Source organism: Gordonia sp. HS-NH1 (assembly GCF_001418765.1).
Taxonomy (GTDB): domain Bacteria; phylum Actinomycetota; class Actinomycetes; order Mycobacteriales; family Mycobacteriaceae; genus Gordonia.
Window position 1 is genome coordinate 1 of sequence record NZ_LIYC01000033.1, and the last position, 40,542, is coordinate 40,542.

Below are 40,542 nucleotides of genomic sequence, written 5' to 3' on the forward strand. Positions count from 1 at the left end.
AATAATTCAGCAGCCTCCTAGCCGTTCGCGTCCTTCGCGAACGGTGCCGCCGCCTTGCGCGGAGACCGTCCGGGTCTGGGCCGATAACCGCTCACGATGGACATGCGGTTGAACGCGTTGATGGTCACCGCCGCCCAGATCAGCACCGAGGTCTGTTCGGTGTCGAGGATGTCTGTGGCCCGGTCGTAGGCCAGGTCGGCGGCGTCGTGCGCGGGCAGCTCGGTGACCAGTTCGGCGATCTCCAGGGCGGCCTGTTCGACATCGTCGAACAGGTCCGGCGCGTCGCGCCACCCCGCGATGACGTCGATCTGCTGCGTCGACAGACCCGCGGAACGGCCCAGTTGCGCATGCAGATCCATGCAGTAGGCGCAGCCGTTGAGCTGCGAGCACCGCAGGTTCACCAGCTCGACGAGCGAGCGGCTCAACCCGATCGCTTCGGCGGCCGCGGCGACCTCGGCCGACACCGCGATCAGCTTTCGATAGACCTGCGGTGTGGTCTTGTCTATTCGCACCCGTTGCGCAGGCATGGCCCAACAGTAACCGCCCGCGGTCGCCGGCCCACGAGCCGCTGCGTCAGCCGAGGACGCCCGGGAACAGCACGACCCGTCTGATCACACGAAGTCCCCACGCCGTCTGGGTAGGACTACTCATCCGTGCCGGGACGCGCTCGGTCATCGTCGGAGCATGACCTCTCCCAGCAGCATGTTCGGCGGCGATCCGAGTACTGCCACGCTCGCGCGGATCTCGACCGAGTTCGACGCCATCGCGCGCCAGATGTCCACCGTGTCAGCCGAATTCGCAGAGCTACGGCGCATCGTCGCCGAGCCGCTCGAACCCGCCCGCGAGACGAGCACCGCCCCGCGACCCGCGCCCCGGACACCGACGCAGATACAGACACCGCCTCCCGGCTTCACTCCGCCGACCGTGACGGCGTGGGCCCCGCCGGCGCCACCGTTCTCACCACCCCATCGGCCCCCGGCCGCTCCCCCGAATCCGGCGGGCGCCGCGGTGTCACCGCAGATGCCTCGTCCGACGACCATGCCGTCGTACCGACCGCCCCGACCGTCGGCCGCCCCGCCGCCTCGACCACCCGCACCGTCGATGTCCGACCGTATCGGCGCGGCCGCCGAACGCGGGCTCATCGGCAAGATCCTCGCCACCGCCGGCGTCGGCGTGACGCTCATCGGTGTAGCGCTGCTCCTCGTCCTGGCCGCGCAGGCCGGAATCCTCCGTCCGGAATTCCGCGTCGCCGGCGGCGCGGTGCTCGCCACCGCACTCGTCGCCGGCGGAATGTGGCTGCGCGGCCGCACCGACGGTCGGATCGGTGCCATTGCCCTGACCGCCACGGGAATCGCAACCGGCTACCTCGATGTCCTCGCCGCGACGAAGATCTACGAGTGGCTACCGATCGTCCCGGGCCTCGGCGTCGCCGGCCTCGTCGCGGCGGGTGGTCTCGTGCTGGCCCACCGGTGGCGCAGCGAACACCTGGGTCTGTTGGTCGTGGTGCCACTCATCGTCCTGGCACCGGTCCTCACCGGCGGACTGGACACGACCCTGATCGCGTTCATGGTGGTGCTCTGCGCCGCGTCGGCGTGGGTCCAGCTCGGTCGCGACTGGATCTGGTTGCACGCGGTGCGGCTGGCCGCCCCGACGATCCCGCTCACCCTGGTCGGCCTCTCCGGCGTCGTCGGATGGGGTGCGCCCGGGGACTCCGACCCGGTCTTCGCGACAGCGGTCGTCGTGGTCGTCGTGCTGGCAGTCGGCGGCGCCCTGCTGGCCATGCCCACCACGGCGTTCCCCGAAGCGATGGCGGGCCTGGCGAGTGCGACCACCATCCCGGCACTGTTCGCCGGTTCGGCGATGCATCTGCCGGGCGCGGTCATCCTCCAGGCCTCCATCGCCCTCGCGCTCATCGGCACCGTGCTGATCGGTTCGGCGCTCTCGGGCACCCGCGCCCGGTTCGTGCCCGACACCGTCGCCCAGATCTGGTCCGCCACCGCACTTCTCCTGCTGTTCGTCGCGGTCCTCGAGACCTTCGACGGCACGGTGGCGGTCGCCGTACTGCTGGGATTGGCCACGGTGACCGGTCTCGTGGCACGGACGTGGTCGACGACCTCGCGTGTGCTTCTCGCCGGCAGCTCGGTCATCTGGGCGATCGGTTTCGCGGCCCTGCTCCACGCGGCGCCTCCGTACGTGCTCGCCGACGCCGACCTGATCGGACGCGATGCGAACCTGGAGATCGTTGTCGCGAGCCTGTTCGCGGCTGTTGGAGCGCTCGTCCTGGCTGCGGGCTGGGTGCGCCTCACCGACGAGGCGCTTTCTCGCGCAGCCCACATCGCCGCCGGGATGGTCGTCGTCTATGCGCTCACCGTGATCAGTGTGACCGCAGGTGTCCTCATCGGTGGGCCAGACGGGTTCCTGGCCGGACATGTTCTGGCGACCACCTGCTGGATGGTGCTCGCCGGCGCGGCGCTCGCATATGCCCGACGTCGCAGCGGCGCGGCACGCACCGCCGCGGTCACCGGAGGCCTTGTCCTCGTCGCCGCGGCGATCGCCAAGCTGTTCCTGTTCGACCTGGCCACCCTCGACGGCATCTTCCGCGTCATCGTGTTCATCGTGACCGGACTCATCCTCCTCGGACTGGGCGCCTGGTACGCACGCGCCCTGCAGGAGAATCCTTCGGAGCCGGATTCGGTGACAGCCGCCTGACCCTGTCGGTGACGGACTAGGTGGTCGTACGAACCGGCGCGGCGACGTCGACCTCGGTCGTCGCATCGTGGGCGGGAGGTCGACGATCCGGGGCGGTCCGGACATGCGTCAGGTACAGCGTCAGCCCGACGAAGGTGAGTCCGCCGACGAGATTGCCGATCACCGTGGGGATCTCGTTCCACACGAGATAGTCGGCGATGGAGAAGTCGCCACCCATCATCAGACCTGACGGGAAGAGGAACATGTTGACGATCGAGTGCTCGAAGCCCATGTAGAAGAACAGCATGATCGGCATCCACATACCGATGACCTTGCCGGGCAGCGACGTCGACATCAAAGCGGCGACGACGCCCGTGGACACCATCCAGTTGCACAGCACACCGCGGATGAACAGCGTCAGCATGCCGGCCGCCCCGTGCTCGGCGTACCCGACGGTGCGGCTGTGCCCGATCTCGCCGAGCTGCTGCCCCACTTCGTCGGGTGCGACGCTGAACCCATAGGTGAGGATGACCGCCATCATCACCGCGACCAGGATGGCGCCGAGGAAGTTCCCGACGAACACCAGGCCCCAGTTGCGCAGCATCGACCGGACGGTCACGCCTCGACGTTTGTCGAGCAATGCCAGCGGCACCAGCGTGAACACGCCCGTGAGCAGGTCGAATCCCATCAGGTAGAGCAGGATGAACCCGACCGGGAACAGCACTGCCCCCAGCAGCGGCTCACCGGTTCGCACCGTGACCGTCACCGCGAACGCCGCGGCCAGAGCCAGGATCGCGCCGGCCATGAATGCTCTGATCAGCGTGTCGCGGGTGGACATGAACGCCTTCGACTCGCCGGCGTCGACCATCTTCACCGCGAATTCGGACGGTTTCACATAGGACATGTGGTTCTCCTCGAATTCCTCAGTTTGTCGGGCCCCATGGAACCGAGGTCACATGACCGTCCGGTGTCATCGACGAGTCGCCCTGTTACACCGACCTCACTCCCGCCACGTCGCGGTGTGAAATTCAGATGACGCCGGCGGCGCTTAACCACATGTCGTTCGTGTGAACACTGCCGAATGTTGCTGCGTCGACTTGGCACCACGCGCGCCGATGGGCAATGTGGATGTGGTCCAACACTATCGATGGAGATGACGATGACCACCCCGATCATGCCGAAAGCCGATGCCGCAGAGCTGATCAACGCCGCACGGATACGCCAGGGACTCACCTGGGCGACGATCGCCGAGAAGATCGACGCCCCCCTGGTCTGGACCGTCGCGGCGTTGTTGGGCAAACACCCGGTCCCGGCCGCGAAAGCCACCGCCGTCGTGGAATTGCTGGGTCTCGGCGAAGGTGTCGCGGAGAGCCTGCGTCAGCAGCCCACACGTGTGGCCGACGATGCCGTGGCGAGTGATCCCACCATCTACCGCTTCCACGAGGCGATCGCCGTCTACGGGCCCGCGCTCAAAGAACTCATCCACGAGGAATTCGGTGACGGCATCATGAGCGCGATCAACTTCAAGATCGGTTTCGAACGCCGGCCGGACCCGAACGGCGACCGGGTGATCGTGACCTTCGACGGCAAGTTCCTCGACTACAACTGGTGAATGTCAGCCGTCAGCGATCGCAGCGCGAGCATCATCGAGGCGTACACGGCCGGTTCGGTGGGGTCGAAACCCAGAACCGTCCGGATACGCTCGATGCGCTGGTAGAGACTCTGCCTGCCGATGTGCAGCGCCGCGGCCGACCGAGTCGCGCTGCACCCGTTCGACAGATGCACCGCCAGCGTCCGGACCAGATCGGACGACGAGCGTTCATCGTTGGACACCAGCGGTTCCACCAGTGACCGGAGCTCCGCGCGGACCGCGGGGTCGAGCATGCGGACGGCATCGTCGGCGAGCAGTTCGCGAGAGGTGAACACCCGGCGATCCGTCCCGAGGCGAGCGGCGGTCGACGCCGCGAGCCCGAGTTGTCGCCCGCATCGGCGCAGCGACTCGGAGAGGACGGCCGCCGTATCCGTGCCCGGCCCGAGATCGTCCAGGCGGCAGGGAGTTCCGACCACGACGGTGGCGCCTGGCAGCCGGTTGCCCCGTGGTACCAGTGACGACACCACTCGGTCGACCGGATCGGGAGTGCCCTGGCCGCCACCGGCCGGCACCGCGACCAATGCATACACCGTGGCGTCGACGATGCTGCGCGCCACCGAATCCAGCGCGGCCCCGGCGACCGCGGCGTCGGCCATCCGCGGGTCGGGAGCTTCGGCTGCCAGGGGCACCACCACGGTGGGTCCCGCCACGGACACCCCCGCGCCGGCCAAACGTGTCCGCAGGTCCGCGGGCCGCATGGGCCTGCCGTCGACGAGATCTTCGACGAGCCGCGCGGCCAGGGCCGATCCGCGGACACCGGTACGGGTCAGGCCGACCGCCACGGGACCGGCAGCCGCGCGCAGCAGGCTCTCGGCGAACGGATTCGGGCCGCCGTCGGCACGCTCGCCCACGACCAGCCGCGCCATCGGACGCCCCTTGCTGAGGACCACGGCCTCGGCCACGGCCCGGTCGACGATCCGCCACGCCGCTGAGTCGTCGTCGACGCCGTGTGCGGACAGCAGCGCGTCGGAGGTGGACACGAGAACGACCGGGGCACCGAGGATCTCGGAGAGATGACCGAGCATGGGTGCGACGCCGGCACCCGCCGCCAGGTCGTCGTGTAGTGCGTCGACGAGCGTGGAGCGAAGACGCAGTTCGTCGACCTCACGCGCGGCGATCGAGGTGTTGACCGCGCGGCACACATCGATGAACGGGACCACTGACCGCAACTCGATGATCGGCAGCCGGGCCACCGAGCCGGCCCGCACCATCTCCTCGGGCACGCTCTCGAACGTGCGGCCCACCTCGATCGCCACCGCCGCGACGCCACGCTGCGCGAGGTCCTGGATGTAGTGTTTGCGGGTTCCCGCGTCGAGCCCACGCAACCCGAGTCCCGTCGTCAGCAACAGCTCGCCACCGGTGAGCAGCGGTCCGATCTCGTAGATCTCGCTCGAGTGCACCCAACGCACCGGCGCGTCGAGGTGCTCGTGGCCGCTGAGAATCCGTGGCTCCGCCGCGGCGAGCTCGTTGTCGAGGATCTCTCGCAGCGTCGGCGTGACGGTGATCGTCGGGTGTCGGCCGGTTGTCATGGACCGAGACACTATGCACTGGCCACGTCCTCTGCAGGGCGACGATCTGTCAGTTGCGGCTGCCGATGCCGCACGGCACTCTCGACTGCATGACGCTCTCGCTCCCCGACCGCGCCGGTCTCGACCTCTCCGGGATGCTCGATGTCGCCTACCAGCAGGCACGTCAGGGCCTGGCCGAGGGCGGCATCCCGATCGGCGCGGCCCTCTTCGCCTCGGACGGCACCGTGCTCGGCGCGGGCCACAATCGGCGTGTGCAGGCCGACGACCCGTCGGCACACGGTGAGACGGATGCGTTCCGCGCCGCAGGGCGGCAGCAGGACTACGCCTCGACGATCATGGTGACGACCCTGTCACCGTGCTGGTACTGCTCGGGTCTCATCCGTCAGTTCGGCATCGGCACGGTGGTCATCGGCGAGCACACCTCCTTCTACGGCGGTGAGGACTGGCTGCGGGATCACGGGACCGAGGTCATCGTGCTCGACGACGAGCGATGCACGACGATGATGTCGTCGTACATCGCGGCGAATCCGGCGGTGTGGAACGAGGACATCGGGATCGCTCCCGCCGACGCGCCGGAGCGGAAGGCATGACCGACAGCCCCGTCCTCACCGTCGACCTCAGCGAGTGGCACTCCGGAGGAGCTGCCGCACAACGGGTGTGCGCCGCCGTCGACGAGTCACTGCAACGCGCCGGGTTCCTCCTCGTCACCGGGCACGGGCTCGATCCCGAGTTGCCGCGGTCCCTTCGCGCGGCCGCCCGACGCTTCTTCGCTCTCCCCACCGACGTGAAGACCAAGTACTCCGTCGGCGTCGGCGGTCGCGGCTGGATCGGACCGGGCAAGGAGGCCAACGGCTTCTCCGAGGGCACCGAGACTCCGCCGGATCTCAAGGAATCGTTCACCTCCGGCGCGCAGACACCGGTGGGCACATCCGAGATCGACGAGTACTGGTTCGCTCCGGACGTGTGGCCGGACGAGACACCCGAACTCCGGGAACTGTTCACCGCGTGGACTTTTCAGATGAGGAAGCTGTCCGATGACCTGCTCGGGCTGATGGCCGCCGCGCTCGGCCTCGCCGGTGCGGACAACCCGTTCCGGAACCTCGCGTCGAACCCGACGTGGTCGTCCAACATCAACCACTACCCGCCGCTGCACGACGTCGGACATCCTGAACCCGGCCAGTTCCGCATCGGACCGCACACCGACTTCGGCACCGTCACCATTCTCGACCGTGAGCCGGGCGCCGGTGGGTTACAGGTCTACAGCGAGCAGTCCGGCTGGGCCGACGCGCCGTGGAACCCCGAGGCCCTGACCGTCAACATCGGCGACATCCTCGAATACTGGTCGGCCGGACGCTGGCCCGCGGGTCGGCACCGCGTCCTCCCACCGCAATCCGACGCACCGGCCGAGGACCTCGTCTCGCTGATCTTCTTCTACGAGCTCGACCACGACGCGCTCGTCTCTCCCCTCGCCCCGCCTGTCGGGCGCCGCGCCGGACTCGAGCCGGTGGTCTCGGGGGACTTCATCAGGCAGCGCCTGGACGCGATCACCGTCGGCTGAGACGTGCGCTCTGCTCCCTGAGGCACCCCAGGGAGCAGAGGCGTCGTCAGCGAGGCTCGGATCCGGTGACCAGCGGGAGCGATGGGTCGTTGGCCCAGGCGGTCATCGATCCGTCGTACACCGCGACATCGTCGCGACCGACGAGCGCGAGTGCATGGGCGATTCCGGTAGCCGCGATCCCGCCGCCGCAGTAGGTCACGACCTTGGTGTCGTCGGCCAGCAACCCGGCCGCCTCGAATTCCCGGCGCAATTCGTCGAGGGGTCGAAGATCGCCGGTCTCGGCGTTGCGGATCGAGAACACCGGCAGATTCACCGACCCGGGGATGTGACCCTGGCGCGCGTACGTGGTGGTTTCGCCGCGATAGGTCGCCTCGTCGAGGACGTTGACCAGCAGAGTCGACGGATCATCCAGCGACGCAGCGACATCGGCGGTCGACCGCAGGAGTTCGGGGCGGCGCGTCCCGCTGAAGCTGCGCGGAGTGGCGGTCGACTCGGCATCGGTCACCGGCTCACCGGCGGCCTTCCATGCCTGCAGCCCGCCGTCGAGCACGGTCACGGCGTCGAACCCCTCGAGGCCCAGGTGCCACCAGAAACGCGTGGCCCAGAATCCCTCGAGCTGGTCGTAGACCACGACGGTGGCTCCGTCGCCGATGCCCAATGCCGAAGCCGCAGAGGCGAACTGTTCCGACGACGGGACCGTCCAGGGTTCGGCGCTCGCGGCGTCGGCGAAGTCGGTGAGCAGGTCGGCGAACACCGCGCCCGGGATGTGTTCCGCGCGATAGGACTCCGCACCCGATTGCGGGACGTACGGTCCCTCCTTCGGAATGGGGAGGTGGGTGGTCGCGTCGACGATGACCAGCGAGGGGTCATCCAGACGTTCCCGCAACCAGGCGACATCGACCAGGGCGGGCAGGGCAGGTGTACTCATCTGAACCTCTCGAGAAACGGGCAAAACACCCCGACTCCTCCGAGACTAGGTGTCCGTCGATGCCTCGGCACGGTGCCGAATCTCACCGAGCACGACGGTTGACGGACCGCCGCGCACGGGGCAGCGTGTGCCCGGTTGCGAGCACGTACTCCCGGTCAGGCCCGCTCGCGCATCACCCCGACGTGACGGACCGTCCCCGAGATCCCGGGGATCTGCTTCACCGGCGTCCAGGTGCGCATTCCATCGGTGCTGTCGGAGTACAGATAGCGCCCGTTCCGGTAGGCGTCGAGGTACATGCGCCAGGCACCGTTCGGAAGCTGGACGACCGCCGGCCCTTCGACGAGGAGACCCCAGTTGCCCGGCGGCACGAAGCGGTAGGGCCCCAGCAACGACGTCGCGACCCCGTGCTGGATGAACTTCTTCGTCTCGTTCTTGGTGAATGCGTGGTAGGTCGGGCCGACCTTGATGACCGTGGTGTCGATGTGATCCGCACCGATGCTCAACAACGGGACGGGCGGGCTCCAGATCCGCAACCCGGGATCGAGCGCCGTCATCACATAGGGGACGAAGCCACCCCCGGTGGACATCGACAGGATCACGCTGACCCGGCCACCCTCGACGAACCACTCGGGAGCCCAGGCCTTGGTCGTGAAGGGCGACAACGAGGGACCGTCGCTCGAACCCGCCGACCCGGAGGAGCCGGGCCCGCTCGACGAGCCGAGACCCCGGCCGTCACCCGTGCCCGGAAGGAACGCACAGCACAGCGGCACCGGCCAGTTGTACAGGAAGCTCCAGTTCACGCGGTCGCGGCTGCGCGCGAAACCGATGCTGGCCCCGTCGGCGGTCGTATACGTCACGTAGTACCAGCCGTCGGTGTGCCGGAAGATGCTCGCGTCTCGGACGTACCCCGTCGGCGGCCGATAGGCGGACTTGCGCACCATGCGGTACTCGAGGCCGTCGGTGGACTCGTACACATCCATGTCGCGCGCACTCGAATTGCTGAACGCCACCATCGTGTAACGCCAGCCCGAGGGGGCGGCGTCGCTGCCCGCCGGTGTCGGGACGAGCAGTCCGGCCACCGACAACAACACCACGGTCACGGCGGAGAGGACGGTTCGTCTGGAAAGAGTCACCGGTGCAGTATCGACGACGATCGGCACGCGATGTGCAACTTTCGCCCGGAAGGTGACACGCGTCCGCCGTGACGCCATCGGCCGCACGGACCACCAGTGCGAATCCGTGCGGCCGGCGAGGATCACGGAGTCCGCTGGAGACCCCGGCGTTTCTAGCTGCCGTTGGCGTACAGCGCCAGGAGCGGACCGATGAACGCGAACAGGACGGTGAGACCGATATCAGACGAGGACACTGAACACCTTTCGACATGAGCGGACTTCGACGGCCGGTGAACCGGACTGCTCACCGACCAGATCACACACTCCCATGGCCGAGTGTCGTTTGTCAGGCAAATGAGCCACAAACCCGTTCCCGCGCAGTGTGATTGAGCGATACCGAACGGCCGGTCGTCTCAGTCAGGCGTCCAAGTCGTTCGTCTCGACGCCCGCAATCGCCTGTCGAGATCGGCCATCAGATGCGTGGATCGCGACGCCCCACCGCGCGGTTCCGGGTATCGGCACAACACGTCGACGAGTTCGGGCTGCGTCCGTCTACACACGGCCTCGATCGCTTCGTCGCCTACACCGGGGTCGTTGCCGCTCTCGAGTTCGGCGATGAGCGCCCGGTTCGTCGGCGCCCGCAAGATGTGCCCGACCTGGTGCGCTTTCGCAATCGGGTGCAGATAGGCGGCCGCCGCGGCGTCGCCGGCGGCTTGTGCGGCCAGTCGCGCGACTTCCGACGGCGCATCCTTCGCAGCCCGGTGCGCCGCAAACGCCGTAGTCCGCTGCAGCGCGGATCTCTGTGCACCGCCGACGAATTGCCGCGCCGCCTCGATGGCTGCGCGCGGCCGCTCATCACCGGGCAGCGCTCGCTCGAAGACCGGCAGTACTTCTGCAGCCCACTCCGTGGCATAACGCACGACGACGCGCAGGTCGTCGTCGGTCAACTCGAAGTCTGCCATCGGCCGAACGCTAGCAGCCTCGCCGAGCGCCGGCCCGCGCGCCGGCCCGTCGGATCAGGCGGGAGATCCGCTGTGCGCAGGTCAGAAACACCTGAGAGTCCGCGTCGAGCTTGTCAGGAAATCCGCAGGATTTCTGTAGCCCTGTTCACATGAGGTCCGGGCATCGTGGTGCCGTGAACACGCCCCAGACCCCCATGCCGCAGACCCCCGACCACGATCCGATCACCGAACCCTTTGTGCCGCCCCGCGGACAGGCGCAACCGCCGGGTCCCTGGTTGGTGAATCAGCACATCACCCCGCCGCCCACGTCGCCCCTGCCCACGCCGGCGATGCCACCGGTGTCGCGTCCACGCGCCGGGGTGACCAAGCCGATCATCGTGACCGCGTTGCTTGCCGGGCTACTCGGTGGCGCCGTCGGCATCGGGGGCAGTGCGCTGCTCGGGCACGACGCCGCCTCGGTTCCGGTCCTCAGCTCGCAGTCGGCCGCGGCGGCCAATGTCGCGGACGCGCAACCCGGTTCGGTGACCTATGCCGCGAGCGTGGCGTCGAAGTCGACGGCCGACATCAAGGTGCAGACCGCGAACGGCACCTCCGTGGGCAGCGGGATCGTCCTGTCCCCCGACGGATATGTGCTGACCAATCATCACGTCGTCGCAGGCGCCGGTTCCGGGAGCACGATCGTCGTCACCACCGGCGACGGTCACCAGCACAAGGCGACCGTCACCGGGACCTCCCCGTCGTACGACCTGGCAGTGATCAAGCTCGAGGGAGCATCCGGACTCACCCCGGCAGCGCTCGGCGACTCGGACGCGCTGAAGGTGGGCCAGCAGGTGGTGGCCGTCGGCAGCCCCGACAGCCTGTCCAACACGGTGACCTCCGGCATCGTCAGCGCGCTGTCGCGCACGGTGACCGCCGGGGACGGGAGCGGTTCGTCGCTCACCGTGTACAACGGCCTGCAGACCGACACCCCGATCAACCCGGGCAATTCCGGTGGGCCACTGGTGAATCTGCAGGGACAGGTCATCGCGGTCAACTCGGCGGTGGACACCGGCCAGGCCGCGTCCGGCGGTCCGCAGTCCTTCGGGCTGGGATTCGCCATCCCGATCAACACCGCCAAGCGCATCGCGAATCAGCTGTTGCAGGATGGCGAGGCGACCAAACCGGTTCTGGGCGTGTCGGGTTCGCTGTCGGCCGGCGACCAGACGGAGGGCGCAACGGTGTCATCGGTGCAGCAGGGCGGCCCCGCCGCGGCTGCGGGAATCCGGCAGGGCGACGTCATCACCAAGATCGGGGACACCACCGTCGCCGATTACGCCGACCTCATGGCGCAGATCCTCACCCACAAGCCCGGTGAGACCGTACCGGTGACCATCGGTTCGGGCTCCGATGCCCGCACGGTCGAGGTGAAGCTGGGCAGTGCCGTCGACAAGCAGGAGACGACGGTGCCGGAGTCCGGAAGCGGATCGGGCGGCTCTCCGTTGCCGTTCGGCGGCAACCCCTTCGGCCGGATCCCGTGACGTCAGCTCGGTGAGAGTTGCTGGGCGAGCATGACGATGATGTCGCTGGGGCCGCGCACGTAGGTGAGTTTGTACAGGTCCTCGTAGGTGGCGACGCCGCGCAACGGATGACACCCGTGCCGCGCCGCCACTTCGAGGGCTGCGTCGATGTCGTCGACCGAAAACGCGACGCGATGCATCCCGATGTCGTTGGGCTGGGTGGGCCGGGTCTCGACGGCCTCCGGGTGGATGTACTCGAAGAGTTCTAGGCGCCCGTGCCCGTCCGGGGTCTGCAGCATGGCGATCTTCGCGTGATTGCCGTCGAGCCCGACGGCGGTGTCGGTCCACTCCCCGCTCACGGTGTCCCGGCCGATGACGTCGAGACCCAGGTCGGTGAAGAAGGCGATCGCGGCGTCGAGGTCGCGCACGGCGATGGCGACGTTCTCGAGTTTGATGGGCATGACCGCCACGCTAGTGGGCGCCCCCGACGAATACGACCTGTCCGGTCTTTGGGCATCAGTTGAATGTGAGACGGGGAGCCAATGGCGCGTGAATTCAGCATTAGGTATCGCTGAGCGATACCTAATGCTGAACGTTCAGCCGCGGTACTTGGTGAGCAGCTCCTGCGGGAGGTGGCACGCGCTCTCCGGGAACCGCGCGAGCCGGTCCTGGTGCTCGTCGGCGCTACGGACATAGTTCGTCAGCGGGAGCACTTCGACGGCGATGCGATCCGCGTCGTCGCGCGCACCGATGAAGGCTCGCGCCTGTTCGAGGTGCTCTGGCCTGTCGGAGTACACGCCGGTGCGATACTTCTCGCCGACGTCGGGACCCTGTCGATTCACGCTGTACGGATCGATGATCTCGAACAGGTACGCCATGAGCTGCTCGACGCTCACGAGGTTCGGATCGAACTGGGTCCGCACGCATTCGGCGTATCCGTCGTACTCACCGTCGAGGGTGAGGGTCGTGCCGTTGGCCCGGCCGGCCTCGGTGAACGTCACGCCCGGCAACGTCGCAACGAACGCCTGCACGCCCCAGAGGCATCCGCCGGCGAGGTAGAGCTCTTCGTTCGGCGCGACGGAACTCATCGTTCGATCAGACGTTGAACCGGAACTCGACGACGTCGCCGTCTTTCATGACGTAGTCCTTGCCCTCCATACGGACCTTGCCGGCGGACTTGGCAGCGGCCATCGATCCGGCGGCGTCGAGGTCGTCGAAGGAGACGATCTCGGCCTTGATGAAGCCCTTCTCGAAGTCGGTGTGGATGACACCGGCCGCCTTGGGGGCGGTGTCGCCCTGGTGGATGGTCCAGGCCCGCGATTCCTTCGGACCGGCCGTGAGATAGGTCTGCAGACCGAGCGTGTGAAAACCGGCCCGCGCCAACGATGTCAGGCCCGGCTCGTCCTGGCCGATGGAGTCCAGCAGTTCCTGCGCGTCTTCCTCGTCGAGTTCGAGGAGTTCGCTCTCCACCTTGGCGTCGAGGAACACCGCATCGGCCGGTGCGACGGCGGCACGCAGTTCTGCCTTGCGGGCGTCGTCGGTCAGCACGCCCTCGTCGGAGTTGAAGACGTAGAGGAACGGCTTCGCGGTCATCAGGTGCAGCTCGCGCACCGACGCCAGGTCGAACGAATCCTTCTGCGAGTACAGCGTCTTTCCGCTGTCGAGGAGCTCCTGCGCCTTATTCGCGGCCGCCAGGGTCTCGGCCAGATCCTTGTTCTTGCGCGCGTCCTTCTCCAGGCGCGGGATGGCTTTCTCCAGGGTCTGCATGTCCGCCAGGATCAGCTCGGTCTCGATGACCTCGATGTCGGCGAAGGGGTCGACGCGACCGTCGACGTGGACGACGTCGCCGTCGTCGAAGACCCGGACCACCTGGCAGATGGCGTCGGCCTCACGGATGTTGGCCAGAAACTGGTTGCCCATGCCCTCGCCCTCCGATGCGCCCTTGACGATGCCGGCGATGTCGACGAAGGACACCGTGGCGGGCAGGATCCGCTCGCTGCCGAAGATCTCCGAGAGACGATCGAGCCGACGGTCCGGCAGTTCGACCACGCCGACGTTGGGCTCGATGGTCGCGAACGGATAGTTCGCCGCAAGCACGTCGTTACGGGTCAGGGCGTTGAACAGGGTCGACTTACCGACGTTGGGCAGACCGACGATTCCCAGGGTGAGACTCACGGGCGCCCAGTCTATCGGCAGGCGGTGCGGAGTCCGCCGGGGCGTGGCATCGGGCGCCTCAGTCGCGGTCGAGCAACCCCTTCACCGGGTTCGGCGGATCCGTGGGCGGGTCCTTGTCCGGAACGCCGACCTGCGTCGTCACCGGGGTGTTCGTCGGTGGCAACGATTCGCCGGCCCGCTCGGCGATCTGCTCGTTCAGGTAGCGCAGGACGACGGCCAAGGAAGCCACCGCAGGCACCGCGAGGAACGCGCCCGTGATTCCGAACAGCGTGCCGCCGAGCGTCACCGACAGGAGCACGATCACCGCGTGCAGATCCATGGACTTGGACTGCAGCCACGGCTGCAGCACGTTGCCCTCGAGCTGCTGCACCGCGAGGATGATGCCGAGCACGATGAGCGCGGTGGTCAGCCCGTTGGACACCAAGGCGATCAAGACCGCGAGGGCCCCGGCGACGAATGCACCGACGATGGGGATGAACCCGCCGAGGAAGGTGATGACCACCAGCACACCGGCGAGCGGGACACCCAGGATGAACAGGCCCAGACCGATGAGCGCGGCGTCGACGAAGCTGACGATCGCCTGCGTCCGGATGAAGCCCCCGAGGCTGTTCCACATGCGGGTCAGCACCTCGCCGAGGTGATTGCCGGAGGGCTTGCCGACGGTGCGGTCGAGCCACGGCACGAACTTCGGGCCGTCCTTGAGGAAGAAGAACACCAGCACGAGCGCCGTGAACATCGTGATGAGAACCGAGGTGGCGGTACCGACGCCGCTGAACACGCCGGCCGCGATCGTCGAGGCGCTCGACTGGAGCCGGCCGGTGATGGTGTCGACCATGTTGTCGAGCTGCTTGTCGTCGAAGTTCAGCGGCGGACCCTGCACCCATTCCTGCAGACGTTCCACGCCATCGGTGGCACGACTTGCCAGTTCGGGAGCCTGATCCACGACCGACGGCACGATCAGCCCGACCACCCCGCCGAGGACCCCGAGTCCGACCAGCATCATCAACAGCGACGCCCCCGCGGCCGGGACCCCGTGGTTGCGCATCCACCGGACGGGCGGCCACAGGATGGTGCACACGATGATGGCCAGCAAGATCGGAAGCAGGATCACCCAGAACTTGCCCAGCAGCCAGAAGAGCACCCAGGTCGCGGCGGCGACCAGCACGATCTGGAGCCCGACCGTCGCGCTCGAGCGCAGGCCCGACATCATCACCTGGGCGCGAGTCGGGTATGACTTCTCCCCGCCGCCGAGCACCGCGTCGCCGCCGAGCACGGCATCGGCACCGAGCTTGCTGGTCTCTTGTCTCGCGTCGGCGGACGTGTCGTCCGCGCGCTTGTCGTCCGAGCTGTCGGTCACCCGAAGGATCCTCACACATCGCGGTGACAAAGCGACATCGACGCGGCGACGATCGGCCGAACATGCGATCGGCCGACGACGCGATCAGCGGCGGCGGAGCTTTCGCCCGAGGAAACGGACCAGGGAGTTGATCGCCTCGAGTTCCGCGTCGACGTGATTGAAGACGGCCGGGCAGTCCCCGCCCTCGCCGGCCCCCCCGCCCGATCGCGGTGGGCAGTCGTCGTCAGCCGACGAGAGTGCGTGCTCGGTACACCACGGCGACGGCTCGACCGGCGGAGCCACGACGCCGAGTTCAGCCTCCTCGGCGCAGACACGCCTGATCGTCTCGGGGCCGTAGAGGCCCATCATCATCTCCAGCCCCCATGCGGGGAGTCCGGTGAGTGGAAGGTCGTCGTGCCGGCTTCGTCGGCGGCCATCGAACCGGGTCGTCATGGCGCCATGGTGCCACAAAGGTGTTACCCAGATCACAGTTTTGGCCCGCTCGGTGGGACGGATGCTGTCGTGTCCGAATCCCGCCAGACCGCGTCGCCGCCGGGTGACACAGTGAACGGGTGACCACAGGCACCGCAGCAGAACCCGACACCGGAGGTGGCGCGCCGGACTTCGACCGGTGCTACCGCGCCGTACAGGCCCGCGACGCCCGTTTCGACGGACAGTTCTTCGTCACGGTCCGCACCACCGGAATCTATTGCCGGCCGTCGTGCCCGGCCCAGACGCCCCGGCCGGGCAACGTCGCGTTCGTTCTCACCGCCGCGGCCGCCCAGCAGCAGGGGTTCCGCGCCTGCCGGCGTTGCGCACCCGATGCCGTGCCCGGGTCCCCGCTGTGGAACATCAACGCCGACATGTCGGCTCGCGCGATGCGGCTCATCGCCGACGGTGTGGTCGAACGCGAAGGCGTCGAGGGTCTCGCCGCGCGCCTGCGGTACTCGCCCCGACATCTCACCCGAGTGCTGACCCGGCATCTGGGCGCCGGGCCGCTCGCGCTCGCGAGGGCACACCGCGCCACCAACGCCCGCGTGCTCATCCAGTGCACGACGATGCCGATGACCGACATCGCATTCGCCGCCGGGTTCGCGAGCGTCCGCCAGTTCAACGACACTGTCCGCGCGGTCTTCGGACTGACCCCGACCGAACTCCGTCGACTTCCCAGCCGGAAGAGAAATCCGAACGACGACAACGATTCCGCCCCGGGGAGCGTCACCCTGCGCCTGCCGTTCCGCGCGCCGTACCGATGGCCGTGGATGCGGTGGTTTCTGCACGCACACGCCGCCGCGGGCGTCGAATCGGTCGTCGACGCCCCGGGCAGCCCACATGGCTGGCGCTATCGGCGGGTCCTCGCACTACCGCACGGCCCGGCCTCGGCGGAGGTGGAACCGCGAGACGACCACGCCGTCGTCTCGCTCCGCGGGCTCGACATGCGCGATCTCGGTGTAGCGGTCAATCGGATACGTCGTCTGCTCGACCTCGACGCCGACATCACCGCCGTCCAGGACGCGCTCGCCGCCGACGACACGATGCGACGACTTCTCGACCGGGCGAGCGGGCTCCGGGCGCCCGGCAGTCTGGACCCGGCCGAGACCATCATCCGGACCATGCTCGGTCAGCAGGTCAGCCTCGCCGCCGCCCGCAACCAGATCGACCGTCTCGTCGACGTCCTCGGTGAACCCGTCGGCGACTCGCTCGCCGTCGCGTCCGAAGCATCGACGGCAGATGACGATCCACCGTCGAAGTCCTTTCCGACGCCGAGCGTCATCGCCGCCCGCGGACACGAGGTCCTGCGCGGGCCGAGGCGCCGGGTCGACGCCGTGATCGCCGTCGCCGAAGCGCTCGCCCAAGGTCGGATGGAACCGCATGTGGGGGTCGATGCGTCTGATCTTCGTGCCCAGCTTCTCGAGTTGCCCGGGATCGGCCCCTGGACCGCCGACATCGTCACGATGCGGGTCACCGGCGATCCCGACGTCCTGCTCACGAGCGACCTCGTCGTGGTCCGCGCGGCCGCCGACCTCGGAATCGATCTGCGGGACACCGGGCACTGGGCACCGTGGCGCTCGTACGCGACCATGCACCTCTGGCGACACCGACTCGACGCCGCCGGACAGGTCGTGTGACGAGCAGACTTCCGACGACCGCGTCGCGGTTCGGTCTCCGTACCGATGACGACCTCACCGATCCCCGCCGTACCGATTCCCCAGCCGTACCGATCTCTCAGGAGTGACATGTCCGCACCGACCACCACCCCCGACACCACCGGCTCCATAGCGAGCGGCACCGAACCAGCCGACACCGAACCCGCCGGCACCGTCCCGGCCGGTCACGAAACCAACGGTCCCACAACGACAATCGGCATCCATGCCACCGTATCCACACCCAACGGTCCGTTCACGGTCGTCGCCGACTCCGACCACAACGTCCTGGCGTCGGGGTGGACCGACGACCCCGCCTACCTGACGGCACTCGTCCACCGCGCTCTCCGGCCGGGATCACTACAGCCATCGGCCGAGCTGGGCGAGATCACCGACGCGGTGTCGGCCTACTACGCCGGCGATCTCGCCGCACCGTCGCGCATTCCCGTCGTCCAACGCTCCGGAGGGGTGTTCCTGGGCCCGGCCTGGGACGCCCTGCGCAAGGTCGAGGCCGGACACCCCGTGACCTACACGCGCTTCGCCGAACTGGCCGGGCAGCCGGCGGCGGTCCGGGCCGCGGCCGCGGCCTGCGCCCGCAACGCGGCCGCGCTCTTCGTGCCGTGCCACCGGGTGAAGCGCAGCGACGGCACCCTCGGCGGTTTCCGGTACGGCCTGCCCACGAAGCAGTGGCTGCTCGACTTCGAGGCAGGGGCAAGCGACGCTTCGGACGAGCACTAGCCGGCACTCGACCCCGACGGTCTGACCGAACTTGTCGGGGGTGTCCGACACCATCGACGACATGACTGCTGCTGCGCTCTCCCTCGTCGTCGGCCTCGTCCTGGGCATCGCGCTGGGTTGGTGGGCGCACGCCGCCCGCAGCGCTGCAACCGTGTCCGCCGCTCGCGCCGAGGTGGAGATGCTGCGCGCCGGCCGCGAGGACGTCGCGTCCTCGCTGTCGTGGGCCACCGAGGACGCGGCCCGGCGGCAGTCGTCGGCGATCAGCAGCTCGGTCGCCCACATCGTCGAGCCGTTGCGCGCCAACCTGGCGCAACTCGCCGACGAACTGCGCAGGGTCGAGAACAACCGGATCGGCGCCTATGCGGGCCTGACCGAGCAGGTGCGTGGGATCCACTCGGCATCGATCGCACTGAACGATCAGACCCGGCAGCTCGCCAATGCGCTGCACAGTCCCCACGCACGCGGCCGGTGGGGGGAGGTCCAGCTCGAGCGCGTTGTCGAGCTCGCCGGCATGACCAAACACTGCGACTTCAGCACACAGGTTTCGGTCACCGACACATCCGGCGCCAACGGTTCGGGAAACGGCCGGGGTTCCACCACACTGCGTCCGGACCTGGTCGTCCATCTCGCCGGCGGCCGCGACATCATCGTCGACGCCAAGGTGCCCCTCGACGCCTACCTGCGTTCGGCCGAGGCCACCGACTCCTCCACTCGCGACAGACTCATCGGCGAGCATGCCCGCGCATTACGCGCCCACATCGCACGACTGTCCGCCAAGTCCTACTGGTCCGCCTTCGACAACACGCCGGAGATGGTGGTGCTGTTCCTGCCTGGCGACGTCGTCCTCGAAGCCGCTGCGCGCACCGATCCCGATCTGCTCGAGTTCGGCTTCGCCCGCAACGTGGTCATCGCCACCCCGACCACCCTCATCGCCCTGCTGCGCACCGTCGCACTCGGCTGGCGTCACGACGCGATGGCCCGCGACGCCGCGGTCATCCACGACCTCGGTCTGCAACTCCACCAGCGGCTCGCCGGCGTCCTCGGTCATCTCGGCTCACTCGGCACGTCCTTGCAGCGCACGGTCGACGCCTACAACTCGACGATCGGTTCGGTGGACAGCCGGCTTGGCGTCACCGCGCGCCGTCTGGCCGAGCTCGACGCCCTGGGCGACGTCCCCGAAGCCCCGCGACCTCCGGTGATCCACGACACCTGCCGCGCCGCGGGGTCGATGGACACACCTGGGACGACGACGCAACCGGCACCGACGCCACGGCCCGGGGGTGGAACGAATTCCGTCGACGAACCGGTACCGTGACCATGTGCCTTCCCCGCAACGTCTCCAAACCGCGGTACCGCTGGACCAGCAGTCGGTACTGCCCGCGGTCCGCGGTGTGCCGTGGTGGGGCGCCGTTCTCCTGGGTACCGGGATCACGGGCCTCGGCGCGGCCATCGACGCCGGCAGCAACGATTCACTCGGGTCGATCTACAAGTTCTGCTACCTCGTCGGCTGTGTGATCGCCGCGCTGGCCGTCCGCCGCCGGGCGCTGTTCACCGCCGCCGCGCAGCCCCCGCTCATCGCGTTCTTCGTCAGCATCGTCACCCTCTACGGCCTCAACTCCGAGCAGGCGTCGTCCGGATTGCGAGGTTTGATCTTCAACGTCCTGCTGCCCATCGCCGCAGACTTTCCGTGGATGTTGACGACCTTCCTGGTGACGCTGGCGCTCGTGCTGGCCCGGTGGTTCCTCACCCGCGACCCCGCCGAGTCCACGAACCGTAGGACCCAGAACCGCGACAAGTCGGGCCGCAACCCGACCTCCAAGGCCACGACCACCAAGGCCACGACCGACAGCGGATCCGACCGTCAGCGCGGACGCGCGACATCGCATCGCCGTGCCAAGGCCGGATCGGCCGGATCGGCCGCCGATGCCCCGCCGGCGTCGCCCGCGAACAAGACCCGATCCGCCGAGCAGGGCGCGCCGCCCGTTCCTCCGACGGAGTCGCCCGCCTCGAGGGTCACCCGCGCACCGAAGCCCCCAGCCTCGAAGACCCCGGCCGCTCCGAGCAGCCGCCGCAAGCCCCGCACCAACGGCGCTCCCGACCGGCCGTCTCCGACCTCTCGCTCGGCGGGTGCTTCCCGGTCCGCGTCGGGCACACAGCGACCGACGGTCGCCGATCTCGCGGCGCCCGACCTCACCCCGTCGGACACCTCTCCCGCCACACCGCGCCGCTCGGACATCCCCACCTACGAGTCGGCCACCGACACGCCCCCGGCCGGAGTCGGCGACACCCGGTCCTGAGGTCTCAGCTCTCGACGTTGAGTTCCAGCCACCGACCCAGGCGTCGGGCCGCGGCGTCGACGAGATCGGGCCACTCCATCGCGCCCTCGTCGGCGTTGTCGGTGACCGCCTTGACCAGTCGGCAGGGCACGCCGAACTCGGTGCTCACATGCGCGACCGCGCACCCTTCCATGTCGACGAGGTGTGCGTGCTGCGCGAGTTCTCGTCGACGAACCGGATCCGCGACGAAGGTGTCACCGGAGGCCAGCACGGTGCCATCGCCGCCGGGAAGCTCCCAGCGATCGGTCATCTCATAACCCATCGCCCGTAGCTCGGTGCTGCTGATGTCGTGCTCGAGCACTGCCGACGGCAGGAAGAGGCCCAGCTCGGCGTCGCCGGTGACACCGTCGCGCAGGGCACCGGCCGTGCCGATGTTGATGACCTCGGTGACCGGTACCCCACCGGCCAGCTCCCGGCTCAGAGCCATCGTCGCCCGCACCTTGCCGATGCCGGTCACGAGCACCCGCGTGCCGGGTGGCACATGTCTGGCCTCGGCACGCGTCGCCGAGACGACGAGGACACTCTGCAAGGGACCACCGGTACGACTCACGCCGTCGATTATCGCGTGCGTCATCCACGCGCGAGCGCCGAGGACGCCCGCGCCGCCCGGCCCAGCGATGACCCGTATCCGGGACCGTGGCCCGCGGCGTGCACGGCGAGCGGATGCAGTTGATGGACCTCGACGCGGTCCTGCCAGCCGGACACGAGCGGGTGGGCGTCCCGGTACCCGTCGACGATCGCGTCGAGGTGCGGACACCCGAACAGCGCGAGCATCGCGAGATCGGTCTCCCGATGAGCGCCGTGCGCGGCCGGATCGATCATCACGACACCATCGGGAGTCCACATCACGTTGCCGTTCCAGAGATCGCCGTGGATCCGCGCGGGCCCCTCGTCGTCGTCGAACACGCCGCCGGCGATCAGCTCACACGCGTCGCGGACTGCGTCCTCGTCGGCGGCGGTGAGGTTTCCGGCCTCGCGGGCGGGAACCAGATAGGGTTCCACCCGTTCACGGGCGTAGAACTCGCCCCACGACTCGTATTCGACGGAGCTGAGCGCCCGCCGACCGATGAAGAGCTGGGCGGAAAACGGCGTTCCCGCCGAATCGGCAGGCGGAGAACCGAAGTGCGGAGCGCCGGCGTCGTGCATCCGAGCGAGCGCGGCCCCGAAGTCCCGCGCGGCCTCGCGCGTCGGACGTCCGGGTTCGAGGCGTTCCAGCTCGATGGTGTCCTCACCGGCCGAGATCACCCGTACGACAGGTGCTCCCGCCTCGGCGAGCCAGCGTAGTCCGGCGGCCTCGGCCGCGAAGAAGTCCGGATGACCGCCCGGCGGACCACTGTCACGCAGCGTCTTGACGAAGGTCGGGGTCACGGGCTCACCGGGGCGAATGCTCGTCGGCCGCCTTCGCCTCGAGGCTCTTGGCGCTCACCCGGGCGAGCCGGTCGAACCGATCGTTGGCCACCCGCATGGCGATCTCATAGGGCAGTGCGAACTTTCGCGCCCACCAGTATCCGAAGCGGATGTCGAACGAGGTGTAGACCAGGAAGCGGTTCTTGCGGACACCCTTCAGGATCGCCGCCGCCGCGACGTCCGGCGACACCGCGACTTTGTGGAAACCGTTGATGGCGGCCTTGACCCGGGGATTCTCGCGGTCGAGGCCGACGATCTCGACGGAGTCCACCAGCGGTGTGTCGACCCCGCCCGGGCACACCAGGGAGACACCGATCCCGTGGCGCCGCAGGTCGAATCGCAACACCTCGGACACGCCGCGCAGACCGAACTTGCTGGCGCTGTAGGCGGCGTGCCACGGCAGGGCCAGCAGGCCGGCGGCCGACGACACATTGACGATGTGACCGCCGCGGCCTCGCCGGATCATCTGCGGCACAAAGCTTTCGATGATGTGGATCGGCCCCATCAGGTTGACGTCGACCAGCTTTCGCCAGTGGCGGTGTTCCAGGTTCTCCACCGTCCCCCACGCCGAGATGCCGGCGATGTTCATCACCACATCCATGACCCCGACCTCGGCGTCGACCTGGCGGGCGAAGCCGGCCACCCAGTCGAAATCCGAGACGTCGCCCGCGACGTGATAGAGAACCGTTCCGTCGGCCGCGGTGATGGACGCGACGACCTCGTCGAGCTGGTCGGCGTGCAGGTCGGTGAGCACGAGTTCGGCGCCCCGGGCGGCGGCGGCCTGCGCCGTCGCCCTGCCTATTCCGCTCGCCGCGCCCGTGATGAGGACCTTGCGGCCGCGCAGCGACGGCACCGGGGTGTCCATGAACAGCAGCTCTCTGAGACCCATGACGCGAGGTTAGCCGTCCGCCACGGCGGACCTCAGCCGATCGGCGGATCGGCAGGTCGGGCCCGCCTTCGCGGGACCCGACCCCGCACACTCAGCCGATCGGCAGCTTCCCGTCGAACAGTCCGTAGACGATGGTCAGCATCGCCTTGAGCACCTGCGCGGACACGTCTTGCCCCTGAGTCATCAGCAACCGTGCCACCGCTTCGGGATCCTCGGTGGCGAGAAGCTGCTCGACGAACGGGATCACCGAGGACAGTCCACTCGCGTCGTCGGTCGGCGTCGACGGCGCCGGGCCGGCTCCGGTCGCGGCGTTCCCGTTGACGTAGTTGAGGATTCCGTCGGTGATGGCCATGGCGTACTTGACCTGGCCCTCGCGCGCGGCGAGTGCCCTGGCCTCCCCCGGGTTGGCCAGGTTGCCCATCTCGATGAACACCGCAGGCACCTTGGTCAGGTTCACCGCCGCGATGTCGGAGCGGGTCTGGATGCCGTCACGGACGCCGGCGTAGTTGGCCGACGGGAACCCGGCCTTGACGAAGGCGTCCCGCATCGTCGTCGAGGCCTTGCGTCCCTCGCCCGACTGCACGCGATCGACAGTGGGGTCCGGCACCGGGAGCGACGGCACGATCATGTGGAAGCCCTTCTTGGACTCGTCGGCTCCCCGCGCGGTCGAGTCGGCGTGCAGACTGACCGCGACCGCGGCGCCGGAACGGCTGGCCGCCGCGGCCCGTTCGTCCACACACCCGCCCCACCCGGTGTCGTCCGGGCGACTCAGGACCACCCGGGCCCCCTGACTCTCGAGACCTGCTTTGACGAGCTGCCCGATCTGCCAGTTGACGGTGTGCTCCCGGGCGCCGTTGACGCCGGTGGCACCGCTGGTCTGGCAGTCCTTCTTGCCGCCGCGCCCGTCGGGCACCTGCGCCCTCAGGTCGTGGCCGGCCGCCGAGGCCTGGTGGCCCGGGTCGAGGAAGACCGTCTTGCCCGCAAGGGCCGTCCCGCGTGCGGGGGCCGCATCGGCGGCGGGCGCAACCAGGTTCGAGGCGACCACCGTCGACGTGGCGGCGGCCACCGCGAACGCGATGGTGGTCAGGCGTTGTGTCGTCGTCTTTCGGAACATGCTCTGTCGAGGCCGTGACGCACGCAGATGCGTGATCACTTGCCTCACTCCCTCCCATTGAGTACCACTGGTCACACTGGTCACAGACTTAACAGTGAAACAAATGAACCGGGGAATCCGAAATGGTCGTCCTGGCACAACCGGTTTTCGTTAGGGAGATGTGACTTACGCATCGGCGTGTACGTGACATGCCCGGCGCGTCGCGGGTCAGTCCACCAGGTGGCGAAGGATCCCGAGGATCCCGTTCTCGTCGGCCGCATCCTCCGGACGCGCGACGGCGGCCTCGAGTTCGGCATTCACCGTCGCCACATCGAGTCCGCGCCCGATCGCGACCAGGTCGGTGGTCGGGCGCCGGTCTCCCCACGGCTCGCGCAGCACGCGCACGAAACCGCCCACACCGTGCACGACGAACCGCTGACGGTGCCGTGGCACATCGAAGTGGACGACTCCCTTGATCCGGAAACAGCCGGCCGGCGGCCGTTCGAGGAAACGGGCGAGGCGCCGCGGGTCCATCGGCCGGTCGCTGGAGAACGACACCGACTCGTACGCCGCGTGCAGATGCTCGTGATGATCGTGACCGGCGTCCGCCAGCAACAGCTCGTCGAGGGTCAGCTGACCGGGACGAGTCTGTTCCACCTCACGACGGGCCACGTCGAACAGCAGCTCCGGGTCGATCGCGGCGTTCCGCGTGGCCACCCGCGGAGCGGTTGTATTGAATTGTGCGACAAGCTCTTCGACAGCACGCAGGGATTCCTCCGGGATCAGGTCGACCTTGTTCACGAGAACGAGATCGGCGATCGCGACGTGACCGTCCAGCTCCGGGTGCGTTCGACGTACCTCGTCGAGATGCGCCGCATCGACCACGTACACCAGTCCGCCGTAGCGCAGCCGAGCGTCGGCCACCGACGTCACCATGCGGATGAGCGACTTGGGTTCGGCGATCCCGCTCGCCTCGATGACAATGGCATCGAGCCCGACACTCGGACGGACCAGCGACGCCAGCGCGTCGGCGAGGCCGTCGGCGTCGACGGTGCAGCACATGCACCCGTTCCCGAGGCTCACGGTGCCGTCGGCCTGCGCCGACACCAACAGTGCGTCGATGTTGACCTTGCCGAAGTCGTTGACCAGCACCCCCAGGCGTGTGCCGGTGATCCCGGCGGACCTCAGCAGGTGGTTGAGCAACGTCGTCTTACCCGAGCCCAGGTACCCGGCCACCACGACGACCGGGACCGGGCCGCGACGTTCGGGTGTCCCCGCGGCGCTCATCCCAGGCAGTCGGGACAGATCACGGCGAGATCGCGTCCGTCTCGATCGGGGTGATTGGCGACATTGCTCGTCGGACGGCCGCAGTCGACGCACCGGCCGAGCACCTCCGCGTGGTCGGAGAACTCCACGCCCATGCGATCGTCGAAGACGTACAGCGATCCCTGCCACAGCCCGTCGTCGCCGTAGCGCTCGCCATAGCGCACGATCCCGCCGTCGAGTTGGTAGACCTCGGAGAACCCGCGGTGGCGCATGACCGTGCTGAGGACCTCGCAGCGGACCCCGCCCGTGCAGTAGGTGACGATCGGCCGGTCCTTGAGGTGATCGAAGGCGCCGCTCTCGATCAGCGGCACGAAGTCCCGGGTCGTGCGCGCCTTGGTCGTGACCGCGCCGGCGAATCGTCCGACCTGCGCCTCGATCTCGTTGCGCCCGTCGAAGAAGACCACGTCGTCACCGCGGGCGTCCACGAGCTCGTGCACCTGCTCCGGGCTCAGCCTCGTCCCCGTGCCGACCACGCCGTTCTCGTCGACCTCGATCTCGTCGGGAACCCCGAAGGTCACGATCTCGGGGCGGACGCGCACGCTCAGCCGCGGGAAATCACGGCCGGTGCCGTCGGACCACTTGATGTCCGCTCCGGCGAACCCGGGGTACGCACGGGTCGTCCTGACGTACCGTTTGACCGCGGCGATGTCGCCTCCGACGGTGCTGTTGATCCCGTGGCGTGACACGATGATCCTGCCCCGGACCCCGAGCGACTCGCACACCGCCAGCTGCCACAACCGGATGGCCTCGGGATCCGGCAGCGGGACGAAGACGTAGAAGAGAACGATCTTGGGGGTCGGCACAGTGCAAGGGTACGTAAATCAGCGACCCCGCCCCGAATCCACATCGTGGTCCCGCGACCGCCGATTCCTGCGCGTGATCTGCGCTACCGCGGCAATCGGGACGCTGATCGTTTCGGTCGCGCTCGCCGGGTGCTCATTGCCGTCCGAGTCGGGCCCCTCTCGAATCGTCATTCCGCCCACCGACGAGTTGTCGACGGTGACCGAGACCGAGTCCTCGTCGACGACTTCGACAACCGGAGAGGACACGGCACAGAATCTGCCCGATTGGACAATCGGACGGGTGGTGGCGATGGCCCCGCGCGTCGACAATTCGCGTTTCCATCAGGGCTCGGTGACCGAGGATTCACCACTGCAGGACTCATCCGGTTTCCATTTCTCCACACCGGACCGGGCGGTGAATTGCTCCACCGGCACCAACGGTTCGTCGGCACTTGCGTGCCGCATCGACGACGAGCGGGACGACGACCCGACTCGACCTCCCTCGTCTGCCCCGGCGGCCTGCGACTGGGAGCGGAATCTCGCCGTCCTGGGACCGGACGGGCCGCAGCGTGGTGCGTGCGCCAATCGATATCCGGTTCTCTATCGGAGTTCGATTGTGGACTTCGGCCGCACCATTTCCATATCGCGCTTTTCTTGTCTCGTTGAGACCGTGGGGATGTTTTGTCTCGAATCGCGATCCAAATCAGGATTTGCAATCACCCCGAACGGTTACCAAACGATCTATGCGGCAGATCGCGCACCTGAATCGTTGGTGAGCGTGTCCCCCGAGGAATCGGACGAATCGTCCCGGCGGACGGGTGGGGCAGACCCCACGGACGAGACCACACCGACATCGAACCGGACCGCCACTCCCCGTAACCCGACGTCGCGGACCAGCACCGAGCCGACTCGTTAACAATCGGTCGTGTCTCGACTTCCCTAATGCTTTCTAATGATTTATGGTCTAGGCGGGGGTTCTCAGCAAGTACTCATGGTTTGAGTCTAAGCTGTGCACAGTTGGAATAGATCAAAACGGGGGGACGCAGGCTTTGAGCCTTCGCGCGTCCGTCTTGGTCGGATGACACAATTCGAGGGGACAAGTATTTCATGGCGAAAAAGGAAATCGTTCAGGTCATCGACGATCTCGACGGCAAGGTACTGGATCAGTACGAAACCGTCCGGTGGTCGCTCGATGGAAAGAACTATGAGTTCGACACATCGTCGAAGCATGCGCAGCAATTCCGCGATTCGCTGTCGAAGTACCTCGACATCTCCCGTCAGACCGGCCGCGTGACCAAGCGTGCAGCAACGGCCTCGACTGCGACCGGAAGCGGCCGCAACAAGGAGACCACCAAGGCGATTCGGGAATGGGCCATCAAAGAAGGCTACGAACTGAGCGACCGCGGCCGTATCCCGCAGAGCATCATCGAGGCGTTCGAAGCCGCACACTGATCGGTCAGACCTGACCGTCACCGACGACGAGACCTACTGCCCGGCCGCACTTCGCGCGCCGGACGGTAGGCGTTGGGAGGGCTGTTCACGGTGAGGTCCTTCACCCCGCTGTCGGCTCCGGTGGACCCGGTTCGTGCGCTCGAGCGCATCTCGTGGCTGCTCGAGCGTCGTCGAGAGAGCACCTACCGCGTCGAGGCCTTCCGCCGCGCTGGGCAGGCGGCGGCCGCGCTGGATCCGTCCGAACTCCATGCGCGGGCCGACGCCGGCACCTTGACCGCGATCAAGGGCATCGGCAAGACCACCGCGGCCGTCATCGCCGAGGCCATCGACGGCGAGCTGCCGGGGTACCTCGCACGGCTGCAGAGCGAGGATCCGCCCACCGCCCCGGGCGAGGCCGAGGACCTCGTCGAGGCCGTGGTCGGTGACCTGCACGCCCATACCGAATGGAGCGACGGCGGGGCGCCGATCGACGAGATGGCTGCCGCCGCGGAGGCGTCGGGTCACGACTGGCTCGCGATCACCGACCATTCGCCGCGCCTGACGATCGCGAACGGGCTCAGCGCGGAGCGGCTCGCCTCTCAGATCGAGGCGATCGATGCCTGGAACGCCGGTCACACAAGCGACTTCCGTCTCTTTCGTGGCATCGAGATCGACATCCTCGACGACGGCGCGCTCGATCAGTCCGACGAGATGATCGCCCGGCTCGACGTCGTGACCGCATCTGTGCATTCCAATCTGCGGATGGCACACGATGCCATGACCGCCCGGCTCGTCGCCGCGGCCTCCGACCCCCGGGTGCACGTCCTCGGCCACTGCACGGGCCGTCGGGTGCTCAGCGGGAGGGGCCACCGTCCGCCCTCGACCTTCGATGCCGAGGCTGTCTTCGCCGCGTGCGCGGCCCACGACACCGTCGTGGAGATCAATTCCCGGCCGGAGCGGGTCGACCCGCCCGACGAGTTGATCGCGATCGCCCTGGACGCGGGATGTCTGTTCGCGATCGACTCCGACGCACACGCGCCCGGACAACTCGACTTCAAGATCCTCGGCGCCCAGCGGGCCGCGGCGCACGCGATCGATCCCGAGCGGATCGTCACGACGTGGTCGTCGGAGCGGTTGTCGGAGTGGCTCTCTCGCTGAGCCGGCAGAATCGGGTGGGAAATGCGCCGCGCTCGGTCGTCAGCTCAGGGCGCCGACCCGGTCCCGGATCACCGGCAGCACGCCTTCGGCGAACCAGTGCGCCTCTTCGATGTGCGGGTATCCCGACAGGATGAAGTGTGAGAATCCTTCGGACTCGTATTCGCCGATCAGCCCGGCCACCTCGTCGTAGCTGCCGACGAGTGCCGTGCCGGCTCCGCCGCGGATGAGGCCGACGCCCGCCCACAGGCCGGGATGGATCTCGAGTGCGTCGCGACGGCCGCCGTGCAGCTGCGCCATCCGGCGCTGGCCGGTCGAGTCCGAACCCGAGTGCAGGGCGAAGGCCGTCGCGATCTCCTCGTCGGAGATTCCCTGCAGCAGGGTGTCGGCGACCCGCCACGCCTCCTCCGAGGTCTCGCGCGCGATGACATGGAGTCGCACACCGTATTCCAGTGACCGGCCGACCGTCGCCGCGCGGCGCGCCACCTCGGCGATCTTCTCCCCCGCCACCACGGGCGGTTCACCCCACGTGAGATAGACCTCGGCCCGCGCAGCGGCCACCGTCAGCGCCGGATCCGACGAACCGCCGAAGAAGATCTGCGGCTTGACGGCCGGCGGGTCCGGCAGGAATGCCCCGGCGATCTGATAGAACTCACCCTCGAAATCGACGGTTTCACCGGCCCAGAGTCTCTCGACGATCTGCACGAACTCGTCGGTGCGTGCATATCGGCGGTCGTGGTCGACCCAGTCACCGAAGCGTCGTTGTTCGACCTCGTCGCCGCCGGTCACGATGTTGACCGCGATTCGCCCACCGGAGAAACGCTGTAGCGTCGCGGTCTGCTGGGCGGCGAGGGTCGGTGAGATCAGGCCGGGACGGAACGCCACGAGGAACTTCAGCTGGTCGGTGTGCGTGATCGCGGCGGCGGTCGTGAGCCACGCATCCTCACACCAGGTTCCGGTCGGGGTCAGTACGCTCTCGTAGCCGAGCCGATCGGCGGTGCGCGCGACATCGATCAGATACGGCAGTTCCGGCGCCCGATAACCCGGCGGATGGCGCTTCGTCGCCGACGCGTGCGACGCTCCGACGATTCCGCGACTGTCACCGGCGGTCGGCAGAAACCAGTGGAAATGACTCATGGGCGTGTTCCCTTCCTACGGGTGGACGGGCCGGTGTTCGGGGTGGTCTCGGAGATGGGCGTCCGGTCTCCGAACGACCCTCAGGACTGAGGCGCGCCGAACAGCGGTGCGAGAGACGCGTCGTAGCGGTTGTCGACGAACTTCGCGACGTCGACCTGCCCCTGCAGCTGCCCGGAGTCGGCGAAGGCGTCGGCGAGAGTCTGCTCGGACGCCACGACGCTGTCGTCGAGTGCGATGGCCGGACGCAGGCTCCGACCCTGGGCGATCCTGCCCGCCCGCGGGTCGATTCCGACCTCGGCCGAGTACTTCTCGGCCCACACGTCGGGGTTGGCCTTGGCCCAGTTGGCGGCACGCGCGATGCCGAGGGCCAGCTCTCGTACCGCGGTGTTGCGGCGCGGATCGGCCAGCGCCTCGTCGCCGGCGATGCCGAAGCCGAAGCCGTTGGACACGCCTTCGGCGGTGACGAGCGTCTTCGGATTGTTCTCGAGCTGGACGATCGCGGTGTACGGGTCCCAGATCGCCCATGCGTCGACATTGCCGGATGTGAACGCCGACAACGCATCTGCGGGCTGCAGGAAGACCGGCTCGACATCCTTGCCGGGCCCCAGGGTCAGATTCACCTTGTTCAGCTGGAGCAACAGGTGTCCGTGTGCCGAGCTGCCCTTGGCGACGGCGACCTTCTTGCCCTTCAGATCCGCGACGGAGGCCAGTGTCGAGTTGCCCGGGATCAGGATCGCATCGCCACTGGCATTGTTCGCGTAGCCGGTGACGATCTTGACCTTGGCGTTCGCCGCTGCGCCGAAGATGGGCGGTGTGTTCCCGGTGACGGCGAAATCGATCTTGCCGGCGGTCGCCGCCTCGATCTGGGGCGGGCCGGAGGTGAAGGTGGAGAACTCGACGGTGAACGGGAGCTTCTCGAGTTCGCCCGAGGCTCGCAGCAGGGCTTCCGTGCCGCCCTTCTGGTCCCCGACACGAAGGGTGAGGTCCTGTAGGGAGGCGACGTCGACCGTGTCGTTTGCGATCGACTCGGCGGTGTCCTCGCGCTGCACGCATCCGGCGAGGCCCAGAGTGAGGGCGGCGGTGGCCAGGACGGCGGCGAGCACACGGCGCCGGGGCCGGGATGCGCGCACGGAGAGATGGGCGTCGGTCATCGGAGTGCCTTCGGTTGAAGCGGATGGGTGGTGAGCGGGTCAGTGCGCGGGATCGGCGACGCCGAGGGCGGTCAGCAATCGGGCTCGCAGGCGCGGGATCTCGGAGTCGGCGTCGTCGGGGTCGCCGGTCTGCCGCGGCCGGGGCACGGCGAGGTCTTCGACGATCTCGCCGCCGGCCAGGACGACGACGCGGTCGGCGAGCCGCAGTGCCTCGTCGACATCGTGGGTGACGAGAAGTGCGCCGAAGCCGTTGTCGCGCCAGAGTCTGATGAGCAGTTCGTGCATCGTGCGCCGGGTGAGGGCGTCGAGCGCGCCGAACGGCTCGTCGAGCAGCAGGAGCTGCGGACGTGCCACGAGGGCACGGGCGAGGGAGACCCGTTGTGCCTGGCCGCCGGAGAGCTGCGCCGGCCAGGCACCCGTCTTGTCGCTGAGGCCGACCTCGTCGAGGGTGCGGCGCGCCCGTTCCCGGGCCTCGGTCTTGCCGACCTTCTCGCGGACGAGGCCGAAGGCGACGTTCTGCAGCACGGTGCGCCATGGGAAGAGCCGTGGTTCCTGGAAGGACACCGCCGGGTGACCGGCGGTCCGCACGCTGCCCGACTCGGTGGTCGACAGCCCGGCGAGCAGTCGCAGAAGCGTCGACTTGCCACTGCCGCTGCGTCCGATGAGCGCGACGATCTCGCGTGCGCCCACTCGCAGCGAGACGTCCCGCAGCACGACATTGTCCCCGTAGCGCAGGCTCGCGTGCTCGACCTCCGCCGCGTATGACACGGCGCCGGCACGCTCCTCGGCGAGCGGAACCTCGAGATCTCGGGTGGCGATGGCGGTCATGGTCGGGCCTCCTCTACTCGGGGTGTACGGGCTGCGAGCGTCACCGGTTCTGGTATCGCGTGGTGTAGCGCTCGAGCGCACGCACGATGGCGTCGGTGATCAATCCCAGTGCGGCATAGACGATCAGGCCGAAGAAGATGATGTCGGTGCGCAGGAAGTCGCGCGCGTTGTTGATCAGGTATCCCAGTCCGGACGTCGCCGCGATCTGTTCGGCGACGATCAGGCTGAGCCACGCGATGGCCAGGGCCTGTCGTAGGCCGACCAGGATCTGCGGCATGGCGCCCGGGATGATGAGATCCCGGATCGTGGTCAGCCGTGAGAAGCCCAGCACGCGAGCGGTTTCCACCAGCCGGCCGTCGATCTGGCGAATCGCGGCCGACGTGTTCAGGTAGAGCGGGAACAGAGCGCCGAGGGACACGAGCAGGACCTTGGGCGTCTCACCGATGCCGAACCACAAGATGAACAGCGGGATGAGACCGAACAGCGGAAGTGCGCGGATCGCCTGCATGTTCGGGTCGATGGCCGAGTCGGCGATCCTGCTCAGGCCCACCAGCAGACCGAGGCCGATTCCGACCGCGACGCCGATGGTCAGCCCGATCGCGACTCGCTGGGCCGACGCCGCGATGGCATCGACGAGCTGCCCGTTGGCGAGAACCTCCCACCCGGCCTCGGCGATCAGCGACGGAGCGGGCAGCTTGTCCTGCGGGATGATCCCCAGTGCGCTGCCGACCTGCCAGAGCACGAGGACGGCGATGGGCGACAACGCACGCAGGATCGTGTGCAGCCGCGACGATCTGCCCGACTTGGCGGATGCCGACGCGGCGTCGGTCGAACCCGGTTCCACCGCCCGCGGGTCGCCGGGCGCGCTGATACTGAGTGTTGGGTCGGCCACGTGCGGCTACGTTACGAATCGGGAAACACTCGCGACACCATTGAGTTCAGCCTGAGCACAAGTAGGCCATGGATCCGCTGTTCGCGTACCGACGAGTGGTCAGCCCCGTCTGATCGTGATCCCGGTCATCCCCGACGCCGATCCGGTCAGCTCGATCACCGGTCCGCCCGGACGCGTCGGTGCGCCGGCCTTGTCCTTCACCTTCGACCACCCGGACAGTTGCAGGTCGCCGTATCGGATCTCGTGATCGGGACCGATCCGGAGCTTCACGGTGGTGGTGGACACCTGGAATTGCAGCGTCGTCGACGGCCCGGGGAACGACGCGTGGGTGAAGTCCAGATCGACGGTGCCCATGCTGCCGGTGACGAGGGTCGACGGCGGGCCGTGCCAGGTCCCCTTGCGTCGAACCGTGTCCCACTCGGCCTCCAGGTGCAGAGGCGACGTCGGCGGTACGGCGACGGCCGGCATCGTGGTCACGGCCGGGGCCGGATCGTTGAACAGACGGCCGGCGTTCGGCAGGTTCTCCAGGACGGCCCGCAGATCGGCGCGGGTCTTGGCGGCGTACACCAGGCCCGAACGCTCCTCGAACTCCGCAAGCTCCAGGTATCCGGACGAGAACGCGTCATTGAGCAGGGTGACGGCTCGTTCACGTTCCGGATTCCCGACCCGTAGATCGTCGTCGGGGAGGCGGTCGACCATGCCTGCCACTTTATTGCACCGCTTCGCGACGGTGTGTCGCACCGTTTCGCAGTGGTCCTCGCGGCCACCGGGGCACGGGTGCGGCCCGGTCAGTTCCGCGGGATCGGCGGCGCGGCGTCGGGTGCCATCAGCGCGCCGATCTGCGAGAAGATCGGGTTGCCGCCGTTGTCGTAGGAGCCGTCGGGTCCGAATGCCTCGGGCTCGTACGTCACCGACACCGCGATGGCGATCTTCTCCGCCGGCAGATATCCCGCGACCGCGGAGTACCCGTTGAACAAGGGGTTCTGCACGATCCAGTCACCGGTGAGGACGACGCCCATCCCGTAGGTGTATCGGTCGCTCATCGGCATGCACGTTGCGCAGCCGGCCAGTGGGCGCGCCACGTCACGCGTGCTGGTGGAGACCATCGTGTCGTAGGACTCCGATGACAGTGTCTCGCCCGCGAAGAGTTTGCGCGCCGTCGCCTCGACGTCGTAGATGTTCGATGTCTGGATGGCGCCGTGGGTGATGCTCCACGACGGGTTCCAGCCGGTGGTCTCCTCGTAGAAGGGAGTCGTCGGCGGGAGGTTCAGAATCCCGCGCCGCTCTGAGGAGTAGGCGTGCAGGGCTGGTTCGGGGATCACCGCGGTCAGATCCGAGACGGTGTTGCCGAGGTCGAGCGGTTCGGAGATCCGCTGCCGGAGCAGATCGGCAACCGATTCACCGGTGATCTTCTCCAGGGCCAGCCCGAGGATCACGTAGTTGGTGTGCGCGTAGTTCCAGTTCGTTCCCGGCTCGTAGAGCAACGGCTTGTTCACGGCGTAGGACAGCATCTCCTCGGTGGTCCACGCCTTGAACGGGTTCGTCAGTTCCTCGGTCTCGAACGCATCGTTCCCGAGCACGAAGTCCTGGTACCCGGAGGTCATCGTCGCCAGTTGCCGGAGAGTGACCTTGTCGCTGTTGGGGATCTGGGGAACCCACTTCGCGATGATGTCGTCGAGGCCGACGGCCTTCTCGTCGACGAGTTGCAACAGCACCGCCGCGACGTAGGCGATGGCGACGGATCCATTGCGGAAGTGCATGTCCGGGGTGGCCGGGATGCCGGTCTGGGATTCGCCGAACGCCTTGGTGATCACGTCCCGGCCGTCGTCGGTGACGCGCACGATCGCCGCCTTCAGGTGCTTGGACTCCATCAACCCTTCGACGATCCGCTCGATCTCCGCCGCCTGCTGTGGGTTCGACGACGCGGCCGACGAGGACGCGCCATCGGAGCCGCTGTCGGTACCGCACGCCGCCAGCGCGATCGCCAGGACCGCGACAATCAGCATCGACCAGCGCTTTTGCATCACCGAATTGTCCCACGAGCACCGAACCCCTGTCGGTGACTTCGCCAATTCCGGAGTACCGTCGTCCTGGTCGGTGGCACCGGCGGAGGAGGTCGACGATGACAGCAGGACACGCAACGGGCCCGGCGTCGGGACCGATGCCGGCCGCGTTCATCGGGCACGGCAACCCGATGAACGCCCTGGAGCGCAACAGGTACACCGAGGCCTGGACGGCACTGGGGGCGTCGGTGCCGAAACCTCGTGCGATCCTGGTGATCTCGGCGCACTGGTACACCAACGCCACCGCGGTCACCGCGATGCGGCGACCGCGGACGATCCATGACTTCTACGGATTCCCACAGGACCTCTTCGACGTCGAGTACCCCGCTCCGGGAGACCCCGAGGTCGCCGAGATGGTCTCCGATGTCGTCAAACCCACGTGGTGCGGCCACGACGTCGACAGTTGGGGCATCGACCACGGGACCTGGTCGGTTCTCGTGCACACGTTCCCAGATGCCTCGGTACCCGTACTGCAGTTGTCGCTCAACGCCTTCAAGGACCTCGAACACCATTACGAGCTGGGTCGCCGACTCGCCCCGCTCCGGGAGCAGGGCGTGCTGATCATCGGCAGCGGCAACATCGTGCACAATCTGCGGGCGGTCGACTTCGCAAGGTCTGACAGCGGATTCGACTGGGCCCATCGCTTCGACGACGCCACACGCGAAGTGTTGCAGGACAATCCGTCGAATGTACTGAGTCTGGACGGGCATCCCGACTTCGACAGATCCGTGCCGACTCCCGACCACTATCTTCCGCTGCTCTACATCGCCGGACTCGCCGGTGACTCACCCCTGGACCTGCTTGTGGATGGTCATGCCGCCGGGTCGATCTCGATGGCCGCCTACACGCTCGGGCTCGATGTCGAACCCCCGGGGCGATCCGGGACCGGTGGACCGGCCGCCGAACTACCCCAGGGGTTTCCGACACTCGATTCGAACCTGTGAACCTCAGGCCGCCGCCAGGAAGTCGTCGATCTGGTTGATCGCCGAGGACGCACCCTCGACGACTCCCATGTCGAGCACCTTCTGCAAGGCCTCGGCCGAATCGTAAGTGCTGATGAACGTGGCGACCGTGGTGCCGTTCTTCTCGGTGAAGGCGTAGGAGTTGCGGGACTCCGGCATGTCGGTGATCGGGTTGAGGTCCGCGTCGGCGAAGCCGTCGAGGAAGGTGAAGCCGTGGGGTTCGTCGACGGACTCGACCTTCCAGTAACCGCCGAACTTCTCGCCCTCCGGGCTGGTCATGTAGTAGGTCATCCGGCCACCCGGACGCAGGTCGTGATCGACGACGGTGGCCGGGTAGGTCGGCGGGCCCCAGATCTTCTCGAGCTGGCGCGGGTCGGCGTAGATCTGCCATACGCGGTCGATCGGCGCCGCGAATTCGGCGTTGATGGTGATGGTGCGGGCGTCGAGGTCCGGCGTCACGTCGATGACAGGCATTGTTCAATCCTCCGATGGTGTTGTGGGTGAGGGTGATTCGATCGAGAGCAGATCGTCGATGCGGGCGATACGACCGCGCCACACCTGTTCGAGCTCGGTGAGCATCGCTGCCACCGAACGCACTGCCGCGACGTCGCCACTGGCCAGCTGCTCCCGCCCGTGACGACGTTTGGTGAGCAGGCCGGCCTTCTCCAGGACGGCGACGTGCTTCTGCACGGCCGCAAAGCTCATGTCGTATTTCGCGGCCAGTACCGAGACCGAGTGTTCACCGGCGAGCACACGTCGCAAGATGTCGCGACGGGTGCGGTCCGACAGCGCGTGGAACAGGGCGTCGGCCCGGTCCTCGTCTGTCGGTTCGCCTGCGTTCTCGGCCACATCTCAAACATACAACCAATCGGTTGTATGTCAAGAGGCTGTTGCGATCACGTCGGGCGCAACCATGGCCACTCTCGTTCGGTGGGCCTTGACTTGTCCCGACCCCGCCAGCCTGCGCACGCCGTGGCGACACTCCCGTTCGCCACGGCCACACCAGAAACGAAGGACACCCACTCGTGACCCGTCAGCTTCACCTCGGTGGATTCTTGATCGCCTCCCCCGTCACCCACTCGCACGCCGCATGGCGTCATCCCGGCTCGGTGACGGACTACTTCGGGCCCGACCACTATCACCGGGTGGGGCGCATCCTCGAACGCGGCAAGTTCGACTTCGCCTTCTTCGCCGACCTGCTCGCCGCACCGGTCCGATTCGGCGGCGATCAGTCCGAACCCTTCCGGCGGGGCACGCAGGCCGCGGCGACGATCGACCCGAGCCTGGTGGCGGCGAGCATCGCCGCGGTCACCACCCGACTCGGCATCGCGGTCACGAAGTCCACCACCTACTTCCACCCCTACGAGCTCGCGCGCGTCTTCGGCTCCCTCGACCACCTCACCCGCGGCCGCATCGCCTGGAACATCGTGACGTCGCTGTCGCAGGCCGAGGCCCAGAACTTCGGCTTCGACGACCACGTCGGACACGACGAGCGGTACGTGCGCGCCGAGGAGTTCGTCAGCACGGCGATCAAGCTGTGGTCGAGCTGGGACGCCGACGCCGTGACCGCGGACAAGGAGTCCGGCGTCTGGGCGGATCCGTCGAAGATCCACACCGTCGACCACGAGGGCACGCACTACCGGACGCGGGGCCCGCTCAACCAGCCCCGCTCACCGCAGCATCGCCCGGTGCTCATCCAGGCGGGATCGTCGAACACCGGCAAGGACTTCGCCGCGCGGTGGGCCGAGGCGATCTTCGAGATCGACCCGACGCCGGAGGGTCGCCGTGCCTACTACGACGACGTGAAGTCGAGGGCCGTGAACTTCGGCCGAAACCCCGACCACGTCAAGATCTTCCCGTCCTTCATCCCGTTCATCGGTGAGACCGAGTCGATCGCCCGGGAGAAGCAGGCGTTCCACAACGAGCTCGCCGACCCGATCTCGGGCCTGATCACCCTGTCGGTCCACACCGATCACGATTTCTCCGCCTACGATCTCGACGCCCCCGTCGAAGACGTTCAGGTGAGCGGCACCCAGGGGCTGTTCGACGTCGCCCGACGCCTCTCCGAGCGCGACAGTCTCACCCTCCGAGACATCGGCAAACTGTATGCGCAGGGAGTTCTGCTGCCACAGTTCGTCGGTACGGCCGCCGACGTCGCGGACCAGATCGAGGAGTCCTTCACCGGCGGCGAGGCCGACGGATTCATCGTCTCGAGCGCCCAGACCCCCGGCACCTTCAACGACTTCGTCGACTACGTGGTCCCCGAGTTGCAGCGCCGCGGACTGTTCCGCACCGAGTACGAGGGCGCGACCCTGCGCGAACACCTCGGGCTCGGGAGCGCCGAGGAGGACCTGCCCGCGGACATCCGCGGGGTCGACACCCGGCTGGCGGGCTGACCTCAGCGCTCGGTGACCCGCCCGCCGTCGACATCCCAGTGCCGGTCGACGTGCACGTTCTGCAGCATGCGCCGATCGTGTGTCACGAGAAGCACTGCGCCGTCGTAGGAGTCGAGGGCGGACTCGAGTTGCTCGATCGCGGGCAGGTCGAGGTGGTTGGTCGGCTCGTCGAGCACCAGGACGTTGGTGCCACGCGCCTGCAACAGTGCGAGGCCGGCCCGGGTGCGCTCGCCGGGCGACAGGTCTCCCACCGGACGGTCGACGTGGTCGGCGCGCAGACCGAACTTGGCGAGCAGAGTCCGCACGTCCGCGGTGGACAATTCGGGAACGAGGGCCTCGAACCGTTCGGCGAGCGGCCGGGGCCCGGTGAATTGACCACGCGCCTGGTCGATCTCACCGATCGCGACGTTGGCGCCGAGCTGGGCACTCCCCTCGTCGGGTTCGACCCGCCCGAGGAGCAGTCGCAGCAGCGTCGTCTTACCGGCGCCGTTGTGGCCGGTGATGCCGATGCGCTCGCCGGCGTTCACCTGCAATGACACCGGACCCAGTACGAAATCACCCTGCCGCACAACCGCTCCGTTGAGTGTGGCGACCACCGAGCTGGAGCGAGGCGCGGAGCCGATGGTGAATTCGAGCACCCATTCCTTGCGCGGTTCGGCGACCTCGTCCAGCCGCGCGATCCGGCTCTCCATCTGCCGGACCTTCTGCGCCTGCTTCTCACTCGATTCGGTTGCGGCGCGGCGTCGTATCTTGTCGTTGTCCGGCGCCTTGCGGATGGCATTGCGGACACCCTGACTCGACCACTCCCGTTGCGTCCTCGCCCGGGAGACGAGATCGGCCTTCTTGGCGGCGAACTCCTCGTACTCCTCGCGGCGGTGACGCCGGGCGACGGCCCGCTCCTCGAGGTAGCTCTCGTAACCGCCGCCGTAGACGGTGTTGGTCTGTTGCGCGAGATCGAGTTCGAGGACCCGGGTGACGCTGCGCGCGAGGAACTCTCGATCGTGACTGACCAGGACGACGCCGCCGCGCATCCCGGCCACGACCTCCTCCAGTCGCGCGAGACCGTCGAGGTCGAGGTCGTTGGTCGGTTCGTCGAGGAGCACGATGTCGAACCGCGAGCACAGCAGCGCGGCCAGCCCGACCCGCGCGGCCTGACCGCCGGACAGATCCGTCATCAGGGTGGCGTCCGGGTCGATGACGCCGTCGCCGAGCCCGAGATCGGCGAGGACCGCGGGCAACCGCTCGTCGAGATCGGCGGCCCCGGTGGCCAGCCAGTGGTCGAGCGCGGCGGCATACGTCTCGGCCGGGTCTCCCGAGACCGTCACGTCCGGGTCGGCCAGCGCGTCGGCCGCGGCGTCCATCGCCGCGGTGGCCTCTGCACAGCCGGTCCGCCGGGCGACGTATGCGCGCACGACCTCGCCGGGAAGTCGCTCGTGCTCCTGCGGCAACCATCCGACGAAGGCATCGGCCGGCGCTCGCGTCACCGTGCCCTCCAGCGGCGCGAGGTCACCGGCGAGCACCCGCAGGAGAGTGGTCTTCCCGGCACCGTTGGCGCCGACCACGCCGACCACGTCCCCGGGTGCCACCGTGAGATCGAGGTTATCGAACAGGACGCGGTGGGCATATCCCCCGGCGACGTCCTTGGCAACGAGCGTGGCGGTCATCCGTCCATGGTCGCACCACGTCGTCGACCGGTCGGAGCCGGCAGACCGGCCCGCGGTTTCCCGACCTGCCCATCGGGTACCCGCCCGCATGACCTCAACTCGCGAGACCCGACACTTCGACGTCGTCATCGTCGGCGGCGGAAATGCCGGCCTCAGCGCAGCGGCGCGGCTGCTGCGTCTGGGCTTCCCCGATGTCGCGGTGATCGAACCGCAGGCCGTCCATACCTACCGCCCGCTCCTCTCCTACGTCGGCGGCGGTCAGGCGACACTTCGGGAGGCCGAACGCACCCAGCGATCGGTGACGCCGGACGGGGTGACCTGGGTGCGCGACACGGCCGTGGTCGTCGACGCGGGGAAGCGGACGATCCGCTTGTCCTCGGGTGCCGACATCGGCTACCGGGACCTGATCCTGGCCGTCGGACTCGTGCCGGATTGCGACGGGATGCCGGGGATCGATCTCGCGATCGCCGACCGTGCGGTCGCCAGCAACTACCTCGACCGCGCCGAACAGACCTGGGACCTGGTGACCTCGATGCCGCGGGGTGGCCGCGCGGTGTTCACCGTCCCGCGCCCACCCGTCAGCTGCACCGGCACGACCCTCAAACCTCTGTTCCTGGCGGCAGCCCACTGGCGACGCGCGGGCATCCTCGAGTCCCTCGACATCACCTTGATCGTCGACCGGTCGCATCTGCTCGGCGTCGACGGCCTCGACT

Annotated in this window: 42 protein-coding genes; 15 read left to right on the forward strand and 27 right to left on the reverse strand. The window is 68.0% G+C overall.

The window, feature by feature from the left end; all coding sequences use genetic code 11:
- Positions 1–17 precede the first annotated feature (17 nt).
- Both AMD30_RS18495 and AMD30_RS25760 read right to left on the reverse strand, forming a co-directional pair.
- Positions 18–527: a carboxymuconolactone decarboxylase family protein gene (locus AMD30_RS18495; protein ID WP_014927629.1), complete on the reverse strand. Its 510-nt coding sequence runs from the start codon at positions 525–527 to the stop codon at positions 18–20.
- 144 nt (positions 528–671) lie between these two features.
- Complete coding sequence (locus AMD30_RS25760; protein ID WP_055476625.1) at positions 672–1,142, reverse strand: hypothetical protein; 471 nt, start codon at positions 1,140–1,142, stop codon at positions 672–674.
- Between AMD30_RS25760 and AMD30_RS18505 the strand changes: the two genes are divergently transcribed.
- Positions 1,102–2,709, forward strand: coding sequence for a DUF2339 domain-containing protein (locus tag AMD30_RS18505; protein WP_055476626.1), 1,608 nt, complete (start codon positions 1,102–1,104; stop codon positions 2,707–2,709). The two genes, AMD30_RS25760 and AMD30_RS18505, sit on opposite strands and share 41 nt — an antisense overlap.
- 16 nt (positions 2,710–2,725) lie before the next feature.
- Here the strand turns inward: AMD30_RS18505 and AMD30_RS18510 are convergent, their stop codons facing one another.
- A complete protein-coding gene (locus AMD30_RS18510) occupies positions 2,726–3,592 on the reverse strand; it encodes a formate/nitrite transporter family protein (protein WP_035717720.1) in 867 nt (288 codons plus the stop codon).
- 255 nt (positions 3,593–3,847) lie between these two features.
- Between AMD30_RS18510 and cynS the strand changes: the two genes are divergently transcribed.
- Entirely contained in the window at positions 3,848–4,300 is a 453-nt protein-coding gene (cynS, locus tag AMD30_RS18515) for a cyanase (protein ID WP_035717743.1), read from the forward strand.
- Here cynS and AMD30_RS18520 read toward each other — a convergent pair.
- The gene (locus AMD30_RS18520) at positions 4,288–5,868 is read right to left on the reverse strand and encodes a PucR family transcriptional regulator (RefSeq protein ID WP_055476627.1); all 1,581 of its coding nucleotides are present in this window, start codon (positions 5,866–5,868) and stop codon (positions 4,288–4,290) included. The genes cynS and AMD30_RS18520 overlap by 13 nt on opposite strands.
- An 89-nt stretch (positions 5,869–5,957) precedes the next feature.
- On the opposite strand from AMD30_RS18520, the gene AMD30_RS18525 reads away from it, so the two are divergent.
- Both AMD30_RS18525 and AMD30_RS18530 read left to right on the forward strand, forming a co-directional pair.
- Positions 5,958–6,458, forward strand: a complete 501-nt coding sequence (locus tag AMD30_RS18525) for a nucleoside deaminase (RefSeq protein WP_231632777.1) — start codon at positions 5,958–5,960, stop codon at positions 6,456–6,458.
- Complete coding sequence (locus AMD30_RS18530; protein ID WP_055476629.1) at positions 6,455–7,426, forward strand: isopenicillin N synthase family dioxygenase; 972 nt, start codon at positions 6,455–6,457, stop codon at positions 7,424–7,426. The genes AMD30_RS18525 and AMD30_RS18530 overlap by 4 nt, the downstream gene beginning before the upstream one ends.
- Positions 7,427–7,472: 46 nt before the next feature.
- On the opposite strand, the gene AMD30_RS18535 is transcribed toward AMD30_RS18530, so the two are convergent.
- The 3 genes from AMD30_RS18535 to AMD30_RS18545 all read right to left on the reverse strand — a co-directional run bounded on the left by AMD30_RS18535 (position 7,473) and on the right by AMD30_RS18545 (position 10,428).
- Positions 7,473–8,354, reverse strand: a complete 882-nt coding sequence (locus tag AMD30_RS18535) for a sulfurtransferase (RefSeq protein ID WP_055476630.1) — start codon at positions 8,352–8,354, stop codon at positions 7,473–7,475.
- A 155-nt stretch (positions 8,355–8,509) separates the two neighbouring features.
- Positions 8,510–9,565, reverse strand: coding sequence for a hypothetical protein (locus tag AMD30_RS18540; protein WP_055476658.1), 1,056 nt, complete (start codon positions 9,563–9,565; stop codon positions 8,510–8,512).
- A gap of 314 nt (positions 9,566–9,879) precedes the next feature.
- The gene (locus tag AMD30_RS18545; RefSeq protein WP_055476631.1) at positions 9,880–10,428 is read right to left on the reverse strand and encodes a putative immunity protein; all 549 of its coding nucleotides are present in this window, start codon (positions 10,426–10,428) and stop codon (positions 9,880–9,882) included.
- A 149-nt stretch (positions 10,429–10,577) separates the two neighbouring features.
- Between AMD30_RS18545 and AMD30_RS18550 the strand changes: the two genes are divergently transcribed.
- On the forward strand, positions 10,578–11,945 hold the full coding sequence (locus tag AMD30_RS18550; RefSeq protein ID WP_055476632.1) for a S1C family serine protease: 1,368 nt from the start codon (positions 10,578–10,580) through the stop codon (positions 11,943–11,945).
- A gap of 2 nt (positions 11,946–11,947) precedes the next feature.
- Here the strand turns inward: AMD30_RS18550 and AMD30_RS18555 are convergent, their stop codons facing one another.
- The 5 genes from AMD30_RS18555 to AMD30_RS18575 all read right to left on the reverse strand — a co-directional run bounded on the left by AMD30_RS18555 (position 11,948) and on the right by AMD30_RS18575 (position 15,888).
- Positions 11,948–12,385, reverse strand: a complete 438-nt coding sequence (locus AMD30_RS18555) for a VOC family protein (protein WP_010843409.1) — start codon at positions 12,383–12,385, stop codon at positions 11,948–11,950.
- A 135-nt stretch (positions 12,386–12,520) separates the two neighbouring features.
- Complete coding sequence (locus tag AMD30_RS18560; RefSeq protein ID WP_055476633.1) at positions 12,521–13,012, reverse strand: peptide-methionine (S)-S-oxide reductase; 492 nt, start codon at positions 13,010–13,012, stop codon at positions 12,521–12,523.
- Positions 13,013–13,019: 7 nt separating this feature from the next.
- Positions 13,020–14,099 carry a redox-regulated ATPase YchF gene (gene ychF, locus AMD30_RS18565; RefSeq protein WP_055476634.1) on the reverse strand — a complete coding sequence of 360 codons (1,080 nt, stop codon included), beginning with the start codon at positions 14,097–14,099 and terminating at the stop codon, positions 13,020–13,022.
- 58 nt (positions 14,100–14,157) lie between these two features.
- Positions 14,158–15,456 carry an AI-2E family transporter gene (locus AMD30_RS18570; RefSeq protein WP_010843413.1) on the reverse strand — a complete coding sequence of 433 codons (1,299 nt, stop codon included), beginning with the start codon at positions 15,454–15,456 and terminating at the stop codon, positions 14,158–14,160.
- Between the two features lie 84 nt (positions 15,457–15,540).
- The gene (locus AMD30_RS18575) at positions 15,541–15,888 is read right to left on the reverse strand and encodes a hypothetical protein (protein ID WP_197282808.1); all 348 of its coding nucleotides are present in this window, start codon (positions 15,886–15,888) and stop codon (positions 15,541–15,543) included.
- Between the two features lie 119 nt (positions 15,889–16,007).
- On the opposite strand from AMD30_RS18575, the gene AMD30_RS18580 reads away from it, so the two are divergent.
- From AMD30_RS18580 to AMD30_RS18595, 4 genes are all read left to right on the forward strand, one after another.
- Positions 16,008–17,564, forward strand: coding sequence for a DNA-3-methyladenine glycosylase 2 family protein (locus AMD30_RS18580; RefSeq protein WP_055476635.1), 1,557 nt, complete (start codon positions 16,008–16,010; stop codon positions 17,562–17,564).
- Positions 17,565–17,672: 108 nt separating this feature from the next.
- On the forward strand, positions 17,673–18,317 hold the full coding sequence (locus AMD30_RS18585) for a methylated-DNA--[protein]-cysteine S-methyltransferase (protein ID WP_156354322.1): 645 nt from the start codon (positions 17,673–17,675) through the stop codon (positions 18,315–18,317).
- A gap of 61 nt (positions 18,318–18,378) precedes the next feature.
- On the forward strand, positions 18,379–19,632 hold the full coding sequence (locus AMD30_RS18590; protein ID WP_055476660.1) for a DNA recombination protein RmuC: 1,254 nt from the start codon (positions 18,379–18,381) through the stop codon (positions 19,630–19,632).
- Between the two features lie 4 nt (positions 19,633–19,636).
- Positions 19,637–20,614, forward strand: coding sequence for a DUF6542 domain-containing protein (locus tag AMD30_RS18595; RefSeq protein ID WP_055476636.1), 978 nt, complete (start codon positions 19,637–19,639; stop codon positions 20,612–20,614).
- Between the two features lie 4 nt (positions 20,615–20,618).
- Here AMD30_RS18595 and AMD30_RS18600 read toward each other — a convergent pair whose 3' ends face one another.
- The 6 genes from AMD30_RS18600 to trhO all read right to left on the reverse strand — a co-directional run bounded on the left by AMD30_RS18600 (position 20,619) and on the right by trhO (position 26,171).
- Positions 20,619–21,227, reverse strand: a complete 609-nt coding sequence (locus AMD30_RS18600) for a nucleosidase (protein ID WP_055476637.1) — start codon at positions 21,225–21,227, stop codon at positions 20,619–20,621.
- Positions 21,224–22,021: a fructosamine kinase family protein gene (locus tag AMD30_RS18605; RefSeq protein WP_055476638.1), complete on the reverse strand. Its 798-nt coding sequence runs from the start codon at positions 22,019–22,021 to the stop codon at positions 21,224–21,226. Before AMD30_RS18605 ends, AMD30_RS18600 begins: the two co-directional genes overlap by 4 nt.
- A 4-nt stretch (positions 22,022–22,025) precedes the next feature.
- Positions 22,026–22,949 carry an SDR family oxidoreductase gene (locus tag AMD30_RS18610; RefSeq protein ID WP_014927651.1) on the reverse strand — a complete coding sequence of 308 codons (924 nt, stop codon included), beginning with the start codon at positions 22,947–22,949 and terminating at the stop codon, positions 22,026–22,028.
- A 91-nt stretch (positions 22,950–23,040) separates the two neighbouring features.
- Positions 23,041–24,063, reverse strand: a complete 1,023-nt coding sequence (locus AMD30_RS18615) for an N-acetylmuramoyl-L-alanine amidase (RefSeq protein WP_010843422.1) — start codon at positions 24,061–24,063, stop codon at positions 23,041–23,043.
- A gap of 207 nt (positions 24,064–24,270) precedes the next feature.
- On the reverse strand, positions 24,271–25,329 hold the full coding sequence (locus AMD30_RS18620; RefSeq protein WP_010843423.1) for a CobW family GTP-binding protein: 1,059 nt from the start codon (positions 25,327–25,329) through the stop codon (positions 24,271–24,273).
- The gene (gene trhO, locus AMD30_RS18625) at positions 25,326–26,171 is read right to left on the reverse strand and encodes an oxygen-dependent tRNA uridine(34) hydroxylase TrhO (protein WP_055476639.1); all 846 of its coding nucleotides are present in this window, start codon (positions 26,169–26,171) and stop codon (positions 25,326–25,328) included. The genes AMD30_RS18620 and trhO overlap by 4 nt, the downstream gene beginning before the upstream one ends.
- 1 nt (position 26,172) lies before the next feature.
- Here trhO and AMD30_RS24715 point away from each other — a divergent pair, with 1 nt between their 5' ends.
- From AMD30_RS24715 to AMD30_RS18640, 3 genes are all read left to right on the forward strand, one after another.
- The gene (locus AMD30_RS24715) at positions 26,173–27,066 is read left to right on the forward strand and encodes a hypothetical protein (RefSeq protein WP_084817314.1); all 894 of its coding nucleotides are present in this window, start codon (positions 26,173–26,175) and stop codon (positions 27,064–27,066) included.
- Between the two features lie 191 nt (positions 27,067–27,257).
- Positions 27,258–27,602, forward strand: a complete 345-nt coding sequence (locus tag AMD30_RS18635) for a histone-like nucleoid-structuring protein Lsr2 (protein ID WP_010843425.1) — start codon at positions 27,258–27,260, stop codon at positions 27,600–27,602.
- Between the two features lie 90 nt (positions 27,603–27,692).
- The gene (locus AMD30_RS18640) at positions 27,693–28,739 is read left to right on the forward strand and encodes a PHP domain-containing protein (RefSeq protein WP_055476641.1); all 1,047 of its coding nucleotides are present in this window, start codon (positions 27,693–27,695) and stop codon (positions 28,737–28,739) included.
- Positions 28,740–28,778: 39 nt separating this feature from the next.
- On the opposite strand, the gene AMD30_RS18645 is transcribed toward AMD30_RS18640, so the two are convergent.
- The 6 genes from AMD30_RS18645 to AMD30_RS18670 all read right to left on the reverse strand — a co-directional run bounded on the left by AMD30_RS18645 (position 28,779) and on the right by AMD30_RS18670 (position 34,768).
- A complete protein-coding gene (locus AMD30_RS18645; protein WP_055476642.1) occupies positions 28,779–29,873 on the reverse strand; it encodes an LLM class flavin-dependent oxidoreductase in 1,095 nt (364 codons plus the stop codon).
- A gap of 80 nt (positions 29,874–29,953) precedes the next feature.
- On the reverse strand, positions 29,954–31,024 hold the full coding sequence (locus tag AMD30_RS18650; RefSeq protein WP_014927658.1) for an ABC transporter substrate-binding protein: 1,071 nt from the start codon (positions 31,022–31,024) through the stop codon (positions 29,954–29,956).
- Between the two features lie 39 nt (positions 31,025–31,063).
- The gene (locus AMD30_RS18655) at positions 31,064–31,852 is read right to left on the reverse strand and encodes an ABC transporter ATP-binding protein (RefSeq protein WP_010843429.1); all 789 of its coding nucleotides are present in this window, start codon (positions 31,850–31,852) and stop codon (positions 31,064–31,066) included.
- Between the two features lie 40 nt (positions 31,853–31,892).
- Positions 31,893–32,744, reverse strand: a complete 852-nt coding sequence (locus tag AMD30_RS18660) for an ABC transporter permease (protein WP_055476643.1) — start codon at positions 32,742–32,744, stop codon at positions 31,893–31,895.
- Between the two features lie 99 nt (positions 32,745–32,843).
- Positions 32,844–33,443 (reverse strand): DUF1707 SHOCT-like domain-containing protein, encoded by a 600-nt coding sequence (locus AMD30_RS18665; protein ID WP_055476644.1) that lies wholly within the window; start codon positions 33,441–33,443, stop codon positions 32,844–32,846.
- An 89-nt stretch (positions 33,444–33,532) separates the two neighbouring features.
- On the reverse strand, positions 33,533–34,768 hold the full coding sequence (locus AMD30_RS18670) for a serine hydrolase domain-containing protein (protein WP_055476661.1): 1,236 nt from the start codon (positions 34,766–34,768) through the stop codon (positions 33,533–33,535).
- Positions 34,769–34,905: 137 nt separating this feature from the next.
- Here AMD30_RS18670 and ygiD point away from each other — a divergent pair, with 137 nt between their 5' ends.
- Positions 34,906–35,751 carry a 4,5-DOPA dioxygenase extradiol gene (ygiD, locus tag AMD30_RS18675; protein WP_055476645.1) on the forward strand — a complete coding sequence of 282 codons (846 nt, stop codon included), beginning with the start codon at positions 34,906–34,908 and terminating at the stop codon, positions 35,749–35,751.
- Positions 35,752–35,754: 3 nt separating this feature from the next.
- Here the strand turns inward: ygiD and AMD30_RS18680 are convergent, their stop codons facing one another.
- Both AMD30_RS18680 and AMD30_RS18685 read right to left on the reverse strand, forming a co-directional pair.
- On the reverse strand, positions 35,755–36,243 hold the full coding sequence (locus AMD30_RS18680; RefSeq protein WP_014927663.1) for an SRPBCC family protein: 489 nt from the start codon (positions 36,241–36,243) through the stop codon (positions 35,755–35,757).
- Between the two features lie 3 nt (positions 36,244–36,246).
- On the reverse strand, positions 36,247–36,618 hold the full coding sequence (locus tag AMD30_RS18685) for an ArsR/SmtB family transcription factor (protein WP_010843435.1): 372 nt from the start codon (positions 36,616–36,618) through the stop codon (positions 36,247–36,249).
- Between the two features lie 176 nt (positions 36,619–36,794).
- Here AMD30_RS18685 and AMD30_RS18690 point away from each other — a divergent pair, with 176 nt between their 5' ends.
- Positions 36,795–38,165: an LLM class flavin-dependent oxidoreductase gene (locus tag AMD30_RS18690; protein ID WP_055476646.1), complete on the forward strand. Its 1,371-nt coding sequence runs from the start codon at positions 36,795–36,797 to the stop codon at positions 38,163–38,165.
- Positions 38,166–38,167: 2 nt separating this feature from the next.
- On the opposite strand, the gene AMD30_RS18695 is transcribed toward AMD30_RS18690, so the two are convergent.
- On the reverse strand, positions 38,168–39,829 hold the full coding sequence (locus tag AMD30_RS18695) for an ABC-F family ATP-binding cassette domain-containing protein (protein ID WP_055476647.1): 1,662 nt from the start codon (positions 39,827–39,829) through the stop codon (positions 38,168–38,170).
- 88 nt (positions 39,830–39,917) lie between these two features.
- Here AMD30_RS18695 and AMD30_RS25525 point away from each other — a divergent pair.
- The coding region (locus tag AMD30_RS25525) for an FAD-dependent oxidoreductase (RefSeq protein WP_231632778.1) at positions 39,918–40,542 on the forward strand (625 nt) is incomplete at its 3' end.

Bases quoted from the DNA above. Each gene is read 5' to 3' on its own strand.
- AMD30_RS18655 (WP_010843429.1), bottom strand. From the start codon at position 31,852: ATGACCGCCATCGCCACCCGAGATCTCGAGGTTCCGCTCGCCGAGGAG.
- AMD30_RS18665 (WP_055476644.1), bottom strand. From the start codon at position 33,443: ATGGTCGACCGCCTCCCCGACGACGATCTACGGGTCGGGAATCCGGAA.
- AMD30_RS18615 (WP_010843422.1), bottom strand. From the start codon at position 24,063: ATGTTCCGAAAGACGACGACACAACGCCTGACCACCATCGCGTTCGCG.
- AMD30_RS18620 (WP_010843423.1), bottom strand. From the start codon at position 25,329: ATGAGCGCCGCGGGGACACCCGAACGTCGCGGCCCGGTCCCGGTCGTC.
- cynS (WP_035717743.1), top strand. From the start codon at position 3,848: ATGACCACCCCGATCATGCCGAAAGCCGATGCCGCAGAGCTGATCAAC.
- AMD30_RS18680 (WP_014927663.1), bottom strand. From the start codon at position 36,243: ATGCCTGTCATCGACGTGACGCCGGACCTCGACGCCCGCACCATCACC.
- AMD30_RS18495 (WP_014927629.1), bottom strand. From the start codon at position 527: ATGCCTGCGCAACGGGTGCGAATAGACAAGACCACACCGCAGGTCTAT.
- AMD30_RS18590 (WP_055476660.1), top strand. From the start codon at position 18,379: ATGACTGCTGCTGCGCTCTCCCTCGTCGTCGGCCTCGTCCTGGGCATC.
- AMD30_RS18560 (WP_055476633.1), bottom strand. From the start codon at position 13,012: ATGAGTTCCGTCGCGCCGAACGAAGAGCTCTACCTCGCCGGCGGATGC.
- AMD30_RS18530 (WP_055476629.1), top strand. From the start codon at position 6,455: ATGACCGACAGCCCCGTCCTCACCGTCGACCTCAGCGAGTGGCACTCC.
- AMD30_RS18575 (WP_197282808.1), bottom strand. From the start codon at position 15,888: ATGACGACCCGGTTCGATGGCCGCCGACGAAGCCGGCACGACGACCTT.
- AMD30_RS18505 (WP_055476626.1), top strand. From the start codon at position 1,102: ATGTCCGACCGTATCGGCGCGGCCGCCGAACGCGGGCTCATCGGCAAG.
- AMD30_RS18610 (WP_014927651.1), bottom strand. From the start codon at position 22,949: ATGGGTCTCAGAGAGCTGCTGTTCATGGACACCCCGGTGCCGTCGCTG.
- AMD30_RS25760 (WP_055476625.1), bottom strand. From the start codon at position 1,142: ATGAGCCCGCGTTCGGCGGCCGCGCCGATACGGTCGGACATCGACGGT.
- AMD30_RS18525 (WP_231632777.1), top strand. From the start codon at position 5,958: ATGACGCTCTCGCTCCCCGACCGCGCCGGTCTCGACCTCTCCGGGATG.
- AMD30_RS18695 (WP_055476647.1), bottom strand. From the start codon at position 39,829: ATGACCGCCACGCTCGTTGCCAAGGACGTCGCCGGGGGATATGCCCAC.
- AMD30_RS18650 (WP_014927658.1), bottom strand. From the start codon at position 31,024: ATGACCGACGCCCATCTCTCCGTGCGCGCATCCCGGCCCCGGCGCCGT.
- AMD30_RS18545 (WP_055476631.1), bottom strand. From the start codon at position 10,428: ATGGCAGACTTCGAGTTGACCGACGACGACCTGCGCGTCGTCGTGCGT.
- AMD30_RS18510 (WP_035717720.1), bottom strand. From the start codon at position 3,592: ATGTCCTATGTGAAACCGTCCGAATTCGCGGTGAAGATGGTCGACGCC.
- AMD30_RS18585 (WP_156354322.1), top strand. From the start codon at position 17,673: ATGTCCGCACCGACCACCACCCCCGACACCACCGGCTCCATAGCGAGC.
- AMD30_RS18540 (WP_055476658.1), bottom strand. From the start codon at position 9,565: ATGGCGTCACGGCGGACGCGTGTCACCTTCCGGGCGAAAGTTGCACAT.
- AMD30_RS18535 (WP_055476630.1), bottom strand. From the start codon at position 8,354: ATGAGTACACCTGCCCTGCCCGCCCTGGTCGATGTCGCCTGGTTGCGG.
- AMD30_RS18670 (WP_055476661.1), bottom strand. From the start codon at position 34,768: ATGCAAAAGCGCTGGTCGATGCTGATTGTCGCGGTCCTGGCGATCGCG.
- AMD30_RS18600 (WP_055476637.1), bottom strand. From the start codon at position 21,227: ATGACGCACGCGATAATCGACGGCGTGAGTCGTACCGGTGGTCCCTTG.
- ygiD (WP_055476645.1), top strand. From the start codon at position 34,906: ATGCCGGCCGCGTTCATCGGGCACGGCAACCCGATGAACGCCCTGGAG.
- AMD30_RS18635 (WP_010843425.1), top strand. From the start codon at position 27,258: ATGGCGAAAAAGGAAATCGTTCAGGTCATCGACGATCTCGACGGCAAG.
- AMD30_RS18645 (WP_055476642.1), bottom strand. From the start codon at position 29,873: ATGAGTCATTTCCACTGGTTTCTGCCGACCGCCGGTGACAGTCGCGGA.
- AMD30_RS18550 (WP_055476632.1), top strand. From the start codon at position 10,578: ATGAGGTCCGGGCATCGTGGTGCCGTGAACACGCCCCAGACCCCCATG.
- AMD30_RS18555 (WP_010843409.1), bottom strand. From the start codon at position 12,385: ATGCCCATCAAACTCGAGAACGTCGCCATCGCCGTGCGCGACCTCGAC.
- AMD30_RS18520 (WP_055476627.1), bottom strand. From the start codon at position 5,868: ATGACAACCGGCCGACACCCGACGATCACCGTCACGCCGACGCTGCGA.